Annotated in this window: 54 protein-coding genes and 1 riboswitch (2 of these 55 cut by a window edge); of the genes, 35 read left to right on the forward strand and 19 right to left on the reverse strand. The window is 36.5% G+C overall.

Going from position 1 to position 57,671, the window contains the following annotated elements; genetic code table 11:
* From B0E34_RS07215 to serS, 9 genes are all read left to right on the forward strand, one after another.
* Positions 1–427, forward strand: the final stretch of a protein-coding gene (locus B0E34_RS07215) for a peptidylprolyl isomerase (RefSeq protein WP_087708228.1). It extends 1,721 nt beyond the left edge of the window; 427 of the gene's 2,148 nt are visible here — the last part of the coding sequence; its start codon lies beyond the left edge, outside the window; it ends in the stop codon at positions 425–427.
* A gap of 126 nt (positions 428–553) precedes the next feature.
* Complete coding sequence (locus B0E34_RS07220) at positions 554–1,504, forward strand: MlaD family protein (RefSeq protein WP_076393774.1); 951 nt, start codon at positions 554–556, stop codon at positions 1,502–1,504.
* An 11-nt stretch (positions 1,505–1,515) separates the two neighbouring features.
* Positions 1,516–2,853 carry a 4Fe-4S dicluster domain-containing protein gene (locus tag B0E34_RS07225; protein ID WP_087708230.1) on the forward strand — a complete coding sequence of 446 codons (1,338 nt, stop codon included), beginning with the start codon at positions 1,516–1,518 and terminating at the stop codon, positions 2,851–2,853.
* 85 nt (positions 2,854–2,938) lie between these two features.
* A complete protein-coding gene (locus B0E34_RS07230; protein WP_087708232.1) occupies positions 2,939–3,724 on the forward strand; it encodes a (Fe-S)-binding protein in 786 nt (261 codons plus the stop codon).
* A gap of 121 nt (positions 3,725–3,845) precedes the next feature.
* Entirely contained in the window at positions 3,846–4,334 is a 489-nt protein-coding gene (locus B0E34_RS07235; RefSeq protein WP_076394112.1) for a hypothetical protein, read from the forward strand.
* A gap of 6 nt (positions 4,335–4,340) precedes the next feature.
* The gene (locus B0E34_RS07240) at positions 4,341–5,453 is read left to right on the forward strand and encodes a glycosyltransferase (RefSeq protein WP_087708233.1); all 1,113 of its coding nucleotides are present in this window, start codon (positions 4,341–4,343) and stop codon (positions 5,451–5,453) included.
* Positions 5,454–5,499: 46 nt separating this feature from the next.
* A complete protein-coding gene (locus B0E34_RS07245) occupies positions 5,500–6,747 on the forward strand; it encodes an oligosaccharide flippase family protein (RefSeq protein ID WP_087708234.1) in 1,248 nt (415 codons plus the stop codon).
* Complete coding sequence (locus B0E34_RS07250; protein WP_228423034.1) at positions 6,744–7,265, forward strand: hypothetical protein; 522 nt, start codon at positions 6,744–6,746, stop codon at positions 7,263–7,265. The genes B0E34_RS07245 and B0E34_RS07250 overlap by 4 nt, the downstream gene beginning before the upstream one ends.
* Before the next feature lie 66 nt (positions 7,266–7,331).
* Positions 7,332–8,600, forward strand: coding sequence for a serine--tRNA ligase (serS, locus tag B0E34_RS07255; protein WP_087708236.1), 1,269 nt, complete (start codon positions 7,332–7,334; stop codon positions 8,598–8,600).
* A gap of 94 nt (positions 8,601–8,694) precedes the next feature.
* Here the strand turns inward: serS and B0E34_RS07260 are convergent, their stop codons facing one another.
* The 9 genes from B0E34_RS07260 to B0E34_RS07300 all read right to left on the reverse strand — a co-directional run bounded on the left by B0E34_RS07260 (position 8,695) and on the right by B0E34_RS07300 (position 18,731).
* Positions 8,695–9,639, reverse strand: coding sequence for a T9SS type A sorting domain-containing protein (locus B0E34_RS07260; protein ID WP_087708237.1), 945 nt, complete (start codon positions 9,637–9,639; stop codon positions 8,695–8,697).
* Positions 9,640–9,870: 231 nt separating this feature from the next.
* The gene (locus B0E34_RS07265) at positions 9,871–10,638 is read right to left on the reverse strand and encodes a sulfite exporter TauE/SafE family protein (protein ID WP_087708238.1); all 768 of its coding nucleotides are present in this window, start codon (positions 10,636–10,638) and stop codon (positions 9,871–9,873) included.
* A complete protein-coding gene (locus tag B0E34_RS07270) occupies positions 10,629–11,081 on the reverse strand; it encodes a FixH family protein (RefSeq protein WP_087708239.1) in 453 nt (150 codons plus the stop codon). The genes B0E34_RS07265 and B0E34_RS07270 overlap by 10 nt, the downstream gene beginning before the upstream one ends.
* A gap of 9 nt (positions 11,082–11,090) precedes the next feature.
* On the reverse strand, positions 11,091–12,545 hold the full coding sequence (ccoG, locus tag B0E34_RS07275; protein WP_087708240.1) for a cytochrome c oxidase accessory protein CcoG: 1,455 nt from the start codon (positions 12,543–12,545) through the stop codon (positions 11,091–11,093).
* Between the two features lie 99 nt (positions 12,546–12,644).
* Positions 12,645–13,526 carry a cbb3-type cytochrome c oxidase N-terminal domain-containing protein gene (locus B0E34_RS07280; protein WP_087708241.1) on the reverse strand — a complete coding sequence of 294 codons (882 nt, stop codon included), beginning with the start codon at positions 13,524–13,526 and terminating at the stop codon, positions 12,645–12,647.
* 10 nt (positions 13,527–13,536) lie between these two features.
* Positions 13,537–13,737 carry a cbb3-type cytochrome oxidase subunit 3 gene (locus tag B0E34_RS07285; protein WP_087708242.1) on the reverse strand — a complete coding sequence of 67 codons (201 nt, stop codon included), beginning with the start codon at positions 13,735–13,737 and terminating at the stop codon, positions 13,537–13,539.
* 20 nt (positions 13,738–13,757) lie between these two features.
* Positions 13,758–16,016: a cytochrome-c oxidase, cbb3-type subunit I gene (gene ccoN, locus B0E34_RS07290; protein ID WP_087708243.1), complete on the reverse strand. Its 2,259-nt coding sequence runs from the start codon at positions 16,014–16,016 to the stop codon at positions 13,758–13,760.
* Between the two features lie 5 nt (positions 16,017–16,021).
* Positions 16,022–16,246, reverse strand: coding sequence for a cbb3-type cytochrome oxidase assembly protein CcoS (ccoS, locus tag B0E34_RS07295; RefSeq protein WP_087708245.1), 225 nt, complete (start codon positions 16,244–16,246; stop codon positions 16,022–16,024).
* Between the two features lie 109 nt (positions 16,247–16,355).
* Positions 16,356–18,731, reverse strand: a complete 2,376-nt coding sequence (locus B0E34_RS07300; protein WP_185117445.1) for a heavy metal translocating P-type ATPase — start codon at positions 18,729–18,731, stop codon at positions 16,356–16,358.
* A gap of 89 nt (positions 18,732–18,820) precedes the next feature.
* Between B0E34_RS07300 and B0E34_RS07305 the strand changes: the two genes are divergently transcribed.
* From B0E34_RS07305 to B0E34_RS07370, 14 genes are all read left to right on the forward strand, one after another.
* On the forward strand, positions 18,821–19,534 hold the full coding sequence (locus B0E34_RS07305) for a Crp/Fnr family transcriptional regulator (RefSeq protein WP_076393740.1): 714 nt from the start codon (positions 18,821–18,823) through the stop codon (positions 19,532–19,534).
* Between the two features lie 60 nt (positions 19,535–19,594).
* On the forward strand, positions 19,595–20,410 hold the full coding sequence (gene panB / locus B0E34_RS07310) for a 3-methyl-2-oxobutanoate hydroxymethyltransferase (protein ID WP_076393737.1): 816 nt from the start codon (positions 19,595–19,597) through the stop codon (positions 20,408–20,410).
* Positions 20,410–20,739, forward strand: coding sequence for a hypothetical protein (locus B0E34_RS07315; RefSeq protein ID WP_087708249.1), 330 nt, complete (start codon positions 20,410–20,412; stop codon positions 20,737–20,739). Before panB ends, B0E34_RS07315 begins: the two co-directional genes overlap by 1 nt.
* 3 nt (positions 20,740–20,742) lie before the next feature.
* On the forward strand, positions 20,743–21,420 hold the full coding sequence (locus B0E34_RS07320; RefSeq protein ID WP_087708251.1) for an RluA family pseudouridine synthase: 678 nt from the start codon (positions 20,743–20,745) through the stop codon (positions 21,418–21,420).
* Between the two features lie 98 nt (positions 21,421–21,518).
* Positions 21,519–22,106 (forward strand): glycoside hydrolase family 19 protein, encoded by a 588-nt coding sequence (locus B0E34_RS07325; protein WP_087708253.1) that lies wholly within the window; start codon positions 21,519–21,521, stop codon positions 22,104–22,106.
* 14 nt (positions 22,107–22,120) lie between these two features.
* Entirely contained in the window at positions 22,121–22,498 is a 378-nt protein-coding gene (locus B0E34_RS07330; RefSeq protein ID WP_087708255.1) for a hypothetical protein, read from the forward strand.
* Between the two features lie 589 nt (positions 22,499–23,087).
* Positions 23,088–23,188: riboswitch (TPP riboswitch) on the forward strand.
* Positions 23,189–23,245: 57 nt separating this feature from the next.
* Positions 23,246–23,452 (forward strand): sulfur carrier protein ThiS, encoded by a 207-nt coding sequence (gene thiS, locus B0E34_RS07335; RefSeq protein ID WP_087708257.1) that lies wholly within the window; start codon positions 23,246–23,248, stop codon positions 23,450–23,452.
* Positions 23,453–23,464: 12 nt separating this feature from the next.
* A complete protein-coding gene (gene thiC, locus B0E34_RS07340) occupies positions 23,465–25,276 on the forward strand; it encodes a phosphomethylpyrimidine synthase ThiC (RefSeq protein WP_087708258.1) in 1,812 nt (603 codons plus the stop codon).
* Positions 25,273–25,857: a thiamine phosphate synthase gene (locus B0E34_RS07345; protein WP_087708260.1), complete on the forward strand. Its 585-nt coding sequence runs from the start codon at positions 25,273–25,275 to the stop codon at positions 25,855–25,857. The genes thiC and B0E34_RS07345 overlap by 4 nt, the downstream gene beginning before the upstream one ends.
* The gene (locus tag B0E34_RS07350) at positions 25,833–26,576 is read left to right on the forward strand and encodes a hydroxymethylpyrimidine/phosphomethylpyrimidine kinase (protein WP_087708262.1); all 744 of its coding nucleotides are present in this window, start codon (positions 25,833–25,835) and stop codon (positions 26,574–26,576) included. The genes B0E34_RS07345 and B0E34_RS07350 overlap by 25 nt, the downstream gene beginning before the upstream one ends.
* A gap of 126 nt (positions 26,577–26,702) precedes the next feature.
* Entirely contained in the window at positions 26,703–27,323 is a 621-nt protein-coding gene (locus B0E34_RS07355) for a thiamine phosphate synthase (protein WP_087708264.1), read from the forward strand.
* A 32-nt stretch (positions 27,324–27,355) separates the two neighbouring features.
* A complete protein-coding gene (locus B0E34_RS07360; RefSeq protein ID WP_087708266.1) occupies positions 27,356–28,132 on the forward strand; it encodes a thiazole synthase in 777 nt (258 codons plus the stop codon).
* Between the two features lie 11 nt (positions 28,133–28,143).
* Positions 28,144–29,262: a 2-iminoacetate synthase ThiH gene (gene thiH / locus B0E34_RS07365; protein WP_087708268.1), complete on the forward strand. Its 1,119-nt coding sequence runs from the start codon at positions 28,144–28,146 to the stop codon at positions 29,260–29,262.
* A 418-nt stretch (positions 29,263–29,680) separates the two neighbouring features.
* The gene (locus tag B0E34_RS07370) at positions 29,681–30,391 is read left to right on the forward strand and encodes a HesA/MoeB/ThiF family protein (RefSeq protein ID WP_087708270.1); all 711 of its coding nucleotides are present in this window, start codon (positions 29,681–29,683) and stop codon (positions 30,389–30,391) included.
* A gap of 328 nt (positions 30,392–30,719) precedes the next feature.
* On the opposite strand, the gene B0E34_RS07375 is transcribed toward B0E34_RS07370, so the two are convergent.
* From B0E34_RS07375 to B0E34_RS07390, 4 genes are all read right to left on the reverse strand, one after another.
* Positions 30,720–32,939: an outer membrane beta-barrel protein gene (locus B0E34_RS07375; protein WP_087708272.1), complete on the reverse strand. Its 2,220-nt coding sequence runs from the start codon at positions 32,937–32,939 to the stop codon at positions 30,720–30,722.
* 67 nt (positions 32,940–33,006) lie between these two features.
* Complete coding sequence (locus B0E34_RS07380) at positions 33,007–33,420, reverse strand: hypothetical protein (protein ID WP_123956569.1); 414 nt, start codon at positions 33,418–33,420, stop codon at positions 33,007–33,009.
* 192 nt (positions 33,421–33,612) lie between these two features.
* Complete coding sequence (locus tag B0E34_RS07385; protein ID WP_076393711.1) at positions 33,613–35,883, reverse strand: aconitate hydratase; 2,271 nt, start codon at positions 35,881–35,883, stop codon at positions 33,613–33,615.
* Positions 35,884–36,196: 313 nt separating this feature from the next.
* Positions 36,197–38,980 (reverse strand): bifunctional aconitate hydratase 2/2-methylisocitrate dehydratase, encoded by a 2,784-nt coding sequence (locus tag B0E34_RS07390; RefSeq protein ID WP_087708275.1) that lies wholly within the window; start codon positions 38,978–38,980, stop codon positions 36,197–36,199.
* A gap of 304 nt (positions 38,981–39,284) precedes the next feature.
* Here B0E34_RS07390 and B0E34_RS07395 point away from each other — a divergent pair, with 304 nt between their 5' ends.
* From B0E34_RS07395 to B0E34_RS07415, 5 genes are all read left to right on the forward strand, one after another.
* On the forward strand, positions 39,285–40,055 hold the full coding sequence (locus B0E34_RS07395; protein WP_087708277.1) for a WG repeat-containing protein: 771 nt from the start codon (positions 39,285–39,287) through the stop codon (positions 40,053–40,055).
* A gap of 319 nt (positions 40,056–40,374) precedes the next feature.
* Positions 40,375–42,492: a TonB-dependent receptor gene (locus tag B0E34_RS07400; RefSeq protein ID WP_087708279.1), complete on the forward strand. Its 2,118-nt coding sequence runs from the start codon at positions 40,375–40,377 to the stop codon at positions 42,490–42,492.
* Between the two features lie 269 nt (positions 42,493–42,761).
* Positions 42,762–43,526 carry a hypothetical protein gene (locus B0E34_RS07405; RefSeq protein WP_087708281.1) on the forward strand — a complete coding sequence of 255 codons (765 nt, stop codon included), beginning with the start codon at positions 42,762–42,764 and terminating at the stop codon, positions 43,524–43,526.
* Positions 43,527–43,712: 186 nt separating this feature from the next.
* Complete coding sequence (locus tag B0E34_RS07410; RefSeq protein ID WP_087708283.1) at positions 43,713–44,486, forward strand: HU domain-containing protein; 774 nt, start codon at positions 43,713–43,715, stop codon at positions 44,484–44,486.
* Positions 44,474–45,001, forward strand: coding sequence for an acyl-CoA thioesterase (locus tag B0E34_RS07415; protein WP_087708285.1), 528 nt, complete (start codon positions 44,474–44,476; stop codon positions 44,999–45,001). Before B0E34_RS07410 ends, B0E34_RS07415 begins: the two co-directional genes overlap by 13 nt.
* Here B0E34_RS07415 and B0E34_RS07420 read toward each other — a convergent pair.
* A complete protein-coding gene (locus B0E34_RS07420; RefSeq protein ID WP_087708287.1) occupies positions 44,991–45,350 on the reverse strand; it encodes a DUF1648 domain-containing protein in 360 nt (119 codons plus the stop codon). The two genes, B0E34_RS07415 and B0E34_RS07420, sit on opposite strands and share 11 nt — an antisense overlap.
* Before the next feature lie 97 nt (positions 45,351–45,447).
* On the opposite strand from B0E34_RS07420, the gene B0E34_RS07425 reads away from it, so the two are divergent.
* The 4 genes from B0E34_RS07425 (at position 45,448) to B0E34_RS07440 (ending at position 50,023) form a co-directional block, all read left to right on the forward strand.
* On the forward strand, positions 45,448–46,377 hold the full coding sequence (locus B0E34_RS07425; protein WP_087708468.1) for a 2-hydroxyacid dehydrogenase: 930 nt from the start codon (positions 45,448–45,450) through the stop codon (positions 46,375–46,377).
* Between the two features lie 151 nt (positions 46,378–46,528).
* The gene (locus B0E34_RS07430; RefSeq protein WP_087708289.1) at positions 46,529–47,791 is read left to right on the forward strand and encodes a serine hydrolase domain-containing protein; all 1,263 of its coding nucleotides are present in this window, start codon (positions 46,529–46,531) and stop codon (positions 47,789–47,791) included.
* A 25-nt stretch (positions 47,792–47,816) separates the two neighbouring features.
* On the forward strand, positions 47,817–49,562 hold the full coding sequence (locus B0E34_RS07435) for an Ig-like domain-containing domain (protein ID WP_087708291.1): 1,746 nt from the start codon (positions 47,817–47,819) through the stop codon (positions 49,560–49,562).
* Between the two features lie 2 nt (positions 49,563–49,564).
* Positions 49,565–50,023, forward strand: a complete 459-nt coding sequence (locus tag B0E34_RS07440) for a heme-binding domain-containing protein (protein WP_087708293.1) — start codon at positions 49,565–49,567, stop codon at positions 50,021–50,023.
* Between the two features lie 577 nt (positions 50,024–50,600).
* On the opposite strand, the gene B0E34_RS07445 is transcribed toward B0E34_RS07440, so the two are convergent.
* The 5 genes from B0E34_RS07445 to B0E34_RS07465 all read right to left on the reverse strand — a co-directional run bounded on the left by B0E34_RS07445 (position 50,601) and on the right by B0E34_RS07465 (position 54,867).
* Positions 50,601–51,116, reverse strand: coding sequence for an NUDIX hydrolase (locus B0E34_RS07445; protein ID WP_087708295.1), 516 nt, complete (start codon positions 51,114–51,116; stop codon positions 50,601–50,603).
* Complete coding sequence (gene xerD / locus B0E34_RS07450) at positions 51,113–52,027, reverse strand: site-specific tyrosine recombinase XerD (RefSeq protein WP_087708296.1); 915 nt, start codon at positions 52,025–52,027, stop codon at positions 51,113–51,115. The genes B0E34_RS07445 and xerD overlap by 4 nt, the downstream gene beginning before the upstream one ends.
* A 6-nt stretch (positions 52,028–52,033) precedes the next feature.
* Positions 52,034–52,456, reverse strand: a complete 423-nt coding sequence (locus B0E34_RS07455; RefSeq protein ID WP_087708298.1) for a deoxycytidylate deaminase — start codon at positions 52,454–52,456, stop codon at positions 52,034–52,036.
* Between the two features lie 50 nt (positions 52,457–52,506).
* Complete coding sequence (locus tag B0E34_RS07460; protein WP_087708300.1) at positions 52,507–53,274, reverse strand: enoyl-CoA hydratase-related protein; 768 nt, start codon at positions 53,272–53,274, stop codon at positions 52,507–52,509.
* A 105-nt stretch (positions 53,275–53,379) separates the two neighbouring features.
* A complete protein-coding gene (locus B0E34_RS07465; RefSeq protein WP_087708302.1) occupies positions 53,380–54,867 on the reverse strand; it encodes a catalase in 1,488 nt (495 codons plus the stop codon).
* A 132-nt stretch (positions 54,868–54,999) separates the two neighbouring features.
* Here B0E34_RS07465 and B0E34_RS07470 point away from each other — a divergent pair, with 132 nt between their 5' ends.
* The 3 genes from B0E34_RS07470 to B0E34_RS07480 all read left to right on the forward strand — a co-directional run.
* Positions 55,000–55,950 (forward strand): LysR substrate-binding domain-containing protein, encoded by a 951-nt coding sequence (locus B0E34_RS07470; RefSeq protein ID WP_076396233.1) that lies wholly within the window; start codon positions 55,000–55,002, stop codon positions 55,948–55,950.
* 237 nt (positions 55,951–56,187) lie between these two features.
* A complete protein-coding gene (gene metK / locus B0E34_RS07475) occupies positions 56,188–57,468 on the forward strand; it encodes a methionine adenosyltransferase (RefSeq protein WP_087708304.1) in 1,281 nt (426 codons plus the stop codon).
* Between the two features lie 84 nt (positions 57,469–57,552).
* Positions 57,553–57,671, forward strand: the 5' portion of a protein-coding gene (locus tag B0E34_RS07480) for a hypothetical protein (protein ID WP_087708305.1). 373 nt of this gene lie beyond the right edge of the window; 119 of the gene's 492 nt are visible here — the first part of the coding sequence; its start codon is at positions 57,553–57,555; the stop codon falls past the right edge of the window.

The following is a 57,671-nucleotide window of genomic DNA, read 5'->3' on the forward strand; positions in this document are numbered from 1 at the left end:
AGATCAGATTGAAGTAGTGGTTAAAAATAAACTGGCTGCAAAACAGATTTCAGAGAAAATCGGGAAAGCAGGAAATTTAGATCAGATCGCTAAACAATTCGGAACTACAAAACAATCTGCACAGGTTAACTTATTAAATCCTTCAGTAGCAGGTTCTATGGAGCCAAAAGTTGCCGGAGCAGCATTCGGAGTGAAGAAAGGACAGCTTTCTAAGCCGGTTGAAGGAGGAACAGGAGTTTATGTTCTTATTAAAAAGAATGAGATCACAAACAAACAGCCCGGAGATCTTAAACAGTTTACAGAATCTGTTACCCAGAGAAACGGCGGAATGTTCGGGCAGGCTTGGTTAAAGAGCTTACAGGACAATTCGGATATCGAAGATTACAGAATCGAGATCTGGAATAAGCTAGGTTCTCAGCAACAATAAAAATAATTTTTCAGATAGATAAAAAGCGGCAAAGTTTTTGCCGCTTTTTTTGTGTGTAACGCAGAGCAATAGAGAAAAACATTCATTTAAATGTAGTATATTTGCTCATTAGAAAAAATTTAGCAAGTGAAGTTCAGTAAAGAATTAAAAGCTGGTGTGATCGCACTATTGGCCATTGTCGGCTTTGTGGTGCTTTTTCAATTTATGAAAGGCAGAAGCCTTTTTACTACCGATAATATATTTTACGCACAATATGATAACGTCGAGGGATTGGCACAATCTTCCCCTGTTTCCATTAATGGATTAAAGGTAGGACAGGTTGATAAAATCATTCCTCATACATCTAAGGACGGTAAAATCGATTTTCTTGTAAAAATTACGGTTGATAACAATTTTGAGTTCTCAAAAAATTCAACATTGGAAATTTTTGAACCGAGTTTAATGGGAGGAAAAGAAATGAGAATTAACCTGATGTACGGAGGTCCAACGGCAAAAGACGGAGATACTTTAAGAGGGGCATTTAAATTAGGAACTTTAGGAAGCCTTTCTTCACAGGTAGGTCCTGTAAAAGATCAATTACAGGTTGTTTTACACAGAGTAGACTCTCTGATGACGAATGCCAATCAGCTTGTAGATGCGCAAAACAGACAGGAAATTAAATTATTACTGGCTAATCTTAACAAAACCGTTGCCGCTTTACAGACTACGGCAGGAAGCGTAAATTCCTTAGTGGGTCACAACGATCCTAAACTTCAGAAAGTATTGGATGATGCAAGTCTTACAATGCAGAGCGGAAAAGTTACTTTGGATAAGTACGGAAATCTTGCAGAAAGCATCGATACTAAAAAACTGAATGCAACCATCGCTAATTTAGATGCAACAGTAGGACAGTTAAATAATGTGGTTTCAGGAATCGACAGAGGAGAAGGAAGTTTAGGGAAAATCATGAAAGACGATCAGCTTTACAATAACCTGAATGCCGCTTCAAACAATCTTAATTCTTTGATCGAAGATTTGAAAGCGCACCCAAAAAAATATGTTAACTTCTCCGTTTTCGGAAAAAATAATAAAGACTAATTTTTTAAACCATGCATTATATCCCTAATATTATTTTTCTGATTTTATTAATTGCAGGTTTTGGACTTTTTGTAAAAAGTCTGCAGAAGATATATAGAAACATCAGATTAGGACGTGAGATCAATCGCAGCGACAGAAGAGGAGAAAGATGGGCAACAATGGCAACTGTTGCAATGGGGCAGAGTAAGATGACAAAACGTCCTGTAGCCGGAATTTTACACCTTTTTGTGTATGTAGGCTTCATCATCATCAATATCGAGCTTATTGAAATTGTGGTGGATGGAATCTTCGGAACGCACAGGTTTTTATCAACCATTTTAGGAAACACCGTTTATGGTTTCTTTACCGCTACTTTAGAAGTTTTAGCACTTTTAGTAGTAATTGGCGTTGTGATATTTTTTATCCGTAGAAATTTTTACGGAGTAAAAAGATTAACGATGAAAGAGCTTTTAGGCTGGCCAAAAGAAGATGCAAACTGGATTCTGATTATCGAATTTGCTTTAATGATGGCTTTCTTCACCATGAACGCTTCAGACTTTATTCTTCAGTCAAATGGTTACGATCATTTTGTAAAAGTAGGATCTTTCCCGATCAGCGAAATGATTTTCGTTCCGTTTCTTCAGGTTTTCAGTTTTGATAACGGATTCTTATTCGGTGTTGAAAGAACAGCTTGGTGGTTCCATTTTGTAGGGATATTATTCTTCATGAATTATCTTTATTATTCAAAACATTTACACATCATTCTTGCTTTTCCGAGCACCTGGTATGCAAACCTTGAAGAAAAAGGAAAATTCAATAATCTTGAATCTGTAACGAAAGAAATTAAACTGATGATGGATCCGAATGCAGATCCTTACGCAGCTCCGGCAGAAGGAGAGGCAGAAACTCCTGCAAAATTCGGAGCAGAAGATATTTTCGATCTTAATCAGGTTCAGCTGTTAAATGCCTATTCATGTACAGAATGCGGTCGTTGTACTGCAGTTTGTCCGGCAAATATTACCGGCAAAAAATTGTCTCCGAGAGCCATTTTAATGAAGACAAGAGACCGTCTTGAAGAAGTCGGCAAAAACATTGATAAAAACGGAAAGTTTGTAGACGACGGAAAAAAACTGTTGAACGACTACATCACCAAAGAAGAATTATGGGCTTGTACAACCTGTAACGCATGTACAGAAGCTTGTCCTGTATTGCTAGATCCGCTTTCTATCATCTTCGAAATGAGAAGATTCTTAGTAATGGAACAGTCTGCTGCACCACAAGAACTGAATCTTATGATGACGAATGTAGAAAACAACGCTGCACCTTGGCAATACAATCAGGCAGACCGTCTGAACTGGGCAAATGACTAATTAATCAATTATGCAATTTGAAGATTTGAAAATGGATTAATGCATTTTCAAATTTCCAAATTCTCACATTTTCAAATTGACAACAATGGATTTCAATATAAAAACAATGGCAGAATATGCTGCCGAAGGAAAATCGCCTGAAGTTTTATTTTGGGTAGGTTGTGCCGGAAGTTTCGACGACCGCGCTAAAAAAATTACGAAAGCATTTTGCAAAATTTTAAATAAAATAGGCGTTGAATTCGCGGTACTTGGGCAGGAAGAAAGCTGTACAGGAGATCCCGCAAAACGTGCCGGAAATGAATTCGTTTTTCAGATGATGGCTTTAACTAATATCGAAATTCTGAACGCTTACGAAGTAAAAAGAATCGTTACGGCTTGTCCGCACTGCTTTAATACACTTAAAAATGAATATCCGAATTTAGGCGGAAATTATGAAGTAATGCACCATACCCAATTCCTTAAAAAATTAATGGAAGAAGGGCGTCTAAAAATTGAAGGCGGCGCATTCAGCGGTAAAAAGATTACCTTCCATGATCCTTGCTATCTTGGAAGAGCCAATGAAGAATATGAAGCACCTAGACTTTTACTGGAAAAACTGGATGCCGAACTGGTAGAAATGAAACGTTGTAAGACGAATGGTCTTTGCTGTGGAGCAGGAGGAGCACAGATGTTTAAAGAACCTGAGAAAGGAAAAAAAGACATCAATATCGAAAGAACTGAAGAAGCTCTGTCTTTCGAGCCTAAAGTGATTGCAACAGGATGTCCTTTCTGTAATACGATGATGACGGACGGTGTGAAACACTTCAATAAAAATGATGAAGTTGCCGTGAAAGATATTGTAGAACTTTTAGCGGAAGCTGAAGATTTGTAAGAATATTTCTAAAAATATAAGACTCAGGATTTTTCCTGAGTTTTTTGTTTGGTGAGAATTCCACCTTGTCGGATTATGGTGTGAAGAAAAAATTGTAATTTTACCTTTTAAATTGATCAAAATGAAGATTGAAGAATCTAATATTGTAGAAGCAAACGACTACAGAGTAATAATATATCCTGCCTCAAGACCTTTTGAAACAAAAGAAGCCAAACAGATCACAGAGAAACTTTTTGATTTTCTGGCGACTTGGGCAGCACACGGAAAACCGCTTTCCTCATCTTTTAAAATTGAAAAAAATCAGTTTATCATCATCTGTGTGGATGAAGAGAAAGAAATGGCTTCAGGGTGCAGTATTGATGCGCTTGGGAAAGTAATGAGAGAAATTGATGAAGAATATCAATTGGGATTATTCGACAGAATGAAAGCGAGTTTTATAGAAAACGGTGAAGTAAAAACCTTAAAGTTGAATGATTTTAAATCAAAAGTAAGAAACGGAGAAATTGCTAAAGACATTCAGGTTTTTGATTTTTCTAAAAATACCTATCTCGAATTTATAGGGAATTTTCTTTTGCCATTCGATAGAAGCTGGGCGGCTTCTATAAAGTAATAATTCATGCAGGTCCTTTTTATTTCATCATGGTTTCCAAATAAATTAGAGCCTACCAACGGAAATTTTGTACAGCGGCATGCAGAAGCGGTCTCTTTATTGCACGATGTAGAAATTTTACACGCAATAGGCGATTCTGGACAGAAGGAAAGCTATATTTTCGATCAAAATCATATTAATGGAGTAAAGACGATTGTAGTTTATTATAAGAAGTCTAAAAATCCTGCATTAAATTTTTTAAGAAGATTTCGGGCGTATAAATTGGGTTTTTCACAAATCAAGAAACCGGATTTGATACACGCCAATATTTTGGATAAATCTATGATATTTGCGGTTTATTTAAAAAAAAAATATCAAATTCCTTTTGTTATAACAGAGCACTGGTCTTTATTTCTTGAAATCAACAGAAACAGACTCTCATTTTCAACGTTATCTGTTGCCCGATTTATTGCAAAAAAAGCTTCATTTATTTTTCCGGTAAGTGAAAATTTAATGAATAACTTAAAACAGCTTAAGATAGGAAAAGAATTCAAAGTTGTTGGAAATGTAGTAGATACGAGTCGTTTTAAACCGACAATAAAGTATTCGGATGTTTTCAGATTTCTTCATATATCCAATCTTATTCCGTTAAAAAATCCGGATATTATTATAAAAACGGCAATCCGGCTTAGAAGTGAATTTCAGAATTTTAAATTAGAGATTGGAGGCGACGGAGACATTGAAAGATTAAACAAAATCATACAAGAAAATAAGGCGGAAGATTTCATAACAACATTCGGTGAACTTTCTCATGAAGAAGTTGCTGTAAAAATGAGGAAGAGCGATTGTTTTGTATTGTTCAGCGAATATGAAAATTTACCCTGTGTACTTCTTGAGTCCATTTCTGCGGGAGTACAGGTAATATCAACTCGTGTAGGAGGTGTATCGGAGATTGTTAAAAACAATTGCGGAATCATCATTGGAAAAACTGAAGAAGAATTATATACCGCGATGAAGAGTGTTTTAAGCGGAACCTATAAACCGGATTCTCCGACGGAACTTCACCAATACATTGTAGACAATTTTTCTATGTGGAAAATAGCAGAAAAATTCGATGAGATTTACAAAAAAGTGGTTTAAATTATTTTTAATTTAAAAAGCATAAATTTTCAGCCACAAATTTAAAATGAAAAGCTTAAAGGATTTTATTAAAGCATTTTTTGCCAACAAAGGGCAATATGTATTTCTGTCTCTTTTAATAGCGAAAATATGTGCATTTTCAGGCTCTGTTATGATGATCCGGCTTTTGCCTGAAAAAGAATTCGGAATACTAAGCATTGTGGCGTCTGTTTTTGCCATCTTTGTACCTTTCAGCGGTTTTGGCAGTTTTCAGAGTTTGATACGTTATGGTTCTTTATGCCCAACTGAAAATGAAAAAAAAGACCTTTCAGTTTATCTTTTTAAAAAAGGATTTCTATATCAGCTTTTTCTAAGCATTGTGTTTTTTTTAATCGCTTTTTTTTATGTAAACCATTATTACCACATATTTTATATATTTCTTTTCTTCGCTGTACGTCTTATCGGGGTTTATTTTCTTAATCACAAACAGGTTGAGCTTCGCATACATATGAAAAACAGCGAATATGCTAAACTCAACAATGTCGTCAATGTCGGAGGATTGGCTATGATGGTTGTTTTTTCCTTTTTTTTGGGGCTTTATGGATATCTGCTTGCGAATTTAATTGCTCCTTTTCTTTCTCTTTTCTGGTATAAGGAGCCGTTGTGGAAGATTGCTGTCCCCAAAATAAAATTTCAAAAGAAAGAAATCTGGAATTTCGCGTTTCATGCATCGGTTACGGCTTTATTATCAGATGCTTTTTTTTCTGCAGATATTTTACTCCTCAACTTTTTTAAAGATGAAAATGCAGTTGCTAATTACAAAGTCGTTCTGCTTATTCCGTCTAATATTACTTTTTTGGCGCTTTCTTTTATGCAGAGCGATTATCCTGTTTTGGCAAAAAACTCTTACAGCAGATCTTTTTTAATTAACTATATTATTAATTATTATAAAATATTTATTCCTGTTTCTATATTAATATTTGCATTAGGCAGTTTTTTCAGCACCGCCTTAATTCAATTATTTTTCGGAGTAAAATATGCAGACAATTCATTTGCTTTTTGTCTTTTATTAGGAGCGTTTTGTGTGAGTATGCTTTTAAGAAACCTTTACGGGAATATGCTTTCTGCGGTAGGATTAATGAAAAAAAATACTCTCTATTCCATTTTGTCTTTGCTGCTCTTAGCAGGATTTTCTTTTTTTTGGGTTCCTGAAAAAGGAGCTTTAGGAATGGCGTTTTCTTTAGGGCTTACATTAACTATTATCGGTTTTTTCATGATGTTTTCATTCTTCATTTATCTTAGAAGATTGAAATGAATTATATTTGTAACATGAGAAATATTGTTTTTGGATTTCTGGTTATTTTTTGTGCCTTTCTGAGCTGCAGAACGGATGATGAAGATTTGCAGAAAATCGATCAGATTTTGAACATCTATATGAAGAATGGGGCAGGACGAGATCTGTTTCATGCAAAAAAAGATCAGACTTATTTTACGTATTCACTAAATGATGTTAACGGAACCAAAGACGTTTCTCCGGTAAGCAGCACTTTGCGTGCTACTGCAGACTCCACACTTTTTATTGAATATATTGCAGGAGCCAAAAGAGTAGGGCTGGATACGCTGGATCCGAATAACAAAACCTATCAGTCGGTAATAACGGTTTCACTGGTGAAGAGACTTAACAATACGATTCTTGATACCATTAATGAAAGGCTCAGAATTCAGTATCGCATGACGCCTTCGGTTTTTGAGGTCTCGAAAGTTTATTATAACGATACTTTAAGATTTACAAAAACACCGGGTTTCCCGAATGTTGTTACGATCGTAAAATAATTTATACATTTGCAAAACTGTTGACATTTTAATGTTCAACATTCTAATAACTAACATCTAAATAAAATGTTACAAGTCAATTTTTTGCGCGACAATAAAGAGCGCGTTTTAGAAGGTCTTAAGAAAAGACAATTCAAGAATCTTGAGTTGGTAGACGAGGCTATTGCTACCGACGAAGAAAGAAAAAAAATTCAGTTTGAATTGGATTCCCAACTTTCCGAAATCAATAAAATCTCCAAAGAAATCGGACTTTTAATGAAAGAAGGAAAAAAAGAAGAAGCAGAATCCGCAAAATCTAAAACAGCGCAATACAAAGAGTCGACGTCGGAATTGAAAGCTCAATTAGATGTAAAAGAAAAAGCATTGCTGGATATCCTGTACCAATTACCAAACATTCCGAATGAAAAGGTAAAAAATGGGGCTTCTGCGGATGATAATGAAATCATTTATCAGTCTCATGATGTGGAAGGTCTTGGCGAAGGAGCTATTCCTCACTGGGAACTGGCGAAAAAATATAACCTTATTGATTTTGAATTGGGTGTAAAGATTGCAGGAGCAGGTTTTCCGGTATATTTAGGAAAGGGGGCAAGATTGCAGAGAGCTTTGGTTCAGTATTTTTTAGATAAAAATGTTGAGAAAGGATATATGGAAGTGAATCCTCCTCACGTTGTAAACGAAGCTTCAGGATACGGAACAGGACAGTTGCCGGATAAAGAAGGGCAGATGTATTACATTCAGGCAGATGATTTATATCTGATTCCAACGGCTGAAGTTCCTGTAACGAATCTCTATCGCGATGTATTATTTGAAGAAAAAGATCTTCCGGTTAAAAATACAGCCTTTTCTCAATGCTACAGAAGAGAAGCGGGAAGTTACGGATCACATGTAAGAGGTTTGAACCGTCTTCACCAGTTTGAAAAAGTTGAGATCGTAAGAATTGAAAAACCGGAAAATTCTTATGCCGTATTGGAAGAAATGGTAGAACACATTAAAGAAATTTTAAGTGATCTTGAATTACCATATAGAGTTTTAAGACTTTGCGGAGGAGACACAGGTTTTGCTTCTGCTATGACGTATGATTTCGAAGTATGGAGTGCTGCTCAGGAAAAATGGCTTGAAGTAAGTTCCGTTTCCAATTTTGAAACCTTCCAGGCAAACAGACTGAAATGTCGTTATAAAGCAGATGGAAAATCTCAGTTGGTTCACACCCTGAACGGTTCTGCAATGGCATTGCCAAGAATTATGGCTGCTTTGCTGGAAAATAATCAGACAGAGGAAGGAATTAAACTTCCGAAGAAAGTCGCTGAATATGCGAAGTTTGATTTGATCAGCTAAATAAAATTTTGTCTATATACAATAAAAACCACTGTTTTTCAGTGGTTTTTTTATTTGGTTTATCTAAACGATTTCATTTGAAATGAATTCATGATTAATCTTTAATGAATCGTGTTGACGTTGAGTTTCCGTTTTTGTCAATCATTTGTAAAATATAATTTCCTTTGGCTAAACCTGATGCATTCAGTTGTGGATTTTTAACTGAATTCTTTTGTGAATAGACTTTTTGCCCAACCATATTGAAAATATTTAATTCCACTATATCGTTAGCTGATTTTACATATAACTGATCTTTTACAGGATTAGGATAAACAGAGGTGACTCCATCTATTTCAACAGACTTCACCCCCAACACACTTCCGGAATTAATTTTCACATAAGAAAAGTTTCCTTGCAGCACAGATGTTGAGCTCGACCAGCAAGCGGTAAAAAGTGTACCATATCCCGAAACACCTGTTCCTACAGCATCAACGGAAGTTGTTGTTCCGTTGCTTCCGGTATGACGTATTTCTATTACAAGATTAGTACCTGTATATAAATAAGGAGTATTGAAATTTATATCAAAACTGAAACTTCCATTGTTTGTAACGGCGCCGGATGGTATTAAAAGACTTCCTGAGCGGACTTGTGTCTGCGTTCCCACAACGTTAGCTGCAAAATTAAGCTGTCTGTTAGCCGGTTCTACGCCGTCACTAAGATAAATCTGATAATCCGGGTAGGTTGTATTTGAGGCAGGCCATGCAGAGGCTGCACTTGCAGGAATTCTAAGTGATATCGAAGTAAGATACTTTCCTGATAAAGCAGTAAGCTGAGAGTCATCAATAATCAGTTGATAAGTTCTGGTAGAATTGGCAAACGGTCCTGTAAAAGCTGCTGTTGAAGTCAAATTAGGAACAGTTACTGAAGTTTGGGCTTTCGTTGCTGAAAAAAATAAAATAGCACCAACCGTAAACGCATGACATGCAATTTTACTAAGGTAGCTTAGTGTTTGATGTTTTTGAATTTTCTGAAATGAGGGAAATTGTAGCTTTATATGCATAGATTAAATTTTTAGTTACAATAAAGATACAAAATTGATTGTATAATAAAATTGAATTTAAAAGATAATATTGGCAACTGTATTAAATTTTTAATCGAATTTTTATGTGAATAAATTGTTATTTGTATGATTTGTATAATGTTAATGTCTGGTTTGATCATTCCGAATTATAATTAAAAAACCCTCCGGATAGACTCCAGAGGGTTTAATCTTTTAAATTTAGCACTACTACTAATGACAATTTACTTTAACATGATCATGTGTACTGTGATCTCCCGGCAAATGGCAGTCTCCCTGATTGTCTTTTGAGATCGTCATCGCTTCTGCTTTTGGAGAAATATAGGGAATTCCCAGTTCCATTCCCCGGACAATAAAAAGTCCGCCCAAAATAATCATGACAATCGGAATCACTTTTAAAACTTTCACTCTAAAAGTCTGATTCATGAGATTTCCGACCAAAACTACCGCGAATATAAACGGAAGTGTTCCCAAACCGAATAAAGCCATATACAAAGCGCCCTGCCATATTCCTCCGCTTGCTAAACTTGCCGTTAAAGCCATATAAACCATTCCGCAGGGTAAAAAACCATTCAGAAGACCTGTAGTAAATCTTGAACGGTAATCTGCCTTTTGAAGCAGTTTTCCCAAATTCGATTTTACTTTAAATAAAAATTTTGAAAAAAACGGAACTTTAGAAGCAAAATCTTTTCCTCCAAACGAAAAAACAGCCATTACAATGAGCAGAATTCCCACAGCAATTGTAAGATATTTCTGGAAACCCGCCATTTCAAAACCTTCCCCGATAATTCCAAGAATTGCTCCCAAAAGGGTATAGGTGAAAATCCTCCCGAATTGATAAGTGAGATTCTGAAGGTAGAAATTGGTTGCCTGTTTTTTTGTTAATCCCATCGACAATGCAATAGGTCCGCACATTCCGATACAGTGGAATCCTGATGCAAAACCCAATCCGATTGCCGATATTATAAGTGCTATTTCCATATCACATCATAATCCATTCTGTAGTCTGTTTTGTCTTTAGTCCAGCTCAAACGAAGGGTATAATTCCCCAGTTTCAGAACCTGTGCAGGAATTAAAAAAGACTGATTGGCATCCAACTGTACCGTTTTATGAACATCCAGGTTCTGATCATCGGTTCTGTTCAGTACAAATTTTACGGAAGTATTAGAGTTATTATAGTCTTTTGGAAAAGTGATTCTTATTCCTGCTGGATTCTGGCTGTAAACAGGTTTTTCCTTCAGTTCGTCTGCTCTTTTCTTAGCATCAATTACATCCTGATATTTCAGTTCTTCTTCATAGTAATTATCCGTTACCATTTCAGAATTCTTTTGTCCGTTCGGAAAAAGAAACATCATGGATAATATAAAGATCATAAAGGATGCTAAAGCGATAATTACACCGTGTCCCCAATTAAAGTTTTTCATTTCTAAAAATTAAAATTGTAATTTGAATGGTCCTTCAAAATATGTTTTGTATGAATCTACCAGTTTCCCCTTCATATCATAAACTCCGATTGTGATGTTCTGCTTGGAAAGCGTCATTTCATTTTCCGGAAAACTGATGTTGATGGTTCCTTTGGTAATTTTGTCTCTGTCTACAGAAATTTTACTCGATTCGCTGTAGATCACCTCTCCATGTTTCGGCTCGATAATCTTGATGGTTACAATTTTTTTCTCGTTGGTTTTATTTAAAAAAGTATAATTGTACGTATTGGTAATTTTTCCGTCTCTCACAAAGAACGTGCTTCCTGCAGGTTTAATGAATTTGGCTTCCATTTCGGCTCTGCTTGTAAGAAGATAGCCTAAAAATCCTGTAAGCAGTAAAAGAACCACTGCAAAACCTTTCATTCTTCCTGTAAACTTAAACTCGGTCTGCTTCTCGATCTCGTTTTCGGTGGCGTATCTTATCAATCCTTTCGGAAGACCCACCTTTTCCATAACTTCATCACAGGCATCAATACAGGCTGTACAGTTTACACACTCAAGCTGTTGTCCGTCTCTGATGTCTATTCCGGTAGGACAAACCACCACACACTGATGACAATCGATACAATCACCTTTTCCTGCTGCTTTTCTGTCTTCTCCTTTTCTCCATTTTGCTCTGTTTTCACCTCTTTTAAAATCATAGAAAACATTAATGGTATCTTTATCTATTAGAACCCCTTGTAATCTACCGTAAGGACAAACCAATGTACAAACCTGCTCTCTGAACCATGCAAATACAAAGTAAAATGCAGCGGTTAAAAGAATCATAACAATAAAGTTGGTAGGATTGGCAAAAGGTCCTTCAGAAACTATTCTGAATACTTCTTCATATCCTACGATATACATGAACATGAAGTGAGTGATAATTAACGAAATCACAAGAAAGATCGTCCATTTTAGACTTCTTTTCAGGATCTTTTCGCTGTTCCACTCCTGTCTGTCAAGCTTCATCTGCTTGTTTCTGTCCCCTTCAATAAGATAATCTATTTTACGGAAAATAAATTCTAAAAAAATTGTCTGAGGACAAATCCATCCGCAGAAAATTCTCCCGAAAGCCATCGTAAAAATGATGATGAATATTAAAGAAGTAATTGCGCCAAGTGTAAGGATAAAAAAATCCTGTGGATAAAAAGGCTGTCCAAAGATGAAGAACTCCCTGTCAATTACATTAAGTAAAATAAGAGGATTACCATTAATTTTGATGAATGGCACTGCAAAATAAATCAACAGTAAAACATAACTTACAATGCTTCGGTAGTTGGTATATTTTCCTTTTGGTTTTCTGGGAAAAACCCATTTCCTCTTACCGGATCGTTCCATTGTCCCGATAGAATCTCTATAAGTTTCAGGGTCCAGAACTTGTCCCTGTCCGCCGCGTACTTCTGTTTCTTCTATATCTGACATTTATGATAGTTTTTAAAAAAAGAAAAACATAATTCGTTACTATTTTTTAATTTAATAACAAACTATGTTTTTCATATGTTCTAATTTATTTAAGTTAAATTATTCTTTTTCCCAATGTGCCTCTGTTCCCTGAGGAGCTGCACCACCTTGAGCCGGTGTTATTGGAGGCAATTCCTGATTGATGTGATATACATACGCTGCAATCTTTTCAATTTCAGCACCCGAAACTTCTCCGTTCTTACCAAATGCTCTCATCGCAGGATTGTTAGGAGAACCATTCCAGTCCATATTGAATACGTTTTTGAATAACGTTTTCTCAGGCTGGTTGATCCAGAAATTATCCGTAAGGTTTGGACCAATTCCTCCACTACCGTCTTCCTTGTGACAAGATGCACAGTTTGTTTTGAACAATTCTTTTCCTTCAGCAATATTATCAGCAGAATATTTAGCTGTTTCAATTGTTACCGGAGGCTGTTCGCTGTTATACTTTTCAATCGCTGCCAACTGTTCTTTGTATTCCTTCTCATATTCGCTCAACGGATGTGCGAAATCTGTGAAAGAAAATGCTGCTACATATACAATACAAAAAGCAGTCCCAAAATAGAATAAACCTACCCACCATTTTGGCAATTGGTTATCCAACTCCATGATTCCGTCGAAACCGTGGTCGATAAGGATATCTTTTTCTTCTGCTGCAGATTGCTTCTTGAATGCTGCATTATATAATCTTGTAAAGTAAGGTACTTTCTTTTCAGCTAAATAAGCTGCCTTTTCTTCAGGAGATAATTTTTTGAATTTATTGTTCTCAATTAAATCTCCGATTGCACTGTGGATATAAGCTAAAATACCTCCGATTACTACAGTTCCCCAGAAATAAGGAGAAGATAGGAAATCATAGCTTTGTACAAACAGATAATAAAAAACTATTAAAAGTCCAATTATTATTAAAATGTTTATAACAACCGGTGTTCTTTGTTTCATAATAAGTAGTTTAATTTTTTAAATTAAAATCGTCATCACTGTCATCCTGCAGAGGTGCTTCTTCTTCCTCTTTGTAATATTTTTTAGGCTTGCTAAAAACGTAGATTACCAAAGCAATGAAGAACAGCATAAAGAAAATCAAAGCCAAAGTCTGGTAAAAGCCAGCGTTTTCGGTATTGGATAAGATGTCTTTAAAATTCTGAGGGATCATGATGTGAACCTTTTAATATGTTAGTTATTACTTGCTGTTTTGATTTCAGTTGTCTTAATATCCGTTCCTAATCTTTGAAGATAAGAGATAAGTGCTACAACTTCTTTTTTCTCTAATTCTCCTTTAGGTCTCTTCGCATAAGCTTCCTTCAAATCTGGTGCTTCAGACATAATATCTCTTACAATTTTTGAAGCCTGATTGTTTGCCCAAGAGTTGGCAGAATCAATTTCAGCTTTTGTGTAAGGTACTTCGAAAGCACTCTTCATCAGCTTCATTTTATCAACCATTTTAGATCTGTCTAAATCTGTTGCAATTAACCAAGGGTAACGAGGCATGATAGATCCCGCAGAAGTTGATCTTGGGTTATACATGTGCTTGTAGTGCCAAGAACTTGGGTTTTTACCACCTTCTCTATGCAAATCCGGTCCGGTTCTTTTAGATCCCCAAAGGAACGGTCTGTCGTATACGAATTCCCCTGCTTTGGAGTACTGTCCGTTTTTACCGTTAAATCTTACGATCTCATCTCTGAATGGTCTTACCATTTGCGAGTGACAAGCATTACATCCTTCTCTGATATAAATATCTCTACCTTCTAATTCCAGTGGAGAATATGGTTTTACTGCCGAGATAGTAGGTACGCTCTTCTTAAGAGACAGAGTAGGAATAATTTCCACCATACTACCGATTGAAATCGTTAATAAAGATAAAATACCTAATAATACAGGAGTTCTTTCTAACCAAAGGTGAGTTCCTTCTCCTTCTTTACGTTTTCCGCTGATGTTTGCCAATGCAGGTGCTTCAGCAGGGACATCTTTCTGGAATGATCCTTTTCTTACAGTAGCCACTAAGTTCACCACCATTACAAGAGCTCCGGAAAGATAAAGAATACCTCCCACAAATCTCATTTTATAGTAAGGAACAATAGCCGTTACAGTATCAAGCCAGTTTTTCCAAACCAAAGTTCCGTCCGGGTTGAACTGTTTCCACATCAATCCTTGTGTAAATCCTGAGATATACATTGGAACCGCATAGAAAATAATTCCTAATGTTCCCAACCAGAAATGAAGATTTGCCAGTTTGGTAGAATATATTTTTGTTCTCCACAATATCGGTACAAGATAATAGATTACACCAAAAGCCATAAAGCCGTTCCATCCAAGTGCCCCAACGTGTACGTGACCAATAACCCAGTCTGTAAAGTGACCGATTTTGTTAATGTTTTTTGTTGCCAAAAGTGGTCCCTCGAAAGTTGCCATACCGTAGCATGTTACTGCTACAACAAAGAACTTAAGAATAGGATTTTCTCTTACTTTATCCCAAGCTCCTCTTAAGGTAAGAAGACCGTTAAGCATACCTCCCCAAGACGGAGCAATAAGCATGATAGAGAAACCGGTTCCTACTGCCTGTGCCCAAGCTGGTAATGCTGTATATTGAAGGTGGTGAGGACCAGCCCAGATATAAACGAAAATTAATGACCAGAAGTGAATGATAGACAGTTTATAAGAGAAAACCGGTCTGTCTGCAGCTTTTGGTAAGAAGTAATACATCAAACCAAGAACAGGAGTCGTCAATACGAAAGCTACCGCATTGTGACCATACCACCATTGTACGATGGCATCTTTTACCCCTGCATAAGCTGAGTAAGATTTCCATCCTGTGAAAGACAAAGGTACTTCAAGGTTATTGAAGATGTGCAGCATTGCTACTGCGATCCATGTACCGATGTAGAACCAGATCGCTACATAAAGGTGTCTTACTCTTCTTTTCGCAATCGTTAAGAACATATTGGCTCCGAAAATGATCCATGAGAATGCGATCAAAATATCAATCGGCCATTCGTGTTCCGCGTATTCCTTAGAAGTGTTGATTCCCATAAAGAACGTAACGTACGTTACAAGAATCATAATCTGCCATGTCCAGAAATGGATCCAGGACAATGTATCACTGTACATTCTTGTTTTCAGTAATCGCTGTAAAGAGTAATAAACTCCCACATAAACGATATTCATTACGAATGCAAAGATTACAGTGGTTGTGTGCAACATTCTGATTCTTCCGAACCCGAACGCTCCATGAGTATTAATCAATCCCTGGATACTTCCACCTAAACTATTAATGGTTGTATCGTCTGTTCCAAAAAAGAATTCCGGAAGCTCAGGATAGAAAAGCATTAATGCCGCCGTAAGTCCGAACAGAAATCCTATGATCCCGAAAGCAACGGTCGCATAGAGGAATGCCCGAACAATACTGTTGTCATAACTAAACTTTTGTGTTTCCATATCAACTATTCACTTTTTTCTTCAATTTTTTTCTTTTCTCCTTTTTCATCATCGCCCTCTTTGTTGCCAGATTCTTCTTTTTCCTTGATCTCATCGGAATCGAAGAGTATTCGTACAGCCGGAGACTCATCATCTTCAAACTGTCCTTTTCTGGCATACACTATAAACACGACCAGGAAAACTGCAGCCAAAGAAACGCTGCACAGGATCATTAAATATAGAATATCCATTAGACAACAAAATTAACGTATTTTCGGGTTTCAAATTTAGTGAAAAATAATGACTTTCATCACGAAATACGGCTTTTGGCTAATTTAAAACGAATCTAAATAAGTCTTTCTAAGCCCCTTTTTTAAAGTATTTTCTTCCCAGAATCCAAGTCGAAAGTGTAGTGAATGAAACCACTGTAATAGAACTTGCAGGCATAATTAAAGCGGCGAAAAGAGGATGCATGTGTCCTGTAACTGCGTAACTTAAACCAATAATGTTGTAAAGAAAACTGATTATAAATGTGATTTTCACAATCGTGATAGATCCTTTGCAGACATTCAGGTATTTATCTAAGCTTACCACTTTTTCTCCATTCATGATAACATCGGAAGAAGGGGTAAAACTGTTGGAATCATCTGCAATCGCAATTCCTACATTGCTTTGTTTTAAAGCTCCGGCATCATTCAGTCCGTCTCCAAGCATCGCGACTTTCATGTTTTGATTCTGAAGGTTTTGGATATAATTCAGCTTGTCTTCAGGATTTTGATTGAAAGCCATTCCTTTGTAATTCGGAATTAATTCCTTTAATTGATTTTCCTCTGAAGAATTGTCGCCACTCAGAATGAAAACTTTATATTGGGTAAGTTTTTTAAACAAATCTTTTAAGTTCTCGCGGTATTCATTTTTAAAGATGAATTTCCCTAAAAATTCATTGTTTTTACTGATGTAAACGGCTGTTTCAAGATTTTTTGATTCCTGATCATTATAACTCGCAGAACCGATTTTATAAACATTTCCACGTACACTTGCTTCGTAACCCTTTCCTGAAATTTCCTGAAAATTTTCAACCGGGAAATATTCATCTTTTACCTCTATGAATTCGTATAAGGATTTTGAAAGCGGATGATTGGAATTTTTTAGTAACGTTTTGATATTCAGTAAATCAAATTCTTTTATTTCAGCGCCTTCAAATTTAATATTTGATTTTTTTCTGTGCGTAATAGTTCCGGTTTTATCAAAAACAATTGTGTCTAATTTGGCGATTTTCTCAATTGTTAAAGTGTCTTTTACGTAAAATTTATTTCTGCCCAGAATCCTCATAATGTGCCCGAATGTAAACGGAGCAGACAAAGCAAGCGCACAAGGACACGCGATGATAAGAATTGCAGAAATTACCTGAAACATTTTCTCCAGATCTACGGTATACCAATAGATTGCTGAAAGTAATGCGATTCCTAAAATGATAAAAGTGAAGTATTTACTGATGTTGTTCGTTAACGTATCAAGTCCGGTTTCATGTTTTTTGAAGGCTTCTTTATTCCAAAGCTGGGTAAGATAACTTTGATCTACATTTTTAATCACTTCAAGTTCCAATGATGATCCGATCTGTTTTCCTCCGGCGAAAATTTTATCTCCCGGCTGTTTGCTGATGCTTTCGCTTTCTCCGGTAATGAAACTGTTGTCAATATTACCTTCACCATTAATCAGAATAGCATCTACCGGAATGATCTCCTGATTTCTTACCAAAATCCGGTCGCCGACTTTAACCTCAGAAAGCAGAATATTTTCCTGTTTTCCTTCAAAATCAACTTTTGTAACGGCAATCGGATAGAAAGATTTGTAATCTCTGTCGTATGAAAGCGCGTTGTACGTTCTTTTCTGAAAGATTTTACCCAAAAGCATGAAGAACAAAAGTCCGCACAAAGTATCAAAATATCCGGGACCGTAATTCGTGGCAACTTCATATAAACTTCGCCCGAAAAGCACAATAATACCCAAAACAATCGGAACATCAATATTCACAATTTTATTTTTCAGACCGTACCAGGCAGATTTGTAATAATCTGAAGCAGAATATACCACGACAGGAATTGCCAAAAGACACATCAAGGCCCTGAAAAGCCCTTTGTAATGCTCCATCCAGTAATCTTCTCCGCCTACATACTCAGGAAAAGCAAGGAACATCCCGTTTCCAAAGGCAAAAGCCGCAATGGCAAATTTTACAAGTAATGATTTGTCTAAATTTTCAACGTTTTTATCGGCGGTTTCCAGACTGATAACCGGTTTGTAGCCTAAATTTGTTAAAAAATTAGCTAATTCGCTTAATTTTAAATCGTTATGATTAAAAGAGATCTGTAAGGTCTTTCTGGTGAAGTTAACCTGAGAATATTTGATGTTTTTGTTCAGTGTATGAAGACTTTCCAAAAGCCATATACAAGAAGAACAATGGATTACAGGAATTTTAAAAGTGACTAAACTTGTGCTTCCTTCAGAAAAATCCGTTACCTTTTCAAAAATTTCAGGAGTGTCGAGATATTCAAACTGTGAAGAACTTTCGTCTGGACGGATTCCTGCACGTTTATTTAATTCATAAAAATTACTTAAGTTGTTCGTATTCAGAATTTCATAAACAGATTTGCAACCGTTGCAGCAGAAAGTCTTTTCATCAAACAAAATTCTTTCCTTTTCGATCCCTTGACCACAATGAAAACAGTTCTCGCTCACCTTCATAAATTATTGAACTACAAAATTATAACAATTTTTTTTGTTTATCGAGTTAAAAAGTTCTATTTTTGTGATAAATGTCATATAAAATGTCGCAGGAACAACAAATTGCAATCGAGGAGAGGTTCGCAAGAGTTTTTAATGATAAATCATTCAAGGAAAGGCTTTCCAGTGCTGATTTTGAAAAATACATTAACGCTAAAAAGAAACTGAGTTTTCAAAAACACGAAACTATTTTCGAAGACGGGGAAACGCCAAAAGGTGTGTTCGTTCTTGAAAAAGGAGCAGCGAAATTATCAAAATCAGGAGCTTTCGGGAAAGATCAGATCCTGAGATTCATTAAAGAAGGCGACATCATCGGTTACCGTTCTTTGCTTTGCGGAGAAAATTTTCAGGCGAAAGCAGAAGCCATGACGGATATTGAAGCTACTTTTTTACCGGCGGATATTTTTATGTATCTGTTGGAAGTAGATTCTCAGCTTTCCTTTGTGATGCTTCAGAAAATCGCTTATGAACTGGGAGAATCTTCCAATACCATTACTTTCCTTGCTCAGAAAACCGTAAGAGAAAGACTCGCGGAAATTCTTCTGTTATTAGAACAGAAATTAGGAGTTGATCCGGAAGGATTTATTAAAATTTCTTTAACAAGAGAAGAAATCGCCAATATCATCGGAACCGCAACCGAAAGTGCAATCCGTCTGATCTCCGAATTCAAAGGAGATCATCTCATCGAGGTAGACGGAAGAAACATCAAAATTCTCAACCACGACAAATTAATGAAACTAGGTCACGTAGTTTTATAAATCATACAAACTTGAAGTCGGCTAAATGCCGACTTTTAACTTTTAAAAAATAGATACATTATGTCTGTTCATTCTGAAATTAAAAAAGTTACAACTGAAACCTTGCGTAAAATGAAATTCGACAAGGAAAAAATAACGATGCTTACGGCATACGATTATACCACTGCGAAAATGGTGGATGCGGGAGGAATTGATGCGGTTTTGATCGGAGATTCTGCGGCAAACGTAATGGCGGGTTTTGAAACCACATTGCCAATTACTCTGGATCAGATGATTTACCATTCTCAAAGTGTAGTCAGAGGAACCGACAGAGCTTTGGTAGTTGCCGATTTACCTTTCGGAACGTATCAGAGTAATCCCGAAAAAGCTTTGGAATCCGCCGTAAGAATGATGAAAGAAGGAGGAGCTCATGCAGTGAAAATTGAAGGCGGGAAAGAAATTTCAAAATCAATTAAAAAAATTATCAACGCAGGAATTCCTGTAATGGGACATTTGGGATTAACACCACAATCGATCTATAAATTCGGAACATATAAAGTAAGAGCCAAAGAAGAGGCAGAAGCAGAAAAATTAATTGCTGATGCGCAGCTTTTGGAAGAATTGGGGTGTTTTGCTGTGGTTTTGGAAAAAATACCGGCAGATTTAGCTAAAAAAGTAACCGAATCTATTTCTATTCCAACCATCGGAATCGGAGCTGGAGCGCATTGCGACGGACAGGTTTTGGTGTACCATGATATGGTGGGAATGAACAAAGGCTTCAGCCCAAAATTTTTAAGAAGATATCTGGATTTGTATACAGAAATCACCGGAGCAGTTGCGCAATACGTGAAAGATGTGAAAACTCAGGAATTTCCTAACCAAAACGAAAGCTATTAATGGATCGCCAAAAACTTCAGACTATTCAGGGGGTTATTTCCATTTTAGCCGTAATTTGTCTTGCGGTGGGATGGTTTAATCTTTTTTCTCCCGATATTAACGAACTTCTTTCAAAGAGAATATTTTACATCATCGTAGGAGTGAGCTTCATTTTACAGGCTCCTTTATTGCTGAACAGGAAATTTGTTTATCCGATGTATGCCGCTGCAGCACTGTGCATTATTGGCGCATTTTTACCTTACGAATCGAATCTTACAGGAATGAAAACCATCGGTCTTTTGGCAGGGGTAATTATTTCTTTTGCCAACAGATCCAATTACCGTCAGTAGAACATGGAAGAACAGATTGTTTATGAAGACAACCATCTTCTCGTAATCAATAAAAAAGTCGGACAGCTTGTACAGGGCGACAAAACCGGCGATGATTCTTTACTGGAATTAATTAAAGATTTTATAAAAAAAAGAGATGACAAACCGGGAAATGTGTTTCTCGGTTTGGTTCATCGTATTGACAGGCCGACTTCAGGTCTTGTTATTTATGCTAAAACTTCCAAAGCACTTTCCCGTCTCACGCAGATGGTGAAAAACCATGAAGTAAAAAAAACATATTGGGCAGTTGTCGCAAAAGAGATGATTCCCAAAACGCAGAGATTGGTTCACTATTTAAAGAAAAACGAAAAGAATAACAAAGCCATTGTTTTTCCAAAAGCAACCGAAGGAGCAAAAGAAGCTATTCTTACGTACAATGTAATTAAAACGTTAGACAATTATCTTCTTCTTGAAATTGATCTTGAAACAGGAAGACATCACCAGATCAGGGCGCAGTTGTCAAAAACTGGAGTTCCCATTAAAGGCGATCTGAAATACGGTTCGCCGCGTTCCAATACAGATGGTGGAATTAACCTTCACGCCAGAAAACTCGAGTTCATTCATCCTGTTACAAAGGAAAAAATAGAAATTACGGCTCCTGTTCCGCAAAATGATGCCATTTGGAGAGCCTGCGAAGAATAAATTTCCGTAAAAACACTTACCCAAAAACAGGGATTTTACTGTAATGATTATTGTTTTTTAGAAATAGTTTTACACTATCAATCTAAAGAACAATAATCATGCTTACATTGGGACAACTTAAAGAAGCTACCTGCTCAAAAACTGCATATGCTTCGCAATTCTTACCGTACGTTACAGTAACATGTGATAAATTTTCCATCAACACGCCTTCACGAATGCTTAACTTTCTTGCACAGGTCGGTCACGAAAGCGGTGGATTATTTTACACCGAAGAACTCGCGAGTGGAAGCGCTTATGAAGGGAGAGCAGATTTAGGAAATACCCAGAAAGGAGATGGGGTAAAATTTAAAGGAAGAGGGCTCATTCAGATTACCGGAAGAGCCAATTATAAAGCCGTTTCATTGGCTTTAGGAACTGATTTTGTAACAAATCCTACATTTTTAGGAGGTAAAAATGTTACGAAATGTAATGCTGTCCAACTCAAAAACGCAGCAGAAAGTGCGGGTTGGTTCTGGAACAGCAGAAAATTGAATGCTTTGGCAGATCAGATTGACATTACCAAAAGCATTGATACCGGAAATAATCTGGTTGTTTTCAAAAAAATCACAAAAGCCATTAACGGAGGGTACAACGGCTTGCCCGACAGACTGAACCGTTATAAAGCAGGGTTAAGTTATTTCCTTTAATTAAAACAATTGCTATGAAAAATCTATTATTCTTAGTCATTTTTCTTTTAATCAATAACTTCTCTGCCCAAAAACCTGTTCTTTATGATCTGAAAGATCCCAAAATGCATGCAGGTTGTTATATCGACGGAAAAAATAATCCGGTTGCCAATTTATCCGAAGACGAAGGCGCTTTATTTAATCTTAACGGAAAAGATGAAATTTTTCCTTCCATCAAAGGAACAAAAGAATATCCCGAAGCCTTTGGAAACAAAATCTATAAAATTTACATCCGCGAAACCAAGTCGGTAAAGGATGGAGAATCCTGCATTGAAAATAAAGTCTATTCAATAAAAATTATTTACAAGAAAAAAGCCTATCTCTATTCTAAAAAAGGAATGTGTGGGTGTTAATTCTCTAAAAATGCGATCCCTTAAAAGACTATCCTGAACATAAGATAGTCTTTTTTTTGTTTTTTAGAAGCTGTTTCCCGCTTTCGCTACTCGCTTTTTCTGGATTTCGGCGGTGGCTTCGCCACCGCCGAAATCCAGAAAATAGCTCAGACACGCCGCTCAATCGGGGCTAAATTGCGGTCATTTGTTTTCAGTATTTGCATTAAATCAAAAAACATCTGCAAAATCAGCGAGATATAAAATTAAAAATCGGTTCATAAAAATATATTTTCACGCTTTGCGCAGCAAATATATTTGCCTCTGCTTACTAAACTAAGGATCCTGAATAAGAATTCTTTGCGTTTAAATAAAACATCTGCATCATCCGCAAAATCAGCGAGAGATATAAAATTAAAAATCAATCCAAAAAAGAATATTTTAAAGCTTCGCGCCGCAAATTTATTTGCCTCTGCTTACTAAACTAAGAATCCTGAATAAGAGCTCTTTGCGTTGGAATCAAAAATCTCTTTATCATTAGCAAAATCAAAAACTTCAGACTTTCCTCCTTCACAAAAAATTTTGCCCATTTCAAAAAAATGTCTAACTTCGTCCCATACTTTAGGGGTGTCCGTTGAAAAGACGGGCTGAGAATTTACCCTTTGAACCTGATTTCTAGATCATACTAGCGTAGGGAAAAGTGAGATGACTTTGCTGTACATTCTACTGTACAATAATGGGCATTCCTAAAGTGTTTTTAAAAATTTAGGAATGGAGCTCACAATCAATCACACGACAAAAAAGTTCAAAAAACTTCCCGAAAATCTGGAAGCGCTTCTTGCTATGGAATTACCTGAAAAGAAAAAAGGAATTGCTGTAGCACTCAACAACCGTATTATTCCGCAGTCATTCTGGGCGGAAACATTCCTCAACGATAAAGATTCAGTTTTAATTATCACAGCCACTCAGGGTGGTTAAAAAAATATTTTTATGGCTCATAACATCACACGTTCACCATTTCCGAACTCAAAAAAAATCTATGTTGAAGGGAAAATTCACCCGATCCATGTAGCGATGCGCGAAATCCAGCTTAGTCCGACAAAACTCAGCAACGGAAAAATGGATGAAAATCCTCCTGTTACCATTTATGATACATCAGGACCTTACACCGACGAAAATTTTGAAATCAATATAGAAAAAGGACTCCCAAGAATCCGCGAGCAATGGATTTTAAACAGGAATGACGTAGAAATTCTGGACGGAATTACGTCAGAGTACGGAAAAGCCCGCCTTGCAGATTCAAAATTAGATCAACTGCGCTTTTCATATAATCATAAACCTAAAGTAGCCAAAGAAGGAAAAGAAGTCACCCAGTTGTATTACGCAAAACAGGGCATCATCACTCCTGAAATGGAATATATTGCCATCAGGGAAAACCAGAGAATTGAGCAGTTGGATTCCGTTTCAAAAGACATGGCTTTCCAACATCCGGGAAACAGTTTCGGTGCAAAAACGCCGAAAAATAAAATCACGCCTGAATTTGTAAGAGACGAAATTGCAGCAGGAAGAGCCATCATTCCCAACAACATCAATCATCCAGAAAGCGAACCGATGATTATCGGGCGGAATTTTTTAGTTAAAATTAATGCGAATATTGGAAACAGTGCCGTTTCATCAAGCATTGAAGAAGAAGTGGAAAAAGCAGTCTGGGCTTGTCGATGGGGCGCAGACACCATCATGGACTTATCAACCGGGAAAAACATCCACGAAACCAGAGAGTGGATCATAAGAAACAGTCCGGTTCCCATTGGTACCGTTCCGATTTATCAGGCATTGGAAAAAGTAAAAGGCGTTGCAGAAGATTTAACGTGGGAGATTTTTAAAGATACCTTGATCGAACAGGCAGAACAGGGCGTTTCTTACTTCACAATCCACGCAGGAGTTCTACTGAGATATATTCATTTAACAGCAAAGCGGGTGACAGGAATTGTTTCCAGAGGAGGTTCAATTATGGCAAAATGGTGCTTATTTCATCACAAAGAAAACTTTTTGTACACTCACTTCGAGGAAATCTGCGAAATCATGAAAAAATATGACGTTGCCTTTTCGTTGGGTGATGGTCTTCGTCCCGGTTCAATTGCCGATGCCAACGATGAAGCGCAGTTTGCAGAGCTTGAAACTTTAGGAGAATTAACGAAAATCGCATGGAAACATAATGTTCAGGTGATGATCGAAGGTCCCGGTCACGTCCCGATGCATATGATTAAAGAAAATATGGAGAAGCAGTTGGAAGTTTGTGATGAAGCTCCGTTTTACACTTTAGGACCTTTAACAACAGATATTGCACCGGGTTACGACCACATCACTTCAGGAATCGGTGCGGCAATGATTGGTTGGTTTGGCTGTGCCATGTTGTGCTACGTGACACCAAAAGAACATTTGGGACTTCCTAACAAAGAAGATGTAAAAGTGGGAGTGATTACCTACAAACTGGCGGCACATGCTGCAGATCTGGCAAAAGGACATCCCGGAGCACAATATAGAGACAATGCGTTGAGCAAAGCCAGATTCGAATTCCGGTGGGAAGATCAGTTCAATCTTTCTTTGGATCCTGAAACCGCGAGATCTTATCACGATGAAACACTTCCGGCAGACGGAGCAAAAGTAGCCCATTTTTGTTCGATGTGCGGACCTAAATTCTGTTCCATGAAAATTACCCAGGAAATTCGGGAATCTGCCGAACAGGGAATGCTGGATAAATCGCAGGAATTCATCGAAAAAGGAAAGGAAATCTATATATGATCATCGTTATCACTCCTGAAGAATTGGTTCAGAATGAAACTGAAATCATCAATGCATTATTTCAGGAAGGATTGGATTTGCTTCATATCAGAAAACCTTTTATCCATTCAGAAGAAATGACGGATTTTATCCAAAACATACATTCTGAATTTCATCACCAATTGGTTTTGCACAGTCATTACGATTTGGCTGAACGTTTTAATATTTCAAGATTTCATTTCAGAGAAACCGACAGACAGAATGAATTGTATAAATCTTTCACAGATAAAAGGATTTCAACTTCTGTTCATGATATTGAGACTTTTAATGAGTTAAGTGACGATTGGGAATATGCTTTTATCAGTCCGGTGTTTCCGAGTATTTCAAAAAAAGGATACGGAGAAAATTCGAATATATTGAATGAGATTAAAAAACGAAATCATTCAAACGTAAAACTGATTGCTTTGGGAGGGATTCATGAAAACAATGTTAGTGGAGTTTTCAACAGTAGAGTAGACGGAGTGGCTTTGTTGGGAGCAATTTGGGAAAGTAATAATCCTTTAGATATTTTCAGAAAATGCAGGAAGAACGTCCTTTCGTAATGAGCATTGCCGGCTTCGATCCAAGCGGAGGAGCCGGTGTATTGGCAGATATTAAAACATTTGAACAGTTAAAAGTTCAGGGATTGGCTGTCTGTACAGCAATGACTTTACAAACCGAGTCCGAGTTTTATACGCTTCAATGGCAGCAGATCGATGAAATTTTATCAGCTATTAATGTTTTAATGAAAAAGTATAAAGTTGAAGCGGTGAAAATCGGAGTGGTAAAAGATGCGGAATTTTTAGACCAGATTACGAAAAAAATAAAATCCATTAATTCTGAAGTAAAAATTGTCTGGGATCCGGTTTTAAAAAGCACATCGGAATTTTCCTTTTTTGATTTGAATACCATTTCCGAGCTTAAAAATATTTTACAAAAAATAGATTTAATCACACCTAACTATAATGAATACAACGTTTTGAAAGAAAATCGTCTTTTTGAACCATCAGAAAATGGATGTTCTGTATTAATAAAAGGCGGACATCGGGAAGATGAAATCGGGACAGATATTTTATGGGAAAATGGGAAAAAAATTTCAATCGAACCCAACAATACAACTTCTGTATTTTACCCGAAACACGGTTCAGGCTGCGTACTTTCTTCCGCAATTGCAAGTCATTTAGCAAAAGGAGAAAATTTGGAAAATGCCTGCCGAAAAGGAAAACTGTATATCGAAAAATTTTTAACAAGCAATCCTACTTTATTAGGCTTTCATTCTTAAAAATGTATCGTTAAAAATCTCTATCATTTGCTGAATGAAATGCCGTTGCGAACGAAAAATATGCAGAAGATTTTTAAAACTAACCTTGCGTCTTCGCGCTGAAAAGAAAATTACATTAAAAAGAAAATGGAAAAATTACAATACATCTCTCAAGGTTCATCTTTAGAAGTTCAGGAAAAGAACATCCGAAAAGCTCTTGATTATGGCGCAAAATGGATTCAGGTTCGCTGGAAAAATACACCCAAAAAAGATTTTATCAGACTCTGTGAAATTTCAAAAAAGTTATGTGCAGATTATCAGGCTGTTTGTATCATTAACGATCATGTTCAGGTTGCAAAAGAAGTTGATGCGGATGGAGTTCATCTGGGACTGAAAGATATGTCAGTAGAAAAGGCGAGATACATTTTGGGAGAAAATAAAATCATCGGAGGAACTGCCAATACTTTTTCAGATATTCTTCAGAGAATTGTAAAGCATTGTGATTACATCGGTTTAGGTCCGTTGAGATTTACTTCTACCAAAGAACAATTAAGTCCAATATTAGGATTTGAAGGTTATCATGAAATCATCAATAGTTTAAAAGAAAAATCTATTGAGATTCCAAAAATTTTTGCCATCGGCGGAGTGGTTTTGGAGGATATCAAACAGTTACGGGAAATCGGAATTTATGGTGTTGCTGTTTCGGGGCAGATTACCAGTCAGCCTTCTGTAATTAATGAATTCAGAAACATTTTAGAATTGAGTTAAATCTTTTAAACATCTTAAAGTAAAAAGTAAATATGAAAAAACAACCTTTAAAAATAGCCGACAGAATCTTTGAATCGCGATTGTTTTTAGGAACAGGGAAATTCGGAAGCCTGTCGGAAATGACGGACTCTATCATCGCCTCAGAAAGCGAATTAGTAACCATGGCTTTGAAAAGAATTGATGCTCATTCTTCGGAAGACGATATTTTAAGCGCATTAAAACCGACAAAATCTCACCTTTTACCCAATACTTCAGGAGCAAGAACTGCCAAAGAAGCCGTGTTGGCGGCACAGTTGGCAAGAGAAGCACTGGAAACCAACTGGGTAAAACTGGAAATCCATCCCGATCCGAAATATCTGTTACCCGATCCTATTGAAACATTGTATGCAACAGAGGAACTGGCAAAATTAGGGTTTGTCGTGATGCCTTATATTCATGCAGATCCTGTCCTGTGCAAACGTCTCGAAGATGCAGGAACAGCCGTTGTCATGCCTTTAGGAGCCCCAATCGGAACCAATAAAGGATTAAAAACACTGGATTTTCTGGAAATCATTATCGCTCAAAGTAACGTTCCTGTAGTTGTGGATGCGGGAATTGGTGCGCCTTCGGATGCAGCAAAAGCAATGGAAATGGGAGCCGATGCAGTTTTGGTAAATACGGCAATTGCAGTGGCACAGAATCCGGTAAATATGGCATTGGCTTTTAAAGAGGGTGTGATTGCCGGAAGAAGAGCTTTTGAATCCGGTTTGGGCGCAATTTCACATCACGCAGAAGCATCAAGTCCGCTGACTGCCTTTTTATTTGATTAAAATTAAATATAGTGAAGAGTTTTAAAGATTTTTTTGAAAATTACCAATGGGATGAGGTAAAAACGAAACTTGAAAAAGTAACGTTAACCGATGTTGAAAAAAGTCTTCATAAAAAGAATAAAACCATAGACGATTTTTTGAATTTTCTGTCGCCGGTTGCGGCTCAAAAACTGGAAATAATGGCAAAAATGGCTCAACAGCTTACCCAAAAGCGTTTCGGAAAAACCATTCAGTTGTATGCGCCGTTGTATCTTAGCAATGAATGTCAGAATATCTGTACCTACTGTGGTTTCAGTCTGGATAATTCCATTAAGAGAAAAACACTTTCTGACACCGAAATTCTGATTGAAGCCTCCGTTTTAAAATCAATGGGCGTGAATCATGTTTTGCTGGTAAGCGGTGAAGCCAATAAGACGGTCGGAATCGATTATTTTCTGAATGCCATACAGCTTTTGAAACCTCATTTTGCGAATATCTCCATTGAAGTTCAGCCTTTATCTGAAGAAGAATACCGACGGGTTCATGAAGCAGGAGTACATGCAGTTTTGGTTTATCAGGAAACCTATCATCAGGAAGTTTATAAAGAATATCATCCGAAAGGGAAAAAGTCGAATTTCGAATTTCGTCTGGAAACACCCGACAGAATTGGAAAAGCAGGAATTCATAAAACAGGACTCGGCGTTTTATTGGGGTTGGAAGATTGGCGGGTGGACAGTTTTTTCAATGCCTTACACATCGATTATCTTCAGAAGCAATACTGGAAAAGCCGATATTCAGTTTCATTTCCGCGCCTCCGACCGGCGGAAGGAATTATTGAACCGAATTTCATTATGTCCGATAAAGATTTATTACAGCTCATCTGCGCCTACAGAATCTGGAATGAAGATTTGGAGATTTCTATTTCCACAAGGGAAAATAAAAAATTCAGAAATAACATTATTTCATTGGGCGCAACAGCAATGAGTGCTGCTTCCAAGACCAATCCGGGAGGTTATGCGGTTGATAAAGAGTCGTTAGAACAATTCGAAACCAGCGATGAAAGAAGCATGGAGGAAATCAAAAATATCATTAAAAAAGCAGGCTACGATCCGGTAATGAAAGACTGGGATGTGATTTATAGCGGAATTTAATTTGAACCATTAAGGTTTATTTGAGAAGTCTAGAAAAATTAAGCTTTTTGCAGGAAAATAAAAGGATGAGATATTCTTAAAATATTTAAATATTGCCTTAACTAAACTTCATTCCATAAATAGATCTTAATGGTTAAAAAAACAATTGTGCATTTTGAACCTTTGTATTTCTAAATTAAGTGAAACGCCTTTGTTTATCTTCGTTTCAGGCAATTAAAATCTACTCTTTGTCTTTCTTAGCGTTTAAATTTTATCACAAGGATAAACAAAGTTTTTTAAAATAAAGCAATCTTTAATGAAAGATAAACAAAGGCATTTCATTTATAAAAGTAAAACAAAAAGTAAATATATTTAACAATTAATGGGTTAAAATTACTTTCCAATATGCACAACAGGTTGTTAAAAAATAAAAATTGTAATGAAAAAAGAAGACATTTTTGCTCGATACAGCCGACAGATTTTCATAGAAGAAATCGGATTGGAAGGTCAAAGAAAAATAATGAATTCTAAAGTTTTGGTGATTGGAGCCGGAGGTTTGGGAAGTCCCGTTATCCAATATTTGGCTGCAGCGGGAGTAGGAACTTTGGGTGTCGTGGATTTTGATGAGGTGGAACTCCATAATTTAAACCGACAAATTATTCACAATGAAAAAACGGTTGGAATTTCTAAAATAAAAAGCGCCGGAATATTTGTCAGAAACTTAAATCATCAAATTAAATTTATTGGAATTGAACAAAAAATAGATGAATCAAAAGCCGAAGAATTGATTTCCGGATTTGATATCATTATTGATGGTTCCGATAATTTTAAAACGAGATATTTAGTTAATGATACCTGTGTACAATTCAAAAAGCCTTTGGTTTATGGAAGCATTCTTGGTTTTTCTGGGCAGGTTGCGATTTTTAATTATAATGGCAGTAAAAATTTAAGAGATATTTTTCCGGAACCGTCTTTTGATGAACAGTTTCCAGATTGCGACAGTTTAGGCGTTTTGGGAGCGTTGCCCGGAATTGTTGGAAGCATGATGGCGAATTTAGCTTTGAAAATTATTACAGATTTACCATTGCCGTTGAATCATTTAACGTTGATTGATACGTTGAATTGGCGTTTTCAGACTATTGATTTTTAGTTTAAACACAAATCGCACGAATTTTTTGCACAAATCACACAAATATTCTAAGTTTTGGCTAAAGCCTTTCTTTGTGGACATAAAAAAGAGGACTAAAGTCCGCTCGTATCGATTAAACACTAATGACACAAATGTTTTTGCACAAATCGCACAAATTTTTTAAGTTTTGGCTAAAGCCTTCCTTTGGGGTGTAAAAAAAGCGGACTAAAGTCCGCTCCTATTGATAAAATAAATACTTATTAGTTTCAATTTTGCTTAATCATTATAAATCAAAATTATTCGTGAAATTTGTGCAAAAAATTCGTGCGATTTGTGTTTAAACTAAAAACTACTGTCCCTGCTGCATCACACCGCTATTTTCATCTTTCTTCGTCTGATTCAGGATGTTTGCATCTTCTTTTGCCAATTTGTTCTTCGTCGGGATTTTGTAATTAACCGATAATCCGAAATTTCTTGAGTCGTATTTCGTTCTCAGCATAACTGTTTCTCCGGAAGGCGGATTGGAGCGAACCTGCATCAATTGTCCGTTGAAAATATCATTGGCAAAAACAGAAACCGTCAAACGATTGTCCATAAATTTCTTCGTAAGCGTAAGATCCACAGAATTGTTGAATGGTTTTTCTGCGGTGAAATAAAAATACCCTGCTTTTGGAGTGAGATAACTGTAATTTGCGGTTAATTTGATCTCTTTCGGTAAAATGATCTGCGTCATCAGATTCAGAATCCAGAATCCTTTATTGTTCAGATTGTCAATGTCATGCTTCTGATAACCTGCGTAAATGTACATGAAGTTGATCTTATCCGGATTGAAATTAAACTTCATAATTTCGCTCAGCGGTTTGCTGAAAATCATGAAAGGAACCGGTAATCCGACATTGAAATTGTGGATTTTCATTTCAGAAATATTAATCTGCTCGTTGAACAGATTTTTTCCGTCTTTTCTGATGATCTGCGCTACCTGATTTTTCGCTGAACTTACACTGTATCCGATAAATGCATAATCGAAAGCTGAAATTTTTATTTCATAATTATCAAAAATCGTTGGCTGAAGATTCGGGTTTCCCGTTACCTGCGTATTCGGTCCCTGAAATGTGGTGTTGTTAGGATTTAAGGCAGAAATACTCGGCAAATTGATCTTTTTATTGTAATTCGCTGCTACGTATACCTGATTCATCAGATTGTACTGAACACTTGCGTTCGGGAACAATTTAAACTTGTTAAAAGGAAGAAGATCTGCCTCAATAAGATTTTTGTTGTTGTAATATCTTGTAACACCGGAAATATCATAATTTTCAGCACGCGTTCCCAAAATAAAATCAAACTTTTTCAGCTTAGCCTGAAACTCCAGATAAGTTGCTGTTGTCTGTCTGGTGTATTCTAAATTCGTGATTCCTTTGCTTTCCGTATCAAAATTCTGATGCTCATACAATCCTCCTAAACTTACTTTTCCGCCGTCCAAAATCTTTAAGGGCTGAGAATAATCTACCTTAAAATTGGCGATTTCCATATCCGATTTGTTGTTCAGTTTATTAGAAAAAGGAATTCTGGGACTATTTTCAACAGGATTGGTATAAACCACATCTGTAAAAATATTATCCTGAATAAATTTACTGTCGGATTTTGTAAAACCAAACTGGAAATCCAGCTTCTGAGATTTTTCTGTAAAACGTTTCTGATAGGTTACCACAGCTTCCTGTCTCAAATTATCGGTGTGAGCTGCATCAAAGGATGAAAAATTTCCTTCTCTGATAATATTTGGATTCAGATAATACGGAAGATCTGCAAGCCCGTTGCTGGCTGTATAATTATCATTTTTATTATGGTAAATATCATAATTTAAAAGCAATCTGTCCTGTCCGAGATCAAAAGTAAGCCCAGATTTTGCAAAATATCCTCTTCCCACTCTGTCCGTATTGCTTAACATCAGATTGTCCTGATTGCTGTTCAGCATACTTTCACGGTAATTCTGCCCGACATTCAGTTGCCATCCGAAAATTTTATTTCTCGCATTCAGATTCAGAGAGTTGCTTGTTCTGCTTCTGAATTTATCATAATTCGTAAAAGAATAATTTCCTGAATAGGTTGCCGTTAAATATTTATTCGCATTCTTATTCGTAATAATATTCATGATCGCGCCTCCGGAAGTGGCAGGAAATTCTGCACCGGGCTGTGTAATAACTTCAATTCGGTCTACAGAATTGGCGGGCATTCCTTCAAGAAAAGAGTTTAGTTCATTGGAAGTAATGTTCAAAGGTCTTCCGTTCAAATAAACATCCAGAACTTTTCCCTGATACATCATTCCTGCGATATCGGTAGAAACCAATCCGGGAAGTTTTTTGATGCCTTCCAGAACGTTTCCGTTATTAAGCTGCGGCTGTTCCGAAAAATCGAAAATCGTACGGTCAGCTTTTTGTTCAACGGCTTTTTTAGTTTTGGTGATGGTTACTCCTTCAATTTGTTTTTCTTTGGTTGCCTGGTTATTCGTTTTTTCCTGGGCAAAAGAAAAGATGCTGCCCAAAAGTGATAACGCAATAATTGCTTTTTTCATAATGTCTTTCTGATATCCTATTAGACAATGAAAAAAGTACTTTTGTTACATTTTTATTCACTTAAATTTAAAATCTATATCCTGCGGAAATAAAGAGGCGGAATAATCCACCGTACTGATCTCTGTCTGAAGCAGATAAATTTTTAACAATTCCGGCTTCCAGGCCAGCTTCCACAAAGAGATTTGATAGAAATACATATTTTTCTCCCACTCCGGCTCCGATTCCTAAAGATGATCCCCATTTCTCATTATTTAAAGTCTGACCATTATCCTCAAGCGGAGAATATTTGTTTCTGTTGTAAATAGCTAATGCTTCAATAAAAAAATTTTTTGCAATACCTTCATTGTCTGTGTAAAATCTATAATATGGCATAACCGTATATTTTTCTTTCCATTGGTATATAAAATAACTTCCTATTCCGGCATTGTAGTTGATAATTCGTTCATATCCAATATCAATTCTTGATTTAAATAATTCCAAAGGCATTAATTTTTACTTCGTTGTTTTCCTGCGCGAAAGAGAGTAGAGGAAGAAACGATAAAAGCAGTAAAAGTTTTTTCATAGTTCAGTTTTACTCTTAGTTTTTAAAGCCTAAAAATAAGCTAAATCAATATAAAACAAAAAGCAACTTCAATCTGAAGTTGCTTTTTTATGATTAATTAAATCTAACAATTAATTTTTCTCCTGTTGTTTGATCAGATTCAAAGCAGAACCTGCCTTAAACCAGTCAATTTGCTGATCATTGTAGGTGTGGTTTGCCATCACAATGTCTTTCGTTCCATCTGAATGGATAAATTCTAAAGTCAGTTGTTTTCCCGGAGCAAACTGATCAAGATCCAGGAAATTGATCACATCATCTTCCAGAATTTTATCATAATCTGCTTCATTGGCAAAAGTAATTCCCAACATTCCCTGTTTTTTCAGGTTGGTTTCATGAATTCTCGCAAACGATTTTACCAAAACAGCTTTTACACCCAAATGTCTCGGTTCCATTGCTGCGTGCTCTCTTGAAGAACCTTCCCCGTAGTTTTGATCTCCCACAACGATGGATGGAATTCCTGCGGCTTTATAATCTCTCTGTACAGCAGGAACTTCTCCGTATTCTCCTGTAAGCTGATTTTTAACTTTATTGGTTTCCATGTTGAACGCATTAACTGCTCCGATCAACATATTATTTGAAATATTATCAAGGTGACCTCTGTATTTCAGCCATGGTCCAGCCATAGAAATGTGGTCGGTTGTACATTTTCCGAAAGCCTTTATTAAAAGTCTTGCTCCTGTAATATTTTTGCCGTCCCAAGCCGGAAATTCTTCCAGTAACTGAAGTCTGTCTGAAGTTGGGCTTACATTTACCTGAACAGAAGATCCGTCTTCAGAAGGCGCCTGATAACCATTGTCATCCACAGCGAATCCTTTTTCCGGTAATTCAAAACCTTTAGGTTCGTCTAATTTAATCTGCTCTCCGGCTTCGTTGGTTAAAGTATCGGTAATCGGATTAAAATCCAGTCTGCCCGAAATTGCCACAGCAGCTACCATTTCCGGAGAAGCTACGAAAGCGTGGGTGTTTGGATTTCCGTCTGCTCTTTTTGCAAAGTTTCTGTTGAAAGAGTGAATGATCGAATTCTTTTCTCCTTTTTCAGCACCTTCTCTGTCCCATTGTCCGATACAAGGTCCGCAGGCGTTTGTAAAGATTCTAGCATTCTCAAATTTTCTGAATGAATTCAGGAAACCGTCTCTTTCTGCGGTAAATTTCACCTGCTCAGAACCCGGATTAATTCCTAAAATAGCTTTTGGTTTTACTCCTTTAGCAACGGCGTCTTCCACAATAGAAGCTGCTCTCGATAAATCTTCGTAGGACGAATTGGTACAAGAACCAATCAGTGCCCATTCTACTTCAAGTGGCCATCCGTTGGCTTCTGCTTTTGCTCTGAATTCAGAAACAGGCGTAGCCAGATCCGGAGTGAAAGGTCCGTTTAAGTGAGGAGTCAGTTCAGAAAGATTAATTTCAATTAGCTGATCAAAATATTGCTCAGGATTTGCATATACCTCAGGATCACCTGTTAAATGTTCCGCGATCTGGTCTGCAGCATCTACAACATCCTGTCTTCCGGTAGACGAAAGATATCTTCTCATGGAATCATCATATCCGAAAGTAGAAGTCGTTGCTCCGATTTCCGCTCCCATGTTACAGATGGTTCCTTTACCTGTCGCTGAAAGAGATTGTGCTCCTTCTCCGAAATATTCTACGATACAGCCTGTTCCTCCTTTTACTGTAAGAATTCCTGCCACTTTTAAGATCACGTCTTTTGCGGAAGTCCAGCCCGACATTTTGCCGGTTAGTTTTACCCCGATTAATTTCGGCATTTTAAGTTCCCAAGCCATTCCCGCCATTACATCTACAGCATCTGCACCACCAACTCCGATGGCAACCATTCCTAAACCTCCTGCGTTTACGGTATGAGAGTCCGTTCCGATCATCATTCCTCCCGGGAAAGCATAGTTTTCCAGTACAACCTGATGGATAATTCCGGCTCCCGGTTTCCAGAAACCGATTCCGTACTTATCACAAACCGAACTCAGGAAATTGAAAACTTCCGAGTTTTTGTTAATTCCCTCCTGTAAATCTGCTTCTGCACCTACTCTTGCCTGAATAAGGTGATCGGCGTGAGCGGTTGAAGGAACAGCTACTTTTGCTTTTCCTGCCTGCATAAACTGCAGCAGCGCCATTTGTGCCGTTGCATCCTGCATCGCTACTCTGTCCGGTGCGAAATCTACATAAGAATTTCCTCTTTCGTGTGCCTGTGTTGCGTTTCCTTCCCAAAGGTGGGTGTAAAGGATTTTTTCTGAAAGGGTAAGAGGTTTTCCCACTACTTTTCTTGCCGCAGCAATTCTTTCCGGGTAACGCTCGTACACTTTTTTGATCATATCAATATCAAAAGTCATATCTGAATTTATTTTTCTTCTGTTTTAATTATTTGCTCTTTGCTATTAAATAAATTAACATCATTAAATTATCAAATTCTATTCCTGTATGCTTTTAAAAAGGATAAAAAATGATAAATAATTCTGAAATTTCCAACTTTCAAGTTAAGAAAAAATAAAATTTTTGTGATTGATCTAAGTTAAAATAATTTTTGCAGATCTTTAAATGGAAAGATTCTAAATAAAAAATTGAAAGATTCTACATCTTTACGAGTAAAATCTTTCAATTCTATAAATTGTTAAAACAGCCTTTATGGCTTCTTTGTAAACTCTTTTAGTGAGCGCTTGTACTTGTAAGTTCTTTAATAGAAGGAACAAAAGTAGTAAGGTCAATTCCTTCAACCGCTGTTTTATACTCATCGATGCTAGGAATTCTTCCCATAATCGCAGAAAGTACAACCACCGGAGTAGAAGCCAAAAGAGATTCTCCTTTTTTACGTTCAGAATCTTCAACAACTCTTCCCTGGAAAAGACGCGTAGAAGTGGCTAAAACCGTATCTCCTTTCGCTGCTTTTTCCTGATTCCCCATACAAAGGTTACATCCCGGTCTTTCAAGATACATCATGTTTTTGTATTCAACACGAGCTTCGCCTTTAGGAGCATTATCGTCAAACTCAAAACCAGAATATTTCTCTAAAAATTCCCAGTCGCCTTCCGCTTTTAATTCATCAATGATGTTATAAGTAGGAGCAGCCACCACAAGCGGAGCTTTAAATTCTACCGTACCGTTTTGTTTTTCAATGTTTTTAAGCATCTGAGAAACAATTTTAAGATCTCCTTTGTGAACCATACAAGATCCGACGAAACCAAGATCTACTTTTTTCTCACCACCGTAATACGTTAAATCTCTGATGGTATCGTGCGTATATCTTTTAGAAACATCTTCGTTGTTTACATCCGGATCGGCGATCATCGGCTCTACGATGGCATCAAGATCTACAACAACTTCAGCGTAATATTTAGCATTGGAATCCGGAGTCAGAGCAGGTTTTTCACCGGATCTGATTTCCTCAATTCTTTTATTAGCCTTGTCAATTAATCCCTGAAGAACCTGATTGTGGTTATCCATTCCTTTATCAATCATAATCTGGATTCTGCTTTTTGCAATTTCCAGAGACTCGATTAAAGTAGCATCTTCAGAAATATTGATGGAAGCTTTTGCTTTCATTTCAGCCGTCCAGTCTGTGAAGGTAAACGCCTGATCGGCAGGAAGTGTTCCGATGTGAACTTCAATAATTCTTCCCTGGAATACGTTCTCTCCTCCGAACTGTTTCAGCATCTGAGCCTGAGTTGCATGAACCACATCACGGAAATCCATATGTTCTTTCATGGTTCCCTTAAATGTTACTTTTACAGATTCCGGAATTGGCATTGACGCTTCTCCTGTCGCCAAAGCAAGGGCAACAGTTCCTGAATCTGCTCCGAAAGCAACTCCTTTAGACATTCTCGTGTGAGAATCTCCTCCGATGATGATTGCCCATTCGTCTACGGTAATATCGTTAAGAACTTTGTGAATAACGTCTGTCATTGCATGATATTCACCTTTCGGGTCACGCGCTGTGATCAAACCGAATTCGTTCATGAATTTCATTAATTTAGGAATATTAGCCTGTGCTTTTTTATCCCAAACTGAAGCGGTGTGGCATCCGGACTGGTAAGCTCCGTCTACTACCGGAGAAATTACCGTTGCAGCCATAGATTCCAGTTCCTGAGCAGTCATTAAACCTGTAGTATCCTGAGAACCTACGATGTTTACTTTCACACGTACATCAGAACCTGCGTGTAAGATTTTACCCGGAGTTTTCCCTACTGCATTTCTGTTGAAGATTTTTTCAACCGCAGTAAGTCCCTGTCCTTCGTGAGAAATTTCTTTAGAAGGTGCAAAAACAACCGGAGCTTCGATTCCTAAAACTTCAGCAGCGAATGTCTGTAATTTTTTACCGAACACGATGGCGTAAGATCCACCCGCTTTAATGAATTCCATTTTCTGCGGTGTGAAAGATTTTGTAAGATCAATAAGTTCCTGATCTCCGTTGTATAATTTTTTCTCTTTGGTATTGATGGTTAAAACCGTTCCCGTTGCAACAGAATAAGTCTGCTCAAGAATAGGTTCGCCTTCTTCGTTAAGAACAGCGTTTCCGTTTTCGTCTACTTTCTTTACCCAGTTTTTAAGATCGATTCCGATACCTCCGGTTACGTCTACTGTTGTAAGGAAGATTGGTGAAATTCCGTTAGTACCTCCAACGATAGGAGCAATATTTACGAAAGGAATATAAGGACTTGCCTGTTTTCCTGTCCAAAGTGCAACGTTGTTTACACCTGACATACGCGAAGAACCAACCCCCATTGTTCCTTTTTCTGCGATAAGCATTACGCTTGCATCCGGATGTTTTGCCTGTAAAGCTTTGATTTCTTCCTGCGCCTGAGGCGTAATCATGCATTTACCGTGTAATTCGCGGTCTGATCTTGAGTGCGCCTGATTACCCGGAGAAAGTAAGTCGGTAGAAATGTCTCCTTCCCCTGCGATGAAAGTAACCACTTTAATTTCTTCAGCAACTTCAGGAAGTTTTGTAAAGAATTCTGCCTTTGCATAGCTTTCAAGAATTTCTTTTGCAATTTCGTTTCCGATATTGAAGGCTTCTTTCAGACGGGTTGTATCTGCTTCATAAAGGAAAACCTGTGTTTTCAGTACTTCTGCAGCCTGTCTTGCAATATTTTCATCGTTGCCTAAAGCAAGATCCAACAATACTTCGATAGATTTTCCACCTTTCATGTGGGATAACAATTCGAAAGCAAAAACCGGAGAGATTTCTTCTACTACAGATTCACCAAGAATAATTTCTTTTAAAAATTTAGCTTTTACACCGGCTGCACTCGTGGTTCCGGGTAAGGTATTGTAAATAAAAAATTTAAGAGAATCAGCCCTGTACTCGTTTGCTGTATCTTTAATCTGTGCGATGATCTCGCTTAATAATTCTGCACTGTCAATCGGCTTTGGATGAAGCCCCTGAGTTTTTCTTTCTTCAATCTCTTGGATGTAATCCTGATAAATATTCATAATAATAGAAATCTTTTCAATCTTAATCGGATGATAATCAACATTATTCACGAGAAGATTATCATCGTGTGTTTTCCGGCGGAATTATTATTTTTATTTTTTCTGATCTAAACAAGAAGCTGAAATTTTTAGATAGTGTATTAAAAATGACTTCTTTAAGACATCTGTCATAATAAATGCCTGAAAACGTGCCCAAATTTACGGAATTTTACAATTTTTTCAAGTTTAAATTATTTAGATTCTTTATAAATATCTATTTTATATTTTCTATTTTTGGCGATATTTTTGCAAACAATTGATGATTATGAAAAATGCAGCTTCGGTTTTATTCCTTTTTATTTCGGTTTTTGTTTTTTCACAAACGAAAAATGTGAAGAAATTGCCTTCAAAGACAGTCTCTAAAACTGCGGTTAAAAAATTACCAGAAAAGACAAAGCAGAATAGTGATTTTCCGATCATCAACGAAGAGCTTCCGCTTTTAATCCCGAAAAAACAGGATGGTAAATTCGGATATGTGAACCAAAAAGGAAAATTCATCATCCAGCCGGAATATCACATTGCGGTATTTTTCTACGAAGACTGTAATCTTCTGAACTCTCCTAATGTAAAACTCAGAAAATTCGGGACTGCGGATTATGCAACGGTAGAAAAAGATGAAATTTCTTACCGTGTCGACAGAACAGGCAAAAGGGTGTATCAGTATAAACAGTCCGATTTGGCAAAATGTCCTCACAAAGAATATGTTCAGCAGCTTTTTCAGGTGTATACGATGAATGGTTTTTTCGGAATCATCGAAAAAGCGACGTTTGAAAATCCTTATGACTACAAACAGTTTAAAATTTATCCTCAATACGACTATCTTTTTATTTTAGAAGGTGATGATGTTGCCAATCCCATGATTATTGCTTCAAAAAATAATGTTTTCGGAGTGGTGGATGTGAACGGAAAGGTGATTATTCCGTTTGAATATTCTGATATTAAACGAAATTTTAGCTGGAAGCTTGGTAAAATGTTCGAGGTTTCAAAAGACAGTAAGAATTATTACTATGTAGATTCGCAGAATAAGACCTATTAAATTTAAATAAGAATTTCAAAAATCTTTCACAAATACCACAAGTTTTTCATTAAATGATCTTGGTGAAAAAATAGGTTGGAAAAACGTAATTTCCCACAGTTGGTAAATTTTTCGTAATTTCGCGGCTGAAATAAAGGGGTGCTGTAGCAAGCTGAGATTATACCCAATGAACCTGGAACGGGTAATGCCGTTTAGGGAAATTAAAAATGAGCAATAGGTAATGAGCAATGAGTAATCCTCATCATATTACTTATTACCGATTACCAATTCCTCATCATAATCCGCCCCTTTTATTCATTAAATTTTAAAGATTTATAGAATGAAAGGATTATTTTTTTTAGGGCTTACCGTTGGCTCTTTCGCTTTTTTACAGGCGCAGAATTCCGATTCCCTGAAAGTAAGGGAAATTGAAGCTGTTAATTTTACCAAAAGACTTCCTGTTGCTAAAGAAATCATCAATGTTCAGAAAGATCTGGACAGCAGAAATTTAGGACAGGATCTTCCGATTTTACTGAAGAATCAGACTTCCATCATTTCAACTTCAGATGCCGGAAACGGAGTGGGGTATACAGGATTCCGGATTCGTGGAGTTGCGGGAAGTGCCATCAATGTCATGATGAACGGTGTTCCGTACAATGATTCCGAAAGTCAGGGGACATTTTTCGTGAATGTTCCGGATCTTACGAGTTCGGCATCACAGATTTTAATTCAGAGAGGGGTGGGAACTTCCAATAATGGTTCTGCGGCTTTTGGAGCAAGTATCAATGTACTTTCCAAAGATCCTGAAGAGAAGTTTTATTTTAAAACAGACGACAGTTACGGATCTTTCAACACCTATAAATATTCTGCGGAAATAGGTTCCGGAAAACTCTGGGGAAACCGTCTTTCTGTGATGGGAAGATATACCCACATTAATTCTGACGGATATATAGACCGCGCTTTCTCAAAATTAAATTCTTACAATCTGACCGCTTTGTATGAGGAAGGAAATACAAGAATTCGTCTGATGGCTTTCGGAGGAAAAGAAAAAACCTATCAGGCTTGGAACGGAATCGACCGCAAAACATGGGAAACCGATCCTAAATTTAATTATTCGGGAGCAATTTACGATTCGAACTGGGAAAACATCGTCGGATTTTATGATAATGAAACGGATAATTACCGACAAAACCATTATCAGTTGCTTTGGGAGCAGAAATTTAATGCTCAATGGAATCTGGAAACAACGGTACATTACACCAAAGGAAAAGGATATTATGAAAACTATAAGCAGGACGCTAAATTTTCGAAATATAATCTTCCTAATTTCATCAACGGTTCTCAAACCTTAACGAGAACGGATTTCATCAGAAAAAAATGGCTGGATAACGATTTTTACGGAGTTGTTTCCACGCTTTACGGAAAATTGGGTACAGTTGATGTGAACTTCGGAGCCGTTGCCAATCAATATTACGGAAGACATTTCGGAAATGTAACGGGCGTTTTTCTTCCCCAGATTGATGAACATGAATATTACAGAAACCGCTCTGTGAAAAACGAAGTTTCAGGTTTTGCCAAAGCATTGGTAAGAATGAATGATTTTGAATTTTTCGGAGACCTGCAATTGAGAAATGTAGATTACGATACAAAAATCATCACTGCTGGAGATGGAGAAGGCGCTGATTTAAATAAAAACTGGCTGTTCTTTAATCCAAAAGCGGGGATCAACTATAAAATTTCAGCAGGAAAAATTTTCGTTTCTTATGCTCATGCGCACCGCGAACCGAACAGAGATGATCTGTTGGCAAACAATGAAGTAAAGGCTGAAAAGCTACACGATTTCGAAGCCGGAGTAGAGAAGCAGTTCGGAAAAGTGTCTTTTACCGCGAACTTATATTATATGTACTATGTGAATCAGTTGGTTTTAAATGGCGAATTGAATAATGTGGGGGCTTTCATCAGAACAAATTCGGGGAAAAGTTACAGAAGCGGAATTGAGCTTGGAGCTTTGGCAAAGCTTTCCAAACAGTGGGAGCTTTCCGGAAATGTGAGTTTCAGCAACAACAGAAATTTAGATTTTAAAGTGGAAACAGAAGCTGGTGTTAAAGATCTCGGAAATACGCAGATTTCTTTTTCTCCGGATGTGATTGCCAATTTAGGTTTGAAATTCAATCCGACACAGAATTTCCAGTTTGTATTGATGAATCAGTATGTCGGAAAACAATATCTGGATAATTCGGAAGATGAAAATTTACAGCTTAAAGATTATTTTTTAACCGATTTTAATGCGCAGTATCAGTTTAAAATTAAAAATAATGAAATTGCTCTGAAGCTTTTGGTTAATAATTTATTCAATAAAAAGTATGTGAACAATGGAGCTGTTTATGACGGTTCTCCGTATTATTTTTCTCAGGCAGGAACGAATTTTATGTTTGGGATCAGCTGGAAAATTCAGTAAACATTCAGGCTATATTTAAGATTAATTATAGAATGTAAAGTTAGATTTAAGACTGCTTCGGCAGTCTTTTTTATTAGTAAACCCGCTTCTGAGTAAGATTTTAATTGTAATTATCACATTCATTAAGATAGAGTTCTGCTCCGACGCTAAAAATTTTATGTACTTTTGAGAAAAAGACACGGATAAATATATGTCTTATAAAGCCATAGTCTAGGAATCTGCTCCTACTACAGTAATCAAAAACACCATTTAGAAATGGCAGATGAAAAATGGAAAATATAAATAAAAACTTTTATAATAGACAAAGGAAATATATTTTAAGTTTAATATTCTTATTTCCGTTCATTTTAAATGCACAAAAATTTCCTCTCAATGAGAATTTTTATATTGACAGAATAATTGGATTAGATTCTGTTAATATTTATCAATATAGATTGATTAAATATCCTCTAAAAAAAGATCAAAAGACAAATTATTTATATTATTTAAGTTTTGATAGTGATGGTAAATTTGACTCACGTGATTCTGGCTCAACCTGTGGTTTAGATATATACAAATCAATATCTGGAAGTTATCAATTAATTGATGATTCTCATATATTATTAACTCCAAAATTATATCATAACTCCAAAAAGTTGTATCCGGAAACAATCTCTTCAAAATCGTATTTGTTCTTTATCTCAAAAGAAAGTGAAGATTATTTTAAGCTGATTCAAAGTAAAGGAAATATTAAAGACGATAAAAAAAACGCAATCTTATCAAAAGAACTAGATAAGAAAATTAAAACATATGATAGGAGAAGTATTTTCGAGTTATGTGATTATAAACCAAAATCAAAGGATAATATTTCTAGAGTAGATGAATATATAAGAAATGTTTGGAGAAAAAATCCGAAAGATTATGATATTCTTTTTGTTGCATGGTATCCTGATGATTTTTTAGTTAATATAGTTTACAACAGAAAAACAAAAAAGAGAACATTAATACTAAATTATGTGGCAAAGTATGTAGAAAATTCAATGGGGCATATCTAAGAAATTAAAATAGAAATATCTACAGTCTACAACAAATTATTGTCAGAAGAATAAGTCATACACATGAAAATCTAATCCTTATTCATTAGATGAATTATATGATTGGTTAAAAATAAATTTGGTTACAGTTAAGCATGAAATATTTTAATCTATTTTTTACTCAAAAAGTCATAAATTTGCTGCCAAATGAATATTTCAGCTTACATTTTAGAATATTTGAAACAATTCGGGACCGTTATTGTTCCGGATTTTGGCGTTTTTTCTTTGGAAAATTCCAAAGCCATTATCAATTCCGAAAATGGGAGCATTCTTCCTCCTGCAAGCAAAATCGTCTACACTCCCGATTATGAAGTAAAGTCTGATGATTTGGCATCTTTTATTGCGGGGCAGAAACAGATGACTTTGGAAGCTTCAAAAACAGATCTTCAGATTCAGACCGATTTTTGGAAGAAAAAACTGCAGGCAGATCAGACGCTTGAAATTCAGGGTTTGGGAGTTCTGTTTGTAGAAGACGGCAAAACGCACTTCAAAGGAAACAGACTGCAGTCGGATCATCCGGATTTTTATGGTCTGGAAGAAATTAAGATTTCTGATATCAGCAATAAAAACACTCAGTCAGAAACTTCTTTGAATACCGAAAAAGATTATCAGTTTAATAAATCTATTCTTTGGGCTTTTCTGGTTATCATCCCGATTTTAGGAATCGTATACGTAGCATACACGCAGCAGGAACTTCTTTTCGGAGAGAAATCTTTTGACAAAGCCAATATCTCTGTACAGACAAAAACCCACAGAATTCAGGACACGGTAAAAGTTCAGCCAAAAATTACTCCGGTTCCGGTTGCAGATTCTTTAAAGAAAGATTCTGTGGTTCCAAAAGCGGTTCAGCCTGCAGTGCAAAATGCGGCAAAAGTTCCGGCAACTCAAAACAACACTAAGACAACGAAATGGCAAAAATAAAAAAGGCGTCAGAATCTCTGACGGTGATGACGAATATTGTACTTCCGAATGATACCAACCAATTGAGAAACCTTTTCGGAGGAGAATTATTGGCAAGAATGGACCGATGTGCTTCGATTTCCGCAACAAGACATTGCGAAAGAAGAGTCGTAACGGCATCCGTAAATCACGTTTCATTCGATCATCCGATTCCGGAAGGAGGAATTGTTGTGATGGAATCCAAAGTTTCCAGAGCTTTTTCCACCTCAATGGAAATCTATGTAGATGTTTGGCTGGATGATCCGATCAATCATAAAAAAATTCAGACCAACAAAGGAATTTATACCTTCGTTGCGGTAGATGAGTTCAACAGACCGATCCCGATTCCAGATATGGAACCTGAAACAGATCTTGAAAAAGAACGATATGCAGCAGCACTGAGAAGAAAAGAACTTTCTCTGATTCTGTCCGGAAGAATGAAACCCTCTGAATCTATTGAGCTTAAAAAGCTTTTCCAAGAAGATACTACGGCATAATTTCTTTCAAAGACAATCCGCAAAATACTAGAGTTATCAATACAGATAGAACCGACAGAAATATTTGTCGGTTTTTTATTGCTGCTTCCAATGATGATTCTAAATATTCATCCGTTTTTCTGAACATTTTTTCAGGAAATAGTAAGATTAAACCAATAAAAATTAAAATGATGGCATTAATTGCTGCTTCAAACCATAGAAAAATTTTACTCCCAAAACCATCTGCACCTTCAGAAGAATAGTGAATTGGAATCGTTTCACGAATTGAAGAAAATTTTACCGCTAAAAAAATTAGGTAACCCAAAAACAGCAAAATGGAGAAACTGAAAATGACTTTATATAATTTCATTTTGATGGAAAAATTGAAAAATTCTATTTCACAAAAGCGGTTTCTAAAACTTTGAATCTTACCTTTGCATCAGCAAATATAAAGAATTATGTCTTCCATGAAAATTTTACTCCTCGATAAAAACCACCCCTTAATTACCGAACAGCTTTTAGCTAAAAACTTTATTCTGGAAGAAGATTTCAGCTCTTCTTATGATGAGGTTTGCGCTAAAATTGAACATTACGACGGAATTATCATCCGAAGCAGAATTCCTTTGGATAAGAATTTTTTAGAAAAAGCTAAAAATCTGAAATTCATTGCAAGAGTAGGAGCAGGAATGGAAAATATAGACATTCCGATGGCTGAAAAACTGGGAATTCAACTGATCAATTCTCCGGAAGGAAACAGGGATTCTGTGGGAGAACACGTTGTCGGGATGTTGCTGATTTTAATGAACCGGCTTTTTATCGCATCGCAGGAAGTGAAAAACGGCATTTGGCTTCGTGAAGAAAACAGAGGCGACGAACTGTTGGGAAAAACAGTGGGACTTATCGGTTACGGAAATATGGGAAAAGCTACGGCAAAAAGACTTTCAGGTTTTGGCTGTACAGTGATTTTTCATGATATTCTTCCTAATCTTTCGGATGAATTTGCAACACAGGTTTCTTTGGAAGAATTAAAGGAAAGAGCCGAAGTTGTAAGCTTACACATTCCTCTAACGGAACAGACCTATTATCTGGTGGATGGTTCGTTTATCTCTGAGATGAAAAACAATTTCTATTTTGTAAACACAGCAAGAGGAAAGAATGTTGAAACGAAAAGTTTAGTTGAGGCAATAAAAGCGGGTAAAGTAAAAGGAGCCTGTCTTGACGTTTTGGAATACGAAAAATCCTCTTTCGAAAATCTGGAAACAGAAAATGAAGACCTTCAGTACCTTCTGGAATCCGAGAAAGTAATTGTTACTCCGCATATTGCAGGATGGACGGTTCAGAGCAAGGAAAAACTGGCGCAGGTGATTGTCGATAAAATTGTGGCACAGTTTGCTTAGCCTTGAAATTCAGTAAGATTAGAAATAAATTTTGACGATACTATTTATGAATTATTTTTCATTTTTATTTATGTTAAATAATTCATAATTTCCATTCAGGAGATACGAATTATTTTGAGTTTTATTAAATTGCCGCTCATTTTCGAAACTCATGACGAAGCGTAATTTTATCCTTGTATTATCTGCCTTTTTATTCCTTTTTTCCTGCAAAAAAAAATCTGAAAATCAGGACAGTGTCATTGAAAGCACGACCAATCTTCCCAATTACGGAAATGTAGACTTAGCCAACGTTTTTACACCTGCCGAAAATCAGGTTGTCAATAAGGCTTCACTGGCAAATTATATCAACAGCTATTATCAGAAAGTTTGGGAAAACGGCGATCTGAGCGGGGGAATTTTAGTCGCGAAAGGAGATAATATCATCTACGAAAATTACAGAGGCTTTGCCAGAGAAGGAAATCAGAACCCGATTGATAAAAATACGCCGCTTCATGTCGCTTCCGTTTCAAAAACATTAACCGCAATGGCAATGCTGAAACTCGTTGAAGCAGGAAAAGTGAATTTATCCGATCATCTTACCCAGTATTTTCCGGGTTTCCCTTATCCGAATGTTACCGTTAAAACTTTACTAGACCAGAGAAGCGGTCTTCCGAAATATGAATACTTCATCACGAAAATTCAGCCGGCTCCCGCAGAACTTTCAAAAACGTTCCTTACCAATGAGGATATTTTGAATATGATCATTAAATATAAACCGGATCTGGCAAGAGAAACAGACACCGGATTTATGTACTGCAATACCAATTTTGCTATGTTAGCTTTAATTATTGAAAAAGTAACGAAAGTTCCTTTTCCTCAGGCAATGAAAGAAATGGTTTTTGATCCTCTGAAAATGAAAAACTCCTATATTTTTCAGGAAAAAGATATACCGACGGCGTCACAATCTTTTTATTACGGAGGAAATAAACTGTATCCTTTGGACAGGCTGGATTTAATTTACGGAGATAAAAATGTATATACCACACCGCGAGATTTATACAGCTTTTCAAAAGCAATGTTTTCGAAAGATTTTTTAAAGCCTGAATTGATGCAGCAGGTTTTCACGCCTTACAGCAATGAAAAATTCGGCATGAACAATTACGGTTTCGGCTTCAGGATGAAAATTTTTGATAACGGAGAAAAACTCACGTATCACAACGGTTGGTGGCACGGAACGAATTCCGTTTTTGCGCATCTTCTGAAATCTAAAGTTACCATTATTGCCATCGGAAATAAATACTCCAACAGAGTGTATACAGCTTTGGCTTTGTCTGGATTATTCGAAGATTTTCCGCCTCAGAAAGATAAGCTTCACAGCGTAATGAGCGATGATCGCGATACATTAAAAGGTCATAGTGAAGTTTATGGAGAATAATGTTTATTTTTGCGTAAACATCTTCATGAAAAGAATCCTTTTTTTATTGGTTTTCGCTTTTCTTTTGCAGTCTTGTGCAAGAGTAGGTTCGCCTGTAGGAGGCGCAAAAGATTCCTTGGCTCCGAAGTTTTTAAGCTCAAATATAGATTCTTCAAGAGTAAATGTGCCGAGAGATATAAAGCAATTGCGAATAGATTTTGACGAATACATTACGTTAAAAGACATCAACAAAAACCTGAATATTTCTCCGCCGATTAAAAACATCACCAGAATTGTTCCTTCCAATATTGCCAACAAGTTTATCCTGATCCAGTGGAAAGATACTTTACAGGCAAATACAACGTACAATTTTAATTTCGGAAATTCTATTGCAGATAATAATGAAGCCAATATTCTGAGATATTACAATTTTGCTTTTTCGACGGGAGATAAGCTTGATGATCTTTATGTAAGCGGGGATGTAAGAGATGCTTTATCCATTAAAAAAGCCAGTGAAAATAAATTTGTTGTCGGATTATATCAGGTAAAAGACACCATCAATTACAGACAGAAACCTTACTACATTACGAAAGTTGATGATGATGGCTATTTTGAACTGAATTATCTTGCTGCCGGAAAATATAAAATCATCGCATTTGAAGATGAAAACGGAAATTCCATCTACGATGCGGGAAAAGAGAAAGTAGGATTTCAGAAAGATCCTGTTGTCGTAGAAAAATCGGTTTCAGGATTAAATCTTAAATTATATCCGTCTAAAAAGCCGGTGAAATACCTTGAAATGAAAGAAGCTCCGGGAGGTGTTGTGATGACTTTCGAAGGAAAACCGAATGAAGTAACCGTAAAACCTTTAAACGAGAAAATAAAGGATTACAAGGTAACCCACGCTCCGAAGTCTGATTCCGTAAGAATCTGGTTTGATGCCGTGAAAAGTGATGTAGGACAGACTACAAATGAGAATTTAAAGTTCGGGTACAATGCAGGTATCGGAAAAAAAGACAGCCTTTACAACGCCTCGTTGTTTTACAGATACAATGCGAAAAACGCAATGGACATCAACAGCGATAACGGCGGTGCAATGCTTCCTCCGAAAGAAGACTTTAAAATCCTTTCCAATTATTACGTAGATAAAATAAACACTGATAAATGGATTTTCAGAGTTGCAGGAGACTCATTGAACACTGTTCCTTTTACCGCAAAAATCTCAGAGAAAAATCCGTATCAGATTTTGGTGAAAGCGGATTTTATTTCAGGTAAAAAATATCAGCTTACCATTCCGAAAGAAACCGTTTCATCATTCTTTGCAAAAAATTATCAGTCGAAACGTTTCGATTTTGAAGTGGATAAAGTTGAGAATTTCGGAAGTTTAAAATTCATCCTTCAGAATGCTCCGAAATCAAGCTACTGGCTTCAGTTATTGGATAATTCAGATAAAGTATTGTTCCAGAAATATACCAAAGGAAGCGAGGTGAAATTTGATATTCTTAAACCCGGAGAATACATCGTAAGGATTTTGGCAGATAATAACGAAAACGGCTTCTGGGATGAAGCAGATTTCCAGAACGAAACTTTCGCGGAAGATTCCTACATTTACTACAAAACAGCCATCGTAAGACCGCTTTGGGACAGCAACGAAAACTGGGATCTGAAAGATACAAGAGTTCTGGATCCGTCAAAAATAAGCACACCGAAAGCAGAGCCGAAATCTCAGCCGAAAGATGCTAATAAGCTTGATCTGAAAGGAAATGATGCTTTGGTAACGCCTTCAAGATAAATATGAAAACATTTAAGAAAATATTTTTCTGGACTTTGCTGGGATTTGCTTTAATTCAGTTTATTTCAACAGATAAAGTAAATCCTCCGGTTGATCACAAAGTGAATTTTGTGGATGCTAAAAAAGCACCTGCAAAAATTCAGGAATTGTTGAAAGGAGCGTGCTACGATTGTCATACCAACGAAACGGTTTACCCTAAATATGCTTACATCGCACCGATTTCATGGTCTGTGAAAAGTCATATCAACGAAGGAAGAGAACATCTTAATTTTTCAATTTGGGAAACCTATAATAAAGATTTAAAGCAGAGTATGCTGAGTAAGTCGATCCAGACTATTCAGAATAAAACCATGCCAATGCCGGGTTATATTGTTTATCACAAGAAAGCTAATCTCTCCGATGCAGAAAGAGCTTTACTGATTCAGTATTTTGATCAGATGCTGAAATCCAAAACTTATTAATCGTATTTAATCGTCATAAGAATTTAAAAAGATAAATAGTTTAACTATTTGATTTTCATTGTTATTCTATTCAGAAAATCAATCGCTTTTTGTATTGCTTTGATAAGTGAAGCGACATTGTTTATTTTAAAAGCATTTCAGAGAATACTTCTTCGTTTTTCTTGCGATAAAATAATCAGATTTCGAAAATCAACTTAAGAATCTTTAATTTAACCAGAGTTCGAGATAAGTCTTCTTAACCGCAAGGTTAAACAAAGAAATTCAATTATCAGGAATTCAGTTTTTAAGATATACAAAGGCGTAAAACTTATCCAAGTAATACCATTTTTGTCTTTTTTAAATAAACGAAGTGCCTTTGTTTAGCTTACCAACTTTTAATAATTAAAAAAAATCTTTTGTTTTTCTTTGCGATAAAATAATACAACGCTATAAATCAATTTTTTAAATTTATTTCTTATCCTGAACTGAGTTTAATTTATGTTGATCAAGCAAAGCAAAAGCATAAAAAATCTCCCGCAAATTTTACATATTTAGTAGATGTCTGTAAAATCTGCGGGAGAAATATATTTCAGGAATATTAAATATTCTTCAGGTACTCTTCAAAAAACTTTTTCTGAGAATCAAAAGCGATATCCTCGAGATTCAGTTCTTTTAAAGGAATCCAGACTGCTTCTGAAATTTCAGAAAGTTCAAGATTCACTTCAAATTTTTCCGGAACGCGGTATTCATAAAAAAGATCAATGGTATTATAATCAATCTCTTTGTACTGATAGACGTTTGGAAGGCTCGTTAAGTACTTTAAATTTGAAATATCAACAACCAGCTGCAGCTCTTCAAAAAGTTCTCTTTTGCAGGTTTCTTCTGCACTTTCCTTTGGATCTACAAAACCTCCTGCAAGATCGAGTTTTCCCTTTTTAGGATCTCTGTTTCTTCTTGTAAGATAAATTTCATCATTATATCTTATTACCACAGCTACCGCTCCGGCAACGTTGTTGTATAATGTGAAACCACAGTTTTGGCAGCTCCATTTTCTTTCTCCATCCCACTGTAAAGATTCTTTGCCGCAGTTGGGGCAATATTTCAGTATTTTCATTGAGTTACATTAATATTTCTCGGGTGATAAGACAAGATCACATCACGCAGCTCCTCTGTTTTCAGGTGGGTGTAGATCTCTGTCGTCGTAATGCTGGAATGTCCGAGCATTTCCTGAATATAACGAAGATCTGCACCATTCTGAAGCAAATGGGTTGCAAAAGAATGTCTGAATGTATGCGGTGATATTTTTTTGCTTACACCCGCCTTGTCTGTTAATTCTTTTATAATTAAAAATACAATTACTCTGGACATCGACGTTCCGCGACTGTTCAGGAATAAAGTGTCTTCGTATTTCTTATTAATTTTACTTTTAGAACGTACTTCCTGAATGTAATTTTCCAAAAGATCTGCCGTATAATCTGCTAAAGGAACGAAACGTGTTTTGTTTCCCTTTCCGTTTACCTTAATATATTGCTCTTTAAAATTGATATTGGAAATTTTCAGATCAATAAGTTCCGAAACACGGAGTCCGCATCCGTACAGAACTTCAATAATACACTGGTTTCTCTTTCCAAGGTCGGAATTTACCTCAATCGCGCTGATAATCTTATTGATATCGGGAAGACTTAAGGTATCCGGTAAGTAAAGACCCAGTTTAGGACCTTCAAGCAAAGAAGCCGGATTGTCTTCACGGTATTCATCCTCCAGTAAAAATTTGAAGAATGCTTTAATGGAAGAGATCCATCTTGCCTGAGATCTTTCGCTGAATTTTTGTTTGGAAAGATTGAAAATGTATTCCTGCAGATTTTCGTAGCCTATAGTATCCGGTCCGACGTTGCCCAGATCTTCTTCTGCGTATTCTTTTAGTTTTTTGATGTCTCGAATATAGGCGTCGAGAGTGTTTTCTGAAAAGTTTCTCTCGAATCGAAGAAAGATCTCAAAATCCTTAATTTTTTCATCCCAAGTCATGTTGTGTTATTTTTTTAGTTCACTTTCCGAAATTTGTTCTATTTCAATATCGTGGTTTCTTAAAAATGATATCCCGTCGTCATCCGAATATTCATTGATGTAGACAAGTCTGGTGATTCCCGCCTGCAGAATGAGCTTGCTGCATTCTTTACAGGGTGAGAGCGTTAAATACAGTGTTGCGCCTTTTGCAGATTGCGTGGAAGCTGCCAGTTTTAAAATAGCATTCGCTTCTGCATGAAGTACGTACCAGTGTGTTTTGCCGTCATTGTCCTCACAGCAGTTTTCAAATCCTGAAGGAGTACCATTATAACCATCTGAAATAATCATCCTATCTTTTACGATAAGAGCTCCTACTTGTTTTCGTTTACAGTAGGAAAGTTTTGCCCATTCCTTAGCCATTTTTAGATAAGCTTTGTCAAACTTATTCATACCGCCGCATTTGTTTGTTTCGAAATAATTTGTATTAAGGGTAAAAAAGGCTAGAAGCTTGGCTTTCTTTTTTCAAGAAAAGCAGAAACTCCTTCTTTTTTGTCGTCCATTTCAAAAAGCTCTCCGAAATATTTAATCTCAGTTTCAAAACCTTTATCCGTGTCCGATAAGTTTACAGCTTGAATTGCTTTGGAAATTGCCATTGGTGAATTGTGGGCAATAACGTTGGCTAATTCTTTTGTTTTGTTTAATAATTCTTCTATTGGATATACTTCATTTACCAGTCCGATTTCTTTTGCTTTTGCAGCAGGAATCATCTTGGCAGAGAAGATCATTTCATTGGCAATGCCTTTTCCTACAAGCTTCGGTAATCTCTGGGTTCCTCCGTAACCGGGAATTAATCCTAAAGTTACTTCCGGAAGTCCCAGTTTTGCATTTTCCGATGCGTATCTGATGTGGCAAGCCATGGCAAGCTCAAGACCTCCGCCTAATGCAAAACCGTTTACGGCTGCAATTACCGGCTTGGTCATATTTTCAATTTTGTTGAATAAAGTATTGTGTCCGTTTTTGGCAAGTTCTTCTGCCTTTTCCTGTCCAAAATCACTAAATTCTTTAATATCTGCTCCTGCAACGAAAGATTTTTCACCGCTTCCTGTAAGAATAACTACTCTGCAGGATTGGTCTGAATCTAACTCGTCCAAAGCTGAACTTAATTCGCTGATTGTTTTAGCATTAAGTGCATTTAAACTCTCAGGTCTGTTTATTGTAATAATAGATATTTTATCTTCCTTATTTAATAATATATTTTCGTAACCCATTTTCCACTTTAAAATATTATTCTGTGCAAATTATGAATTTTTTATAAAAAAAAGGAAAAAATATTGACTTTTTTTCCTTCTGATTGAAATTATTGTTTAAGATACTTATTTTGTGTGGTTCATCATATTTGCATCAATAACCACATTCAGTTGAGATGCCACTTTCATTCCAAGCTCGATATTAGCTCTGAAAAAATGACATAACTGTCTGTTAATGATCTCATCTTTTTTCGGTCCCGTGATTCCTTTCATGCTTCCAACAATGTTATTTACAAGGTTTTGCCTGTCTTCCGTATTCATTGCCTTTGTATATAATAATCCGGGTTGGGTGTAATGATCGTCATCATTTTCATTTCTGTTGTAACTTGCTACATGAGCACTGTCCAGTTCATATTCGAAACTTTTGTAGGCAGGATCCGGCTTAATATCATCAAAGCTGTTCGGATGATAGTTCGGCTTATCCTGATAATGGCTTGAATCTGCCATAAATCCGTCTCTCTGATAATTGTTAATCGCAAAAGGACATCGGTTAACTTCCAGCAGGTGAGCATTTACGCCCACTCTGTATCGGTGCGCATCCGGATAAGAGAATAGTCTTCCCTGAAGCATTTTATCGGGTGAAAAGCTGATCCCGTCGATTAAATTACTCGGCGAGAAAACAGATTGTTCTACGTGCGCAAAATAATTAACCGGAACTTCGTTCAGTTCCATTTCTCCGACTTCAATTAACGGAAAGTCGCTCTGGAACCATACTTTGGTAATATCAAAAGGATTCCATCTGAAATCTCTTGCCTGATCTTCCGTCATTACCTGAATATACATCGTCCATTTCGGGAAATTTCCTTCCTCGATGGCATTGCAAAGATCTTCCTGAGCAAAATCTGGATTTTCTCCTGCCATTTTTACCGCTTCATCATTAGTGAAATTTTTAATTCCCTGTTTGGATTTCAGATGAAACTTCACCCAGACTCTTTCATTCTGAGCATTGATCATAGAGAACGTGTGAGAACCGAAACCGTGCATGTGTCTGTGTCCGTAAGGTGTTCCTCTGTCCGACATTAAAATCAGAACCTGATGAAGAGATTCAGGATTCAGACTCCAGAAATCCCACATCATGGTTGCACTTTTCAGATTCGTTTTCGGAACTCTTTTTTGGGTATGGATGAAATCCGGGAATTTTTTCGCATCCTTGATGAAAAATACCGGCGTGTTGTTTCCAACCAGATCCCAGTTCCCGTCTTCTGTATAAAATTTCAGGGCAAAACCTCTTGGATCTCTTGCTGTATCTGCGCTTCCTTTTTCTCCTCCTACCGTGGAAAAACGGGCAAACATTCTGCATGAATTGCCAACTTTAGAAAATAATTTTGCTTTTGTATATTGGGTAATATCGTGGGTAACCGTAAAGGTTCCGTAAGCTCCCGTTCCTTTTGCATGAACAATTCTTTCCGGGATTCTTTCTCTTACAAAATGAGCAAGATTTTCCTGTAAAATAAAATCCTGCAGCAATACCGGACCTCTCGGACCGACTGTTTGTGAATCCTGATGTTCGTAATAGGGAGCGCCGTTACTTAAGGTTAATTTTTTAGAATCCATAGATTTATGATTTTTGTGAATGATTTTTTAACTGTATTTGTTTATGTAAAGGTACTAAATATCAAATTTACTTGAATTTTTAATTGCAAATGGCAAAAACATTTTATCTTTGTAATAGATAATATTAATCAGATGAACATTCAGCAACTCGAGTATCTTATCGCGGTTGATAAGTACAAACATTTTGGGAAAGCGGCTCAAGCATGCTTCATTACGCAGCCTACACTAAGTGCAATGATACAGAAATTTGAGGATGAACTGGATGTGAAGGTTTTCGACAGAACAACGCACCCGATCCGTACCACAGATGTGGGGCTTCAGATCATCGATCAGGCGAAGGTGATTATAGAATCTGTCAATGAACTTAAAAATAAAGCCAATCTTTTAAACAATATTTTAGGAGGAACCATCAATATCGGAATTATTCCTACCGTTTCTTCTTTTATCCTTCCAACGGAAATCTTTAAATTTTTGGAAGAAAACCCGAAAATCCAGATGAATGTAAAGGAAATGACAACGGACAACATCATCAAAGCTTTGAAAGCTGGGGAATTGGATGCAGGAATTATTTCCACACCTTATGATGCGGCAGATGAATTTTATCAGGATTTCTTATTCAATGAAGAATTGATGATTTACAGTTCTGAGAAAGAAGCCAACAAGAAAAATTCTTATGTCGTTCCGGAAGAACTGAATGTAGAAAAAGTCTGGCTGCTCGAAGAAGGAAACTGTCTGAGAAACCAATTCGAAAATATCTGTCATTTAAAAGAAAATACATTAAAGCCTAAAAACTTAGATTTTCTCGCTTCTAATATCCAGACTTTGGTTCACATGGTGGATAAAGTGGGAGGAATCAGTATTTTGCCGGAGTTGGCTCTTAATCAGCTTTCTGATGTACAGAAGGAGAATGTTTTCAGATTTAAGAAGCCTTTTCCGTACAGAGAAATCAGCATTATTTACTACAAACCGACCTTTAAGCAGAAAATTATTGATGAATTATCGCATTCTATCAGAAATTCTTTAGAGAAAAAACTGAATTATCACGAAAATCCGAAAGAATTTGTAAGCATAAAACCGCAATAGTGTTTTATGTTAAATATCATGAAATCATTTATTTAAAGAAAGATAATAAGTAGACAAAAATTTTGAGTATTAAAAAATAGTACTTAAATTTGCCAACGTTTACGAACGAGGAAAAATTTGACCTGATTGCAACCTCTATAAAAATATGCTAAAACAGTATTCTTTTTTAGACCTTTATTAGACAATTTATTCTTATTTTTCTTCGTATATTTTTAATCTAAAAACAAATAGAATAATATGTCTTATTTATTTACATCTGAATCTGTTTCAGAAGGACATCCGGACAAAATTGCCGATCAGATTTCCGACGCATTAATCGATCACTTTTTAGCATACGACAAAAATTCAAAGGTAGCTTGCGAAACTCTTGTAACAACAGGACAGGTGGTTTTGGCAGGTGAAGTAAAATCGGATGCTTATCTTGATGTACAGACAATTGCCAGAGAAGTTATCAACGGAATCGGATATACAAAAGGAGAATATATGTTCAACGGAGATTCTTGCGGGGTTATTTCTGCAATCCATGAGCAGTCTCCGGATATCAATCAGGGAGTAGACAGAGCGGTAAATGATGAATCTTTCGAAGCTAAAGCAAACGCACAGGGAGCGGGAGATCAGGGAATGATGTTTGGATACGCAACCAATGAAACGGCTAACTATATGCCTTTAGCTCTTGATCTTGCACATACTATTCTTAAGGAACTTTCTGCGATCAGAAGAGAAAATTCAGAAATTAAATATCTTCGTCCTGATGCAAAATCTCAGGTTACGATTGAGTATTCTGATGACCATAAACCAATCAGAATAGATTCTATCGTAGTTTCTACACAACACGACGATTTCGGATCTGAAGAAGAAATGCTGAACAAAATCAGAGAAGACATTAAAAATATTCTGATTCCAAGAGTAGTTGCTTTACAGACAGAAGAAATTAAAGCGTTATTCAACGATCAGATCAAATATCATATCAACCCGACCGGTAAATTCGTAATTGGTGGTCCTCACGGAGATACAGGTCTTACAGGAAGAAAAATCATTGTAGATACGTATGGAGGAAAAGGAGCTCACGGTGGTGGTGCATTCTCAGGAAAAGATCCTTCAAAAGTAGACAGAAGTGCGGCTTATGCAACAAGACATATTGCTAAAAATTTGGTAGCTGCAGGAGTTGCCGATGAAGTTTTGGTACAGGTTTCTTACGCAATCGGGGTTGCAGAGCCTTGCGGATTGTATATCAATACTTACGGAACGGCAAAAGTAGATCTTAACGATGGAGAAATTGCTAAAAAAGTGTCTACTATTTTTGATTTGAGACCTTACGCAATCGAGCAGAACTTAAAGCTAAGAAACCCTATTTATCAAGATACGGCTTCTTACGGACACATGGGAAGAGAAAGCTATGTAGCAAGCAAAACCTTCAATAAAGGACAGAAAAATGAGCTTACTTTGGATAATCTTGAGTTCTTTACATGGGAGAAATTAGACAAAGTAGAAGAAATTAAAGCTTCTTTCGGAATTTAATTTTAAACAGATACAATATAAATGGCTGCTTTATCTTTTTGATAAGGCAGTTTTTTTTATTTTTACATTAAATAAAATTTGAAGATGATAAACGCCAGATCTGCAATCGCAATCCTTTCCGTATTTTTCCTGAGTACATTTGCTAAAGCACAGTTAACGGTACATAAAATGATAAGTGTAGGATATACTTACCAAAACCAGAG

Source organism: Chryseobacterium mucoviscidosis (assembly GCF_002177115.1).
Taxonomy (GTDB): Bacteria; Bacteroidota; Bacteroidia; order Flavobacteriales; family Weeksellaceae; genus Chryseobacterium; species Chryseobacterium mucoviscidosis.

Coding starts and splice junctions, on each gene's coding strand:
- B0E34_RS07225 (WP_087708230.1), top strand. CDS start 1,516: ATGCATTATATCCCTAATATTATTTTTCTGATTTTATTAATTGCAGGT.
- B0E34_RS07230 (WP_087708232.1), top strand. CDS start 2,939: ATGGATTTCAATATAAAAACAATGGCAGAATATGCTGCCGAAGGAAAA.
- B0E34_RS07235 (WP_076394112.1), top strand. CDS start 3,846: ATGAAGATTGAAGAATCTAATATTGTAGAAGCAAACGACTACAGAGTA.
- B0E34_RS07240 (WP_087708233.1), top strand. CDS start 4,341: ATGCAGGTCCTTTTTATTTCATCATGGTTTCCAAATAAATTAGAGCCT.
- B0E34_RS07245 (WP_087708234.1), top strand. CDS start 5,500: ATGAAAAGCTTAAAGGATTTTATTAAAGCATTTTTTGCCAACAAAGGG.
- B0E34_RS07250 (WP_228423034.1), top strand. CDS start 6,744: ATGAATTATATTTGTAACATGAGAAATATTGTTTTTGGATTTCTGGTT.
- serS (WP_087708236.1), top strand. CDS start 7,332: ATGTTACAAGTCAATTTTTTGCGCGACAATAAAGAGCGCGTTTTAGAA.
- B0E34_RS07260 (WP_087708237.1), bottom strand. CDS start 9,639: ATGCATATAAAGCTACAATTTCCCTCATTTCAGAAAATTCAAAAACAT.
- B0E34_RS07265 (WP_087708238.1), bottom strand. CDS start 10,638: ATGGAAATAGCACTTATAATATCGGCAATCGGATTGGGTTTTGCATCA.
- B0E34_RS07270 (WP_087708239.1), bottom strand. CDS start 11,081: ATGAAAAACTTTAATTGGGGACACGGTGTAATTATCGCTTTAGCATCC.
- ccoG (WP_087708240.1), bottom strand. CDS start 12,545: ATGTCAGATATAGAAGAAACAGAAGTACGCGGCGGACAGGGACAAGTT.
- B0E34_RS07280 (WP_087708241.1), bottom strand. CDS start 13,526: ATGAAACAAAGAACACCGGTTGTTATAAACATTTTAATAATAATTGGA.
- B0E34_RS07285 (WP_087708242.1), bottom strand. CDS start 13,737: ATGATCCCTCAGAATTTTAAAGACATCTTATCCAATACCGAAAACGCT.
- ccoN (WP_087708243.1), bottom strand. CDS start 16,016: ATGGAAACACAAAAGTTTAGTTATGACAACAGTATTGTTCGGGCATTC.
- ccoS (WP_087708245.1), bottom strand. CDS start 16,246: ATGGATATTCTATATTTAATGATCCTGTGCAGCGTTTCTTTGGCTGCA.
- B0E34_RS07305 (WP_076393740.1), top strand. CDS start 18,821: ATGTCGCAGGAACAACAAATTGCAATCGAGGAGAGGTTCGCAAGAGTT.
- panB (WP_076393737.1), top strand. CDS start 19,595: ATGTCTGTTCATTCTGAAATTAAAAAAGTTACAACTGAAACCTTGCGT.
- B0E34_RS07315 (WP_087708249.1), top strand. CDS start 20,410: ATGGATCGCCAAAAACTTCAGACTATTCAGGGGGTTATTTCCATTTTA.
- B0E34_RS07320 (WP_087708251.1), top strand. CDS start 20,743: ATGGAAGAACAGATTGTTTATGAAGACAACCATCTTCTCGTAATCAAT.
- B0E34_RS07325 (WP_087708253.1), top strand. CDS start 21,519: ATGCTTACATTGGGACAACTTAAAGAAGCTACCTGCTCAAAAACTGCA.
- B0E34_RS07330 (WP_087708255.1), top strand. CDS start 22,121: ATGAAAAATCTATTATTCTTAGTCATTTTTCTTTTAATCAATAACTTC.
- thiS (WP_087708257.1), top strand. CDS start 23,246: ATGGAGCTCACAATCAATCACACGACAAAAAAGTTCAAAAAACTTCCC.
- thiC (WP_087708258.1), top strand. CDS start 23,465: ATGGCTCATAACATCACACGTTCACCATTTCCGAACTCAAAAAAAATC.
- B0E34_RS07345 (WP_087708260.1), top strand. CDS start 25,273: ATGATCATCGTTATCACTCCTGAAGAATTGGTTCAGAATGAAACTGAA.
- B0E34_RS07350 (WP_087708262.1), top strand. CDS start 25,833: ATGCAGGAAGAACGTCCTTTCGTAATGAGCATTGCCGGCTTCGATCCA.
- B0E34_RS07355 (WP_087708264.1), top strand. CDS start 26,703: ATGGAAAAATTACAATACATCTCTCAAGGTTCATCTTTAGAAGTTCAG.
- B0E34_RS07360 (WP_087708266.1), top strand. CDS start 27,356: ATGAAAAAACAACCTTTAAAAATAGCCGACAGAATCTTTGAATCGCGA.
- B0E34_RS07370 (WP_087708270.1), top strand. CDS start 29,681: ATGAAAAAAGAAGACATTTTTGCTCGATACAGCCGACAGATTTTCATA.
- B0E34_RS07375 (WP_087708272.1), bottom strand. CDS start 32,939: ATGAAAAAAGCAATTATTGCGTTATCACTTTTGGGCAGCATCTTTTCT.
- B0E34_RS07385 (WP_076393711.1), bottom strand. CDS start 35,883: ATGACTTTTGATATTGATATGATCAAAAAAGTGTACGAGCGTTACCCG.
- B0E34_RS07390 (WP_087708275.1), bottom strand. CDS start 38,980: ATGAATATTTATCAGGATTACATCCAAGAGATTGAAGAAAGAAAAACT.
- B0E34_RS07395 (WP_087708277.1), top strand. CDS start 39,285: ATGAAAAATGCAGCTTCGGTTTTATTCCTTTTTATTTCGGTTTTTGTT.
- B0E34_RS07400 (WP_087708279.1), top strand. CDS start 40,375: ATGAAAGGATTATTTTTTTTAGGGCTTACCGTTGGCTCTTTCGCTTTT.
- B0E34_RS07405 (WP_087708281.1), top strand. CDS start 42,762: ATGGAAAATATAAATAAAAACTTTTATAATAGACAAAGGAAATATATT.
- B0E34_RS07410 (WP_087708283.1), top strand. CDS start 43,713: ATGAATATTTCAGCTTACATTTTAGAATATTTGAAACAATTCGGGACC.
- B0E34_RS07415 (WP_087708285.1), top strand. CDS start 44,474: ATGGCAAAAATAAAAAAGGCGTCAGAATCTCTGACGGTGATGACGAAT.
- B0E34_RS07420 (WP_087708287.1), bottom strand. CDS start 45,350: ATGAAATTATATAAAGTCATTTTCAGTTTCTCCATTTTGCTGTTTTTG.
- B0E34_RS07425 (WP_087708468.1), top strand. CDS start 45,448: ATGAAAATTTTACTCCTCGATAAAAACCACCCCTTAATTACCGAACAG.
- B0E34_RS07430 (WP_087708289.1), top strand. CDS start 46,529: ATGACGAAGCGTAATTTTATCCTTGTATTATCTGCCTTTTTATTCCTT.
- B0E34_RS07435 (WP_087708291.1), top strand. CDS start 47,817: ATGAAAAGAATCCTTTTTTTATTGGTTTTCGCTTTTCTTTTGCAGTCT.
- B0E34_RS07440 (WP_087708293.1), top strand. CDS start 49,565: ATGAAAACATTTAAGAAAATATTTTTCTGGACTTTGCTGGGATTTGCT.
- B0E34_RS07445 (WP_087708295.1), bottom strand. CDS start 51,116: ATGAAAATACTGAAATATTGCCCCAACTGCGGCAAAGAATCTTTACAG.
- xerD (WP_087708296.1), bottom strand. CDS start 52,027: ATGACTTGGGATGAAAAAATTAAGGATTTTGAGATCTTTCTTCGATTC.
- B0E34_RS07455 (WP_087708298.1), bottom strand. CDS start 52,456: ATGAATAAGTTTGACAAAGCTTATCTAAAAATGGCTAAGGAATGGGCA.
- B0E34_RS07460 (WP_087708300.1), bottom strand. CDS start 53,274: ATGGGTTACGAAAATATATTATTAAATAAGGAAGATAAAATATCTATT.
- B0E34_RS07465 (WP_087708302.1), bottom strand. CDS start 54,867: ATGGATTCTAAAAAATTAACCTTAAGTAACGGCGCTCCCTATTACGAA.
- B0E34_RS07470 (WP_076396233.1), top strand. CDS start 55,000: ATGAACATTCAGCAACTCGAGTATCTTATCGCGGTTGATAAGTACAAA.
- metK (WP_087708304.1), top strand. CDS start 56,188: ATGTCTTATTTATTTACATCTGAATCTGTTTCAGAAGGACATCCGGAC.